This is a genomic window from Neisseria elongata subsp. elongata, from assembly GCF_900113545.1.
Taxonomy (GTDB): Bacteria; Pseudomonadota; Gammaproteobacteria; order Burkholderiales; family Neisseriaceae; genus Neisseria; species Neisseria elongata.
In genome coordinates this window covers 112732-170402 of sequence record NZ_FOPS01000001.1, presented here as the reverse complement: position 1 = coordinate 170402, position 57671 = coordinate 112732, and the positions used below count along the sequence as shown (strand labels likewise).

Here is a 57671-nt window from a genome sequence, read left to right as displayed (position 1 = left end):
TCCGGCTTTCAGACGGCCTCTTGTCAAATAGTACGGGATTCCAGGGAAAAGCTATCCTTGCCTATGGCACATTAGGCATATTGCTTCATTAATTCATACACGGGAACCAGCCACCCCTCGTCTTCCAATCCTGTCGGATAATAGCTTTCCAGCAGTGTTTTACCATATTTATTTTTATGATGAACGTCTCCACCTTTATCTAGCATCATTTTTAATATATCCAAACGATCGGGAATATATCCGATCATGCCTAATGGGATGGACTTGTGTTCGTGGTTTTCAATGTTCGGATCCGCTCCGGCTTCCAGCAGCACCATGGCCGCATCCCCGTTTTCTGCCTGCATCGCGTAATGCAGCGGCGTCATGCCGTAGATGTCTTGGGCGTTTACGGGAACGCCTTTGTCTATGTAAAACCGTATAGTCTCAGGTGATGACGGAGTCCAAATATTAGCCCTATGCAGGCTATTCCATTTTTCATCAGGAGAAATACGGAATGGATCTAATTTCCCCTCGCTTTCCGCCTTTTGAAGGAAAGCAATATCACCTAACTCTTCAGCTTCCGCAATTTTTTCTTCAAAACTGGGAGGTTTTAAATTATTTACCATTTAAAAGTTCCTCATATCTTGTTTAATTGCACTCAAATCACCCCTACCCGTTTTTTCAAACCTGGGGAAAGGCCGTCTGAAACCGTATTTGTTATTTTCAGACGGCCTTCTTTCAAGCAATGGGGGCGAGGACACAATTGGTTTTGCGGAATTTCCAAGCCAACGTGGGCGCTGCACATACTTCATGGGGAGAATTTGCTCAGGCTGCGACTTGCTAATCCAATGTCTGCGTATGCAAATCATGACTCGCTCGGATAATTAATAAATAGTCGGGCACTGTCTAAATTCATTCGGACTCCATTAATAACTTCAGGCTTAGATGCTTCAACTGCCAGTGGATAAAATTCTTGAAATCCGCCTTCACCAAATATAGCTTCATGTATTATGGCCTTGCCGAACTCATACATAGCCAAACGGGAGGAGAAAATAAAATTAACATATTTATTTGATTCATTGAGTTCAATATATAGTTGGTGTTCATTCTCGATTAAATAAATATCGGAAGGTATATTATCTCCATCTTCCGTTAATTCTATATTTTTATTAAGTTCACATTTCATTTTTTTGTTACTCCATCTTTACCCCACCAAGTAAATCCACCTGACGAAGTAGGAACAATATGCAAGTTTTTAATCGTTTTTATACTGCCATTAGCCTTGGGAATTTGTACCTCAATATTTCGTACCAGTTACACAGGCTGCGCTTGTTATACTTATTCATCGGCTATTTTGGAATACATATGCTCCACGGCTTTAGGTGATAGTGGTGCTTTACACTCGGTGCAATAATCTTTATTAAATGGAGAAATTCCTCTTGAATAAGTTAAATTATTAGCATCAATCTCAAATGATTTGCCATTAAATTTTTGAAAAGAATGGCAATATGGACATATGCTGGCAATCGGAATATAAATAATACAAAAAAGTAATCCAACAACCCAATATATAGTAAATATAATAAAAAAATATCTTTCTTTAAGAAATTATTGTTTGTAACAATTTCTTGGAGGGTTGCCGCACCAGATATACAGGCTACGGAAATAAAAAAAATCTTAGGAATTAACATTCTTTTTTGAAATTTTTTCGCAATATACATTGCTTGTTCTTTGTCATCTAATTTTTTCATATCTTTTACTTCTTCTGGTTAAAATATCCTATCTCTATTCCTAATTGAGGTTTGGTTAAAAGAGTTTCTCTAATAATTCTTCCGTTTTCTTGAATTAGGATTATATTAGTAAGCAAAAGGCCGTCTGAAACGATAATTTTCAGACGGCCTGTATTTATGCTTGGGTAGTACTTCAACAAAAAGCACAGCTGTCGATGTGAAAGCTGACTTTTATGGAAATAAATAACCTATTTCATTGAAAAATGGTTTTAGTGGTTGCATTCTGTAAATTCTATCATTAAATGGTGCTAAAACGACCTAAAACTTTATTTTCTACATTGCTATTTAATACTAAACGAGTTAAAAATTTATCTTTAAGCCAAAATTACAGCGATATTTGAGACTGAATTATCATGCCTGTCAGAAAAATTCCCAAAAATTACCGCAATATCACCGGAATGGCCGCCCATTCTAAGTCTGTAGGCTGCGCAGCTTATGAATCTTCTTTGGAACGGGATTTCCTTAGTTTATTGGAGTTTTGTCCCGATGTAATCCGCTTCGAGGTACAACCGGTTTCTATCGAATGGTTTGATGATTCCGGCAAAAAGCATATGTACACACCTGATGTTTTGGTGCACTACAAACCTAGTCGGCAACCTGTTACGATAATTCTCTATGAAGTCAAATACCGAAGCGATTTGAGGAAAAACTGGTCAGTATTGCAGCCAAAATTTAAGGCAGCAAGAGCATTTTGCCGACAAAAGGGCTGGATGTTCAAACTGGTCACTGAAGTTGAAATTCATACAGTCTATCTTCAAAACGTGCGATTTCTGCTGCCCTATATGCGGAATGCCGTTGTGCATGAATATTACGAGCCATATATGATACTACTTGACCAAAAATTAAAAGAGCTTAAAACAGCTACTCCGAGAGAGCTAGTTGCAGCTGTTTTTCAAGATGAGTGGAATCAGGCAAAGATTTTACCAGTGTTATGGTATCTAGTGGCCGTAGGAAAAATCGGTGCAGATTTGAACCTACCGCTGACGATGAATTCTACATTATGGAGAAAGCGATGAATACCGGAAAGGCTGTGTTAGATATTCGACCGGGAGCAATGGTCGAATTTAACGGGATCTGCTGTGTAATTACAAACATTGTGGATTTGGACACGGTTTTGCTGACTGAGGTAGAAAGCCGTAAAACTTATCAAGTTAAAGTGGCGGAGTTGTCCTCCATAACGAATGAACCTTCTTCCGCACAAGATTTAAATACCATTGATGCACAAGAATGGTCCATAGCAACAAAACGTTTTGAGATTATCAAGCCTTTACTAGACAATAAAAAACGGACGAAGAAAGCCGTTGAAGAAAGAGCTGTACAGTTTGGTGTTCATGCCAATACCATTTACCGATGGCTTCGAAAATACCACGAAACAGGTTTGCTGACGGGTTTATTCAAACAACACCGAAAAGACAAGGGCCGTTACCGTATTGACGACAATGTCGAAAAGATCGTCCAATCAGTTATTGAAAAAGAATATCTGACCAAACAAAAAAAGCCAGTTCAACAAATAATTAACGAGATCAAACGGCAATGCTTGGATGCAGGATTTGCATATCCTCATAACAATACTATCCGTGCCCGTATCAGCAAGCTGGATCCTCAATTTAAGATAGCGAAAAGACAGGGAAAAAAAGCTGCTGAGGAGCAATTTAAACCGGCTGAGGGCAGTTTTCCCAATGCGGACTTTCCGTTAGCAGTCGTTCAAATAGACCATACCAAACTAGATATTATTTTGGTTGATGATGTTTACCGTAAACCAATTGGTCGTCCCTGGATCACAATGGCAGTTGATGTGTTTAGCCGAATGATTCCCGGATTCTATATTTCCTTTGATCCACCTAGTGCATTATCGGCAGGATTGTGTCTGGCTCATTCCGTACTGACAAAAGAAACATGGCTTGCCCAGCATGAAGTGGAAGGCTTGTGGCCGTGTTGGGGATTACCGCGAAAAATCCATTTGGACAATGCAAGAGAATTTCACGGTAAAGTATTGGAAAAAGCCTGTAAACAATACGGCATCGACATTGAATGGCGTCCGGTGGCACGGCCACATTTCGGTGGCCATATAGAGCGACTGCTGGGTACGGTTTTACAGGAAATTCACACTTTGCCCGGTACGACTTTTTCCAATGTTGTCGAACGTAGTAATTATGATTCCGAAGACAGTGCAGTATTTACACTGTCGGAATTTGAAAAATGGCTGACAATTTTCATTACTGGTGTGTATCACCAGAGAATGCATTCAGCATTGGGTATGTCGCCGCTGGCCAAATATAGAGAAGGCATATTCGGTACTGACTCTCTTCCGGGAACAGGTATGCCGCCTAAAGTCCTAGATGAAACCAAATTCCGATTGGATTTCATGCCTTTTGAGATGAGAACTGTCCAGCAATATGGCGTATCCATCCATAAAATTCATTATTGGCATGATGCACTTCGCACTTGGATTGGTGCAACAGAACCGGGAAACCCGAAAAGAGCCCGTCAGTTTGTGTTTCGATTTGATCCCCGTGATCTCAGCGTAATCTGGTTTTTTGACCCTGAATTGAACAGCTATTTTTCTATCCCTTATCGGGACAGTTCCCATCCAGTTATGAGTATTTGGGAATTAAGGGAAATCAACCGCCAACTCAAACAGGAACACAAATCCAACATTGACGAAAGAATGATTTTTTCAGCTTATGGCAAGATGCGCGAGATGGAAGAACAAGCTCAAGGCAAAACCAAAGCGGTACGCAGAGCGATGCAACGACGTAAAAACGAAAGTATTGCTATAAGCAAACCAGTTTCCAAAGATAATAATGGTATCAACAATACCGCCACTGCTTTTCCGCAAACGGATTTGCTGGAGACTGAAATGTCTTTTGAAAATGTACAGCCGTTTGACGACTTGGATGATTTGTCATGAAATATCCTCATTTGCACAAAAAAACCGCCACATATTTGGATGCTGACACAGAGGAACGCATCTGGCACATCCGTTCGCCGCATTGGATAGGTTATCCCCAAGCTGAGCACATTTTGAACAAACTGGAAGATCTTTTGGTTTATCCCAAAATCCACCGTATGCCGAATCTTCTGATTGTCGGAGATACCAATAACGGTAAAACCATGCTGGCTCACCGTTTTTTGAGAAAACATCCTGCTGACCAAAATTTGGATGGTGACAGTGTATTAGTTCCTGTACTGCTGGTTCAGGCTCCACCTGTTCCGGATGAAGGAAGATTTTACAATACCATTTTAGATGCAATCTTTGCACCATATAAATCGCATGACAGAATAGATAAGAAGCAGACTCAAGTCATACACTTACTCAAACGTATGCAAACTAGAATGCTGATTATTGACGAAATCCATCATATCTTGGCTGGTAGCATGAACCGGCAAAGGGCTTTTCTGAATGTCATCAAATATCTAGGAAACGATTTACAAATACCGATTGTCGGTATAGGCACTAAGGATGCTTTCCGTGCGTTGCAAACTGATCCGCAGTTATCCAACCGATTCGAACCGGCTGTTCTGCCTAGATGGAACTTAGATAGAAATTTTCTTCGGTTGTTGGTTAGCTTTGAAAGAATGATCCCCCTGAAAAGACCGTCTGAACTGCAAACGAGAGAACTTGCCGTCAGATTGTACAATATGAGCGAAGGATATATTGGAGAGCTATCTCGGGTACTGACAGAAGCTGCCGCAACTGCTGTACAAAATGAAACGGAACAAATAAATCATGAAGTGCTTGATTCAATCGGCTGGGTAACACCTACTGAGCGGAAGCGGCAAATAGACAAACTGGCTTAGATATGTCTGACTTATATCTTTGGCCAGCACATCCCCATCCGTATCATAATGAATTACTGTCTTCATGGCTGGTTCGAACGGCACATGCGAACGGACTAAAAGTTCAGACATTTTGCAACTTAGTCTTTGGGAACAATTATGAGATATGGAATCGGGACATTGACAGATATATTCCAGAGTGGATAGTTACAAAGCTAAGTGAAAAAAGCGGAATAAATGCGGAGAAAATCGATAGAACTTCACTACGGCGTTTTCAGGGCACTTTGTTTGATAAAGTACGTCCATCAGGACATCTGACGTGGGTAAACAGTTTGCAGATATACCATCGGAAACGCGTAGGATACGGTTTATTGTTCTGTCCATTGTGCTTAGCAGAAGACTATGAACCTTATTTTAGGGTGTCATGGCGTGTTGCCTGCTATACCTTTTGCCCAAAGCACAAAGTGATACTTCACGACAGATGTTCACATTGTGGTGCGGGTGTTGCATTCCATCGGCAAGAGATGGGAAATATGCAAGAAACAGCGTTTCGGCCCCTCAAATTCTGCTGGCAGTGTAAAACCGACTTGGCTTGTACAGAAACACAACCCGTTACAGCTTGGAGTGGTAATACACTTGAACAATGGCGAAGGCTGTTAGTTTGGTTGGAACACTACCCGGTAGAAAGTTCACAAAACAGTTATAGAGACAGTTTGAAAATATTGCACCACTTTGTCACGCTATTAACTTCACAACGACTGGCACCGAAATTATATTCCTATTTATGCCTAAAAACCGGTTCACAACCACAAAAAATTGACAAAAGCAAGCGTACAGCATGGGAAAGCAGAGAACTGATCGAACGCCACCATACTTTGGATTTATGTTGGTGGCTGATCGATAATTATCCGGACAATCTCTTTCAGGCATGGAAAGATGGTGTTTTGCGCTATAACCATATGCTGAAAGATTTTGATGATTGTCCAGACGAGTTCAAAAAGCTGATTGATGTTCTAAACCGAAATATAAGAAAAGAGCTTTATCGTAAGACTATGTTTTGAAAATTATTGAATTCATTATCAAGACAAACAGAGGTACGCACTCATTTTGATTATTACAGACTCCTGAGTAAATCCAACATTGCTGCCACATCATATGCACCTTCGAGCCGCTCTTGATCAAACACCATCATATAACGATATTTTCTCCCATCGTTCAGTGCATTGGCGGCCTTTTCCCAATCCTTGCCAGCCCGGATCCTATCTTTACTACCAGCGCCATCCAATTGTTCACCTTTAGTTTCCAGCGCCACCACCGTGCCTTTTTCCGTTAGCAACACAAAATCAGGAAAATGATTAATAAAGCTGTTGATACAAAAGCCTTTTTTACTTTCGTTTCGATGCCACCAACGTAAATTTACTCCATTATCTTCCAAAATTTTACGCAAAATCATGGTTTCAAAATCACTAATCTTACCCTCTCGTTCATACAAACTCTTGCCTAATGAAGTTGCCAATTCAGTTGGAGCAATAGATGTCTTGAATGAATACATTGCTTGCATCATTAATGCGTCTTTTTCACGCTGCCTGAAAAATTCTTGTTCTGCATAATTACCTGCTAAACCGTCAATTTTCTTCTTAATAACTTTGTAGTATTGGTCAATATGTTCAAAACAATGTTTACGTTGTGCATCAGTCATATCTTCCACAATGCGACGGAAATATTTGCGCACATCATTATCATCAATCGGATAGAATACTCGTTTTCCAGCCAGTTGAAACAAACTTTCCACCAAACTCCTCTGCTGCGTTTCGTCTGATTGATTGGCAAATAAATTCAGTAATTCCTGCTTTTCCTGATTTTTCAGAGGGCTAAATTCTACTTCACGTTCGTTTTTAAATTCACTGGTGTAAACCACCCCGTTAATCTGTCCAAAATCAATGACGGTATCACATCTTCCCAATGGGAAATCTATCAGTAAATTAGTTCTGTCAAACAACACCACCTCGTTAAACAAACCATTATCCAAATGAATTACAAACTGTGGCAAACGGAAATCTGCCATCATTTCGGTAAATTCAGGGCGAATGGGGTACATCGTAATTTTCTCCTGCAACTCCGTTGGTGGGGCATTCATGGCAGTAGCAGCTTGTGCCTGTTCACCAAACTCAACATTGGCAGCAACAGTTTGTATAACCAATTCGGTAATTTGTTCGGCAACAGGATTATCAGCCACCTGTTCACTCATATTGTTAGGAAGCTTGAATGTCGGTGATACGTTAAAATCGTCTATGTCGGGCAGTTCATGAGCAGTCAACGTCAATTCAGGTTGTGCAACATCTGGCGTATTTTTAGGTGGCATTTCTGTTTGAGCAATACGGTAATCCTCACGGCTAAACCCTGCATTAACCAAGCCCATTTCCAAACTTTTGAGTGTTTCGTGAAATTTCTCACTAGACGTAAACACGAAACTGCTGTTCAACAGTTTTTTATTATGCCAACGGGCATAAGGTTGTCGCAGCACACGTCCGACAATTTGAGTAACATCAACTACCGAGGATTTATTTGCTAAATTGGCCAAAATATATGCGAACGGACAATCCCAGCCTTCTTTGAGTGCATTTACGGTAATCACAAAACGAACTTCACAATCAGGTGACAACAGATCCACATTTTTCAGTTCATTGATTTCGCTGGTTTTAATGGCGATCTGATTCTCTGGGATACCAATATCCAACAATTGCGCTTTCACTTTTTCAAACGTGATTGTGTCTTCTTTACTTTTAGGCTCAGCTTGGAACAGAATGATTGGGCGGATATAGGCACCACCTTTTGTTTGCTCAGCCAGCGCTAATGCCTCCAAATTGTGCCGTAACGTCAGCGCAGCCATCATTACGTCACTTTGGCTGTTTTGCTGGCTTACCATCAGAGGCAGTTTAATCATCTGTTCGCTGTGCAACGCCATTGCATCAACATAGCTAATGATATTGCTGTTCTCATGCGGCGTAGCAGTCAATTCCAGCACGAAACACGGATTCAGATTCAAAAGCATTTCTTCCGACAACGGCGTACTGGCATTATGACTTTCATCCACTATAATCACCGGATTCATCGAACGCAGCACGTTAATCAGTGCCGTATCATCAAACTCTGTTAACTCATTTTGAGACAGCCTAAAAACATCAAACGAAGCCAGGTTCGGATTTTCCCGAAATGCACGCAGTGTCTCTTTGCTACGGCCTTTCAGGCTATCAAACGTCATTACGATAATGGAAATGCCGCGTACCACTGAATCCGCGTCAAAATCAGTACCGCGCAACACCTGCTCTTTATCCAAGATATTAACGTGATTACCGAAATGCACCGTTAATTTCTGTCGATATGGGTGCGCAAGATCGCGCAGATTCGCCAACGTCTGCGATAAAATGGATTCAGACGGCACCAGCCACACCACTAAACGCGCCTGTCGCGCCGACAACTCACGAGCCGCAAAAATCGGCTGCAAAGCATTCACGGCAATAAAGGTTTTTCCTCCAGCCGTCGGCACTTTCAGGCACACTCTCGGTACCCCTATTACTTTATCGTGATACGGTACAATTTTATCTACTGCCAGCGGAAAACGGGCGTGCATTTTCCAATAATCGGCAAATGCAGTTTTCAGACTGATTGAATCCTCCAGCACACGCAAAAATGCTTCCAGATCATCAATTACATTTTGCTGATATTTCTTTAGTTCCATTTTTTATCCTTTATAACCCGGAAATATCACGCGGAATGCGTTTGAAGATAATATTGGACTGTTTTAACTGCTCGTCCGTCAAAACATTGGTATCGGCATAAATAACCCATTGTTCCGGTTTTTCAGACAGGCCTTCGGCATTCAGCGTGTTGAGAAAATCCCAACTGAGCGCCGTGGTATGCGGTTCGTAATAAAACACATACGCCGTACCGTTTTGATAACCCAAAGCGTGGGGTGATACGCCGTTGTCCGTGTGCCAAATATCTTTCAAACCTTCGGTATAGCCGATGTATTCACGGATGGCGCAAAGTGGTGCTTTGGGATTGAGATTGTCATCTTGAAAAAGCGGTTCCCCCACAGTGTAAAACGAAAAGCCTCCGCCTGTACCGTTTTGGGTTTCGGGTTTTGTACCGTAGCCGTTGATAACACGGCGGATGCGCTCGGCAGTAATATTTTCGGCATAATCCATCATTTCCACACCAATAAACCGGCGGTTGCCGCCGTCTTTTTGATTGAGCGACAACACGGCGTGAGCAGTGGTACCACTACCTGAAAAGCTGTCTAGGATTAAGGCGTTTGGGTTATCTATAAGGCAAATCAAATATTCAATCATTGAAACATTTTTTGGATATTTGAAAACGCCTCGTTGTCCCATAATTTCGTTTAACACCAATACTCCATTGCTGCTTGAAAACTCCAAAATGCTTCTGGCGTTAATTCGATTGGTCATTCGGTAAACCAAAGAATTTCCAATACTTTCTACATTCCTTTTTTCCACAAACGTTCTTTTGTGTACACGGTACGAATTTTTTGTTTCTTTGATCAAGATGTTTTTATTGTTGGAATTGAATTTTTCCAAAGACCAAGTCCAGCAACCTAATTTTCCACGAACTTGTGGAGGTCTAATTGGAATAAATCCTTGATTAATCAAATTAAAATCATCGGTGTAGATTTCGTTAAGATGGTTAGATATTTTGGCTCGTTCGACATCGTAATCAACCACTGCAATACTTTTTTTAGTTTCAGGATTATAGTAAATCGTATAACCGAGATTGGGGCGTGCATTTAATTCTCCCCCATCTCCCCGAGTAGTAATCGTGTCATTTAAATAAAAAAATTCCCCATTCTCTTCAAAAACTTCTTTTATTTTATCGTTCGCTACGGAGACAATATCGATCGGACTGGAAGAATTTCTTTTGTAATACACTAAAATGTATTCATGGTTTTTTTGAATATTTGTCCTATCATTTTTTGAATTAAGTTTATTGTGAACAAAGCAGCCAATAAATCCCTCGCCAAAAATCTCATCACAAATCAGTTTCAGGCAGGCCTGTTCATTATCGTCAATACTGATAAAGATTACTCCATCTTCGGCCAGTAGTTGTTTCAACAGCTTTAACCGCGGATACATCATGCACAACCATTTATCATGGCGACTGAAATCCTCACCCTCTTTGCCTACCACTTCACCCAGCCATTTTTTGATACGGGGGTCATTCACATTGTCGTTATATACCCACTTTTCTTCGCCAGTATTGTACGGAGGATCGATATAGATGCAGTTGATCTTGCCGCCAAATTCTGGCAACAGTGATTTAAGTGCTAACAGGTTATCGCCGTGGATCAAAATATTGTCGCTGCGGTTATCGGGCGAACCGGCAGCCGCGTGAAAATCATATTGCTTGTTGAGAAGATGAAACGGCACATCCAGATGATGCAGTTTGACTTGAGCTTTTCCTTGCCAAGTTAATTCGGGCATTTTGTACCTCCCGTATCACTTGACAAAAAATCAGCACAATGAGTTGAATTCTTTAGACAATTATTTGATGTGAAGTATAATTGCGTGCGTGCGTGCGTGCGTGCGTGCGTGCGTGCGTGCGTGCGTGCGTGCGTGGCATAAGTTGCATCCTAAAAATTAAGAAAATATTAATGTATCTAAATGACAGATGTACTAATAGATTTGGATTGTACCAACAGAAACACAAGTCAGGTGGAAGTTGCCAAGCAGGCTTTGTAAATAGATGAAGCATATTCTTCGATACTCGGCCAGCTATGCTTCATTGGCCTGATATGAAATCTCCCGTGTGGAGGAATATTTTTCCAAATTCCTTTTGACCGAGCAAGCAAATGCAGGATTTTTTTTATTTCTTCAGCCTTCATTGAACTTGCTCCATATATCATAGCAGCAGTTAAGGATTCTGATTCTCTTTGTTCAAACTCCACCAACCAAAATAGCATATTATCTATATTGAGTTCGGTAATTAAAACTCTTCTTGGAGTTTTGACTAGGTTGGTTGTTGTTGCAGAAGTATCTAAATAAGACCATTGACTGCTACGATTAGAAGTTAACGGCATATATAGGGTCGGCCATACTTTTGCCGTAACACCTCTATCCTGATAGTTCTCTGATAAATATCGGACAGCGGCCATCATATTTTCAAAGGTAGCAGGCAGAGCTTCGGAACGACTGTGAGAACGTAGCTTTTGAGCGATGCCTGTTTCTTTTCCAACATTAATAGAGATTGAAATGGGGGTAGTTTTGGACTGTCCTGATGTACCGTCGCCGGTTCCCAATGCTGTGGTCGATTCCGATGGCGGCAAAAACAGTAAGTCTGTTTTTCTATAATTACAAAACTCTTTTTCAGGCTTGATGAGTTCTTTATTCCAAAGATCTCCAAAACGTTCTTTTACATAGTCAATAACCATTCTTTTCATATTCTGCACAGGTTCTTCTATGCTATGCAGTTTTTTTGAAGTATCAGATTTTAATCCCTGGTTCCTTAGATAAGGACGTTTATTTGATTCCGGTAGATCAGTTTCTGGAGATGCTTGCCTGCCATCATTGTCTCTAATAACCACTAAATTAGAAAAAGGAAAGGGAGCAGTACAACGCAATAATTCTAAGATTAAGGTACGAACTTTTCCACCGCTCGTAAAACTTAGGCAGCGTGCAGCCCAATCTGTTTTTCCTTGAAACGGGAAATTAGTTTCCGGCATCGGCTGATGATACTTCCCCACTGATTGTTTGACTAACGAACGATGAATTTGGAAAAATCCCTGCTGTGCATTTTTGTCCCTTAAAATCCTACCCAAAACCCATCCCTCATTATCGTAAAGCCATTGTCGTAAATGGATTATGAGAATCTTGGTTTTTGAATCAAAACCGCATCGTTCACCGATGATTTGATCGAAATTAGTTTCATATGACCCCAAAAAAGCAATCTTGGCCAAATTGGTTGAAATGGCGTAATAAAAACGAATAACTTCAGCAACGGGAATAATGATTGAATAGGGATCTCCATCAGATTCAATAGCCAAACATCTTGCAGATAATCCATTTTTGAAACCGCCAATATCAAAGGCAGCTTTATTGATGATATAACCGGTTTGATCTTTATGCGCTGCTTCAATCAAACGTACAGAATCTTCAGCTATGTTAACGTTTGGTAGATTACTAGGCACGATAACTTGGTAATCCAATAACTTACCGTTTTTCCAAAGAGAACCGATAGTAAGTACCGGCAGTTGTCCAACACCAATAGTGCAGCATATTCGCTCTTTATTTAACCAGCCAAAATCAGCAATAGACGTTTTGTCTGTTACTGATACAGGTCTGAGATAAACGTCGATGGTCGGTTCCGTAGGTACGTTATCGTTTTTTCGTACTGCTCCGAACCAATCAATTCTCCAAACTCTTCCGTCGTTGGGAAATTCTTTAATCTGGATCACCGGCATCTTGTTATTCCATGTTAGCACCATTTAGTGATGTATAGCACCAAAGAGCGATGTTCAGTATCATTTATTGTTAGAATTCACACATTCGCGCAGTGCTTCGGCTGCTTGTTCGTCGGCATGGTAGCTGGAGCGTACCATTGCGCCGCAAGCCGCGTTGGTAAAGCCTTTGGCGTATGCTTCACGTTCAAATTGTTTGAACATATCGGGGGTAACATAGCGCAAAACGGGTAGGTGGCCGTCTGAAGGCTGCAGATATTGGCCGATGGTAATCATTTCGATATTGTGCGCCCTCATGTCATCCATGATTTCGCGTATTTCATCGTCTGTTTCGCCCAAGCCGACCATGATGCCGGATTTGGTTGGGATGTGCGGCATCATTTCTTTGTAGCGGCGTAAAAGTTCGAGTGAGTGTTTGTAATCCGCGCCCGGCCGTGCCTGTTTGTAGAGGCGCGGGTGCGTTTCGAGGTTGTGGTTCATTACGTCGGGCGGGGTTTGCGCCAAAATTTTTAATGCAATATCTAAGCGGCCGCGGAAATCAGGTACCAGGATTTCGATTTTGGTGGTGGGGCTGGCTTCTCGGATGGCGGTAATGCAGTCTGCAAAGTGTTGCGCACCCCCGTCGCGCAAGTCGTCCCGGTCTACCGATGTGATGACGACGTAGCGCAGTTTCATGGCGCGGACGGAGTTGGCTAAGTTTTGCGGTTCTTCGGGATCGAGCGGGTTTGGTCTGCCGTGTCCGACGGCGCAGAAGGGGCAGCGGCGCGTACACATGTCGCCCATAATCATGAAGGTGGCCGTGCCTTTGCTGAAGCATTCGCTGATGTTGGGGCAGGCGGCCTCCTCGCAGACGGTATGCATTTTTTGTTCGCGCAGGATGTCTTTGATTTCGAAAAATTTCTTCGGATTCGGCAGTTTGGCGCGTATCCATTCCGGTTTTTTCAGTTTTTCTTCCAGCGGAACGACTTTGATCGGGATGCGGGCGGTTTTTGATGCGCCGGTGTGTTTGACGCCTTGTCGGTTGTCGAGAGGGTTTGTTTCTGTGGTCATTCGTGTGGTGCTTTCGTTTTCAGACGGCCTTCCAAGTAGCCCGTCAGTTTTTTTGCTACTTCGCCGAAGGACGGAGCAGGGCGGACGTATTCGGCGATTTGTGTCATTTCCAAACCGGCGTAGCCGCAGGGGTTGATGTGGGTGAAAGGGCTCAGGTCCATGTCGATATTGAGGGCCAGGCCGTGATAAACCGAGCCGTTTTTTATCCGTAGGCCTAGGGAGGCGATTTTTTTGCCTTGCACATATACGCCGGGGCGTTGCGGGTCGGCGTTGGCGGTGATGTCGTAGTCGGACAGGGTATCGATGATGCTGTTTTCCAGCGCGGATACGATGTTGCGGACGGAGGTTTTACGCCGCTTGAAATCTATCATGGTATAGACCACCAGCTGGCCGGGGCCGTGATAGGTGATTTGCCCGCCGCGGTCGATTTGGACGACGGGTATGTCGTCATGTATCAGCAGGTGTTCGGGTTTGCCGGCCAAGCCTTGGGTAAAGATAGGGTTGTGTTCTACCACCCACAGTTCGTCTTCGGTATCGGCAGTACGCACGTCGTTGAAGCGTTTCATTTTTTCGAACACGGGTGCGTAGTCGCATCGGCCAAGGTGTACGGTTTTCATTATAGTACGACTTTCACCATCGGATGGGCCGTCAGGGAACGGTAGATGTTGTCGAGATGTTCCTGGCTTTCGACATTTACAGGCATGGTGATGCTTTGATAATTGCCGCTGCTGCTGTCGCGTATAGTCATGTGGCCGTGTTCGGCATCAGGGGCGTGCTGTTGCACAGTTTCCAGCACTTTGGCGGGAAAGTCTGGGTGTTTGTCACCCATAATTTTAATCGGAAAATTACACGGAAATTCGATGAGGCTTTGTTTTTTTTCAGTCATTTTTGGTTCCTTGCTGGTTTTCAGACGGCCTGTAAGTAATGGAAGGCCGTCTGAAAAATAACGGTGCATATTCTAGCGCAATCGGCGTTTGAAGTCTGCCTTAAATAAGTTTCAGACGGCCTAAAATCAAGCCTTGAAAAAAACTAGGTACAGCCCAATGTCCCGCCCCTAGATTCGTAAAGGAAGCAAAAACTATGGCTAAAACCCAATTATCCGATGATTACCGTGCACTGGCTTTATTACCGTTGCGCGATGTGGTGGTATACCCCCATATGGTTCTGCCGCTGTTTGTCGGCCGTGCCAAATCGATTGCCGCACTGGAACAGGCAATGGAAAACGACGAACCGGTTTTTTTGCTCGCGCAAAAAAATCCGAATGATGAAGAACCTAAAGCCGACAGCCTGCACAAAATGGGGACAGTGGCCAATGTCCTGCAGGTGTTGAAACTTCCTGACGGCACGGTAAAGGTGTTGGTGGAAGGCATCCGCCGCGCCCGTGCGCTGACGGTGGAAAACGCCGGCGATTATTTTTTCGCCCATGTGGAAGAAGTCGAAGAAGTTTCCCGGCCGGATCGGGATATGGAGGCGTTGCGCCGCACGTTGTTGAATGAATTCGACCAGTTTGCCAAGCTGAACAAAAAGATTCCGGCGGAAGTGTTGGGCACGATTTCCGGAATTGAGGACAACGGCCGTCTGACCGATACCATCGCGGCACATTTGCAGTTGAAACTGGAGTCGCGCCAAGTGGTTTTGGATAAGGTCGATGTGGCCGAACGGATGGAATTCCTGCTCGGCCAGCTTGATGCCGAACTCGATATCCTGCAAGTGGAAAAACGCATCCGTGGCCGTGTGAAGCGGCAAATGGAAAAATCCCAGCGCGAGTATTACTTGAACGAGCAGGTTAAAGCCATCCATAAGGAATTGGGCGAGGAAGACGAACGTGCCGAGCTGGACAAGCTGGAAGCCGACATCAAAGCTGCAGGCATGAGCAAGGAAGCTGAAGGCAAGGCTTTGTCGGAATTGAAAAAATTGAAAATGATGCCGCCGATGTCGGCGGAATCGACAGTGGTGCGGAACTATATCGACACTCTGTTGGAATTGCCGTGGAAGAAAAAGACCCGCGTGATTAAAGATATTGCCAAGGCCGATTTGGTGCTGAATGCCGACCATTACGGCTTGGAGAAAGTGAAAGAGCGCATCTTGGAATATCTGGCTGTGCAAAAACGCAGCGACAAACTCAAAGGCCCGATTTTATGCTTGGTCGGCCCTCCGGGTGTCGGTAAAACCTCGCTCGGCCACTCAATTGCCAAAGCGACGGGCAGGAAGTATATCCGCATGGCTTTGGGCGGTGTAAAGGATGAAAGCGAAATCCGCGGCCACCGCCGTACCTATATCGGTTCGATGCCGGGCAAAATCATTCAGGGCATGATTAAGGCCGGAGTGAAAAACCCGTTGTTCCTGCTCGATGAAATCGACAAACTCGGCAATGATTTCCGCGGTGATCCTGCCAGCGCGCTGCTGGAAGTCCTCGATCCCGAGCAAAATCATTCGTTTGCCGATCATTTTGTCGAAGTCGATTATGATTTGAGCGATGTGCTTTTTATCGCCACTTCAAACAGCATGAATATTCCGCCGGCCTTGCTCGACCGTATGGAAATCATTCGTTTGTCGGGATACACAGAAGATGAAAAAATCAGTATCGCCATGCAGTATCTGGTTCCCAAGCAAATGGAGCGCAACGGTGTGCGCGAAGGCGAAATACGGATTGAGGAAGACGCCGTGCGCGACATCGTGCGCTATTACACTCGTGAAGCAGGCGTACGGTCTCTGGATAGGGAAATCGCCAAAATTTGCCGCAAAGGTGTAATGGCCGCACAATTGGCGGAAGACGCACAGAAAACGAAAACGCGCAAAAGCAAACCAAAGGCCATAGTCGTTAATGCTGAAAATTTGTCTGATTATCTCGGTGTGCGCCATTACGATTTCGGTGTGGCCGAAAGTGAAAACCGGGTTGGACAGGTTACCGGCTTAGCATGGACGGAAGTGGGAGGCGAATTACTGACCATCGAAGCAGTGGCTTTGAAAGGCAAAGGCAATATTGTCCGCACGGGCAAACTGGGCGATGTAATGCAGGAATCGATTACCGCCGCGTGGAGTGTCGTTCGGTCTCGTGCAGACGGATTAGGGTTAGCCGCCGATTTTTATGAAAAACACGACATCCATATCCATGTTCCCGAAGGTGCAACCCCGAAAGACGGGCCCAGCGCGGGCATAGGCATGACTTTGGCCATGGTTTCCGCATTCACCAATATTCCCGTGCGCGCCGATGTGGCCATGACCGGGGAGATTACGCTGCGTGGCGAAGTGCTGCCCATCGGCGGTTTGAAGGAAAAACTGCTGGCGGCTTTGCGCGGCGGTATCAAACATGTTTTGATACCGCAGGGCAATGTGAAGGACTTGGAAGAAATTCCGGACAATGTGAAGGAAGGTCTGACGATTCATCCGGTGAAATGGATAGACGAAGTTTTGGCGTTGGGTTTGGCATACCAGCCCGAAACAGCCGAAAACGCCGATAACGGACAAGTGGGCGGTTCAAAGCCAAAGTCAAGCGCAAAAGTCCGTAAACACTGAGTCGGGTTGTATTGTGTTGCAAAAGGCACCGGCGGTGGGCAATTTGGCTGAAAAAGCCCCCCGTTCATGCCTTTTGCCTTGACACGGCAAATTCAGCCTTGTTATAAAGGCGCGCCATAAGCAATCCGTATTCCAAAGCAGGGTTTGTTTTGGAATCCTTTATTTTTTAGACGACAGAAAGGGACTTAACCGTGAACAAGTCTGAATTGATCGAAGCAATGGCTCAAGAAGCCGACATTTCTAAAGCTGCAGCCGCCAAAGCATTGGACGGTATGGTCAATGCCATTACCGAAGCCCTGAAAAAAGGCGATACCGTAACTCTGGTCGGTTTCGGTTCTTTCTACGTGGGCGAGCGTGCGGAGCGTCAAGGCCGTAATCCTAAAACCGGCGAGCCGCTGACCATTGCTGCAGCCAAAACGCCAAAATTCCGTGCCGGTAAATCTTTGAAAGATGCCCTGTAATTTGGTTTGGAAACAATAAAAGGCCGTCTGAAAAATTCAGACGGCCTTTTATTGCCTATATCATTGATGCGGAGTTTGAGCCGGCTGAGACAGCCGTCCTGCCGTGCCGTAGGCCAAAACTTCAACCGTACCGACTGCACCGCCTTGCTGCGGCTGGTGGATATTGCCTAAAGAGGCCGTTTCCAATTTGAAGTTCAACACGGCATTTGCCCCTTTCGCTGCAGCCTGTTCTTTTAGGCGCAGTACGGCTTCGCGCCGTGCACGGTCGAGCAAGGTTTCGTAACTGCGGATATTGCCGCCGAAAAAATTGCGGAACGCTGCCAGCATACGGCGGAAATAATCGCTGGAAACGACGACTCCCGCGTAAACCAAATCCCCGCTGCTAAAGTCCTGCGGCGGTTTTTTTACGGGAATTACCATGATATGCCGCAGCGCAGCTTCCCGCGCCTCGATATCGGCATAATGCTTCCGCTCAATATGGCGGCCGGTGAAATAGGTGATAATCAGCAGCCATACCGGCCACAGGTATATCAGCAACAGGATGACGGAGAACTCATCGTTGTCGTTCGACATCATCTCCTCCTATTCCAAAACTACAGCCGTACCGTAGGCAAAGATTTCGGCAGCCCCTGCCGCTACGGATGCGGTGGAAAAACGCACATTTACCACGGCATTGGCCCCGGCCTGGCGCGCCTGTTCAATCATACGGGCAAGCGCCTCATCACGGGCTTCGTTTAAAAGCTCGGTGTAACCTTTCAGTTCGCCGCCAACCAGGTTTTTCAAGCCGGCCATAAAATCGCGTCCGACGTGTTTGGCGCGCACGGTCGAACCTTGGACCAATCCCAAATGGCGGACGATGGTGCGGCCGGGAACGGTTTCAATATTACTCAATAACATCATATTTTCCTTTTCATTATGTTCGTATTTCATACGGGCCGCCGTTGCTGAAACCTATGATGGTTCCGTTTTAGATAACGGCTGCGCATCATATCATTTCCGTTAGCGTCCAAACAATTCGGCCACCATCCTTGCTTCTTCTTCCGTATAGGCTTCTCCGTTGAGTTTGGTGCTGAGGGCGAATTCCCCACTCAAATGCTGCTTGCCACAGGCTTCCCGCCAGCCCTGCAAACGTTCTTGGTCGGTTGTTTTGTTTTTCAGACGGCCTATTGTCCGGGCAGCCTCTTGTTTTTTCGATTCCATCATTCTATTCCCGTATCCGATGAATGGGTTCCCATCATAAACCTGTTTTTCCGACTATTCCAAATTGTTACCGAAACTTATGAGAATAGTTTTTGACAAATATTCCAATAAAAATAAGCAAATATTAAATTTTACAATTAGCATGATTGCAGTAAGCAAAATCTGTCGATAGAATACTAGATATGGTATTAAGAGTGTATAAAAAATACTATATCTAGTATTTGAGTGATGAAAATGTTGAAATTCACAATCGAGCAAATCGTATGGCAGGAAGTGCCGGGTGAAGTGTCGCTGGCGTTTCTGTTTTCCGGCTGCCCGCTGCGCTGCAAAGGCTGCCATAGCGCCGATGCGTGGAAAGAGGGTGTCGGCACGGAATTGACCGAGGATTATTTGAGAGGCCGTCTGAAACGCTATCGCGGGCTGATTAGTTGCGTGTTGTTTATGGGCGGGGAATGGCAGCCGGAAGCCTTGCAGAAAATGTTGGGCATCGTGACGCAGGCGGGTCTGAAAGCCTGTTTGTACACCGGTTTGGAGCGTGAGGAGCTGGAGGCGGTTTCAGACGGCATCCTGCCTTATCTGACGTATCTGAAAACCGGCCGCTGGCAGATGGAGCTGGGCGGCTTGGACAGCCCGACAACCAATCAGAAGTTTATCGATTTGCGTACGGGCGAGGTGTTGAACCGCTTGTTTATCAAAGACAAACCCGCGCCCAAAATCATCCCGATTACGACTCAGCCGCAGGCGGCCGCTTTTCAGACGGCCTGAGGCTTTTTCATCCAACCCACACAGGAGGACTTAACATGATTCGGCTGCATCCCGAACAGTTAAACGGCAAACTGCAATTCATGCACGACTACATCAGCGCGCAAAACGCGGCGGACGGCTCGAAAATGGACGCCAACGCGAACGTTACCCAAAAAAACATCGCTACGATGGAAGCGGAAATCATGAAAGACTTTTTCGTGCAGATTAACCGCGCCCAAGTGTCGCGCAAAATCGCCGAAATTTTCGACCAATCCGTCGCCGACGAATACATCCGCCAGATTGAGGCGCATGAGATTTATGTGCACGACGAAACCAGCCTCAAGCCTTATTGTGTGTCGGTTACGCTGTATCCCTTCCTGCTCGACGGCTTAAGCAAACTTGGCGGCGAATCTAAGGCGCCGCAACATCTGGCTTCGTTTTGCGGTTCGTTTATCAACCTAGTGTTTGCCATCAGCGCGCAGTTTGCCGGCGCGGTGGCGACGGTGGAATTTTTGACCTATTTCGACTACTTTGCCCGCAAAGACTACGGCGACGATTATTTGGAGACGCACGGTAAAGAAATCGCCAACCACATGCAGCAGGTGGTGTACAGCATCAACCAGCCAGCTGCCGCGCGCGGCTATCAGAGCGTATTTTGGAATATTTCCGTTTACGATCAATACTATTTCGACGCGATGTTCGGCGATTTCGTCTTCCCCGATTTCAGCAAACCGGTGTGGGCGAGCGTGGCGAAGCTGCAAAACTTTTTCCTCAAATGGTTCAATCAGGAACGCACCAAAGCCGTTTTGACCTTCCCCGTCGTGACCGCTGCGATGCTGACCGACGGCGGCAAATGCAAAGACACCGTGTTCGCCGACGAAATGGCGAAAGAATTGGCGGAAGGCAATTCCTTCTTCGTCTATCTTTCCGACAACCCCGACTCCTTGGCTTCCTGCTGCCGTCTGCGCAACGCCATCGAAGACCGCACCTTCAGCTACACACTTGGTGCGGGCGGCGTGGCGACCGGTTCCATCAACGTCATCACCATCAACATGAACCGATTGGAGCAAGACGGGCGCGACCTTGCCGCCGAAGTTGCCAAAATCCACAAATACCAATACGCCTACCGCAAACTGATGGAAGAATACCAAGCCGCCGGAATGCTGCCCGTTTACGATGCTGGCTTCATCACGCTGGACAAACAGTTCCTCACCATCGGCATCAACGGCATGGCGGAAGCCGCCGAATCGCAAGGCATCAAAGTCGGCTACAACGACGATTACATCAACTTCGTCCAAGGCCGTCTGAAAACCATATTCGAAGCCAACCAAGCCGCCAGCAAACACTACGGCGTGAAGTTCAACACCGAGTTTGTTCCCGCCGAAAACCTCGGCGTGAAAAACGCCAAATGGGACAAAGCCGACGGCTACCAAGTCAGCCGCGAATGCTACAACTCCTATTTCTACGTCGTCGAAGACGAAGAAATCAACGCGCTCGACAAATTCCTGCTGCACGGCAAAGAACTGGTGGACTGGCTCGACGGCGGCTCCGCGCTGCACCTGAACCTCGACGAAGCCCTGCCCGAATCCGGCTACCGCTCGCTCTTGGACATCGCCGCACAAACCGGCTGCAACTACTTCTGCGTGAACGTGCGTATCACCATCTGCAACGAATGCGGCCACATCGACAAACGCACCCTGCACGCCTGTTCTACCTGCGGCTCGCACGACATCGACTACGGCACCCGCGTCATCGGCTATTTGAAGCGCGTATCCGCCTTCAGTAGCGGACGGCGCAAAGAACACGCGCTGCGGCATTACCACCGCAAAGCGGCTTGATGGCTGAACGTTAAAAGCAGTTGCAAAAAGTTAGGGACGGGGCTGTCCGGGATGACTCGGGCAGCCTCAAAGTTTATCGAAAACAGCGGCAAGAAGCCCTATCCGCACGATTCGGAGCGGCAGGGGAACGGAATACGGCGTTCTACAAAATTCCAACAACATCAGGTGTAAAAAAGGGAGCGGGTAGGCCAGGTTGAAAAAATCTTATCTTCCTGATTGGCAGTGCTGTTATCATCCGACCTTTTTACCGTCGGATTGCATCCGGCCGGGTTTTCCATTGCCAGCAGTGTAAAATATATGAGACACAAACGCCAACGCCATGAAAAAATCATCCGTTTGGTGCGGGAGCGCAGTTTTATGCCGGTAGAGGCTTTAGCCTCCGAATTGGATGTTACGCCGCAAACCATACGCCGCGACATCGGCGAATTGTGTGCAGACGGCCTGCTGCAACGCTATCACGGCGGTGCGACTTTGGGTGATGCCGCGCTGAACGACACCTACCTGCTGCAAAAAAAACGGCAGCAGAATGAAAAAGCCCATATCGCAGATTTGATTGCGGCAGAAATTCCCGACGGCTCCAGCCTGTTTATGAGCATCGGGGCAACCATAGAAGCCGTGGCGGCGGCCTTGATTAAAAATCACCGCAACCTGCGCATCATCACCAACAACATCCATGTGGCCGCCTTGGCATCCGGCCGCAGCGACTACACCGTCATCATCACATCGGGCGTGGTCCGGCCGGTGGACGGCGGCATTACGGGCGTGGCGACGGTGGATTTCATCAACCAGTTTAAAGCCGATTATGCCATTCTCGGCTCGTCGTCCATCGAAGCCGACGGCTCGCTGCTGGATTTTGATTTTAAAGAAGTCAGCGTGATGCAGGCCATGATGCAGAACGCGCGGACACGTTATCTCTCGGTCGAACACAATCAAACCGGCCGTACCGCCTTGGTGCGCGTGGCCGCCATCACGGAGTTTGACAAGGTGTTTTCCGACCGGCCGCTGCCCGCCGCCGTGGAAAAACAATTGCAGGACGGCGGCATTCCCTTTTATTCCGCAGAAAGATGAGGCCGTCTGAAATGAAAGAAAAAAAACTATTGCCGGTTTTGCTGATCGCCGCAGCGGCGGTTGCCTTGTACTTTTTCGACGGACAAGGCGGGCAGACACCGTTTAATCCACATGCCTCCCCGACACAAACCGTATCTTCCATCCAGGCTTCATCCTCCGGCAGCGACAGCCGCCTTCAGACGGCCTTCGAAAGGCGCGAAAGCGATTTCCAAATCGAAGGACGGGGCGTGGTGGCAAAGGTTTTACCGGACGACAATAAAGGTTCGCGGCACCAGCGGTTTATCCTGCGCTTAAACAGCGGGCAGACTGTTTTGGTCGCGCACAATATCGACTTGGCTCCCAAAGTCAAAGGGCTGAAAAAAGGCGACGAGGTTGCTTTTTACGGCGAATACGAATGGAGCGGGCAGGGCGGAGTCATCCATTGGACCCACCGCGACCCTCAGGGTAGACACCCCGACGGTTGGTTGAAGCATGAAGGAGAGGTTTACCGTTAATTGCCCCAACGGCGGATATACGGGAAGGCCGTCTGAAAAACCGTAATCAAGGGCGGTGGTTTTTCAGACGGCCTTTCATATGACCGATGAAGCTTAAAACCGGCAAGGCGGAGAAATACAGCCGAACAAGTAAACCTTTTATGACAGCCGAACAAGTAAACCTTTTATGGTGGCTGTCCGCTTTCAGACGGCCTCTGCAAAGCGCAGCAGGGCTTCGCGGTTGGATGGTGAGAATGCCTGTTCTGCCGCCTCCGCCGCCGGCAGCCAGCGGTATGCCGTATGTTCCGACAATGCCAGCGGGCTTTCGCGCGGGATGCGGGCGGAAAAAAGATGTTCCGTGTTATGCGTCACGCCGTCGGCATAGCGGTGCCGCCAGTGCGGGTAGATTTCGTAAACCGTGCTGTAGTGCCAATCGTGTAAATCGTCTGGTGGGAGGCGGATACCGGTTTCTTCCGCCACTTCGCGCAAGGCGGCCTGGGCCGGTGTTTCGCCCACTTCCAAACTGCCGGTAACCGATTGCCAGAAGCCGGGCCGGTCGGTGCGCTCGAGCAGCAGGGCACAGCCGCAGCCGTCATGCAAAACCACCAATACCGAAACAGGCCGTTTCGGCGTTTTCTTTTTTTCAGACGGCATCTTGTCCGCCTTCCTCTGCCATGGGCTCGTGTGAACGGGTATCGGCGGCAGCCTGTTTTGCTGCGGCGGAAAGTTTTGCCTGATCGGGCAGTATCGGGGCTTCGTTCAGAATCCGTACTTCGCGCTGCGGGAAGGGGAAGGAGATGCCTTCTTCGTTAAAACGCTGCCAGATTTCGAGCAGGATGGCGGAAAAAAGGCCGAGAAAACCGTTTTCGGGATCTTTCACCCAAAAGCCCAGCCGCAAATCGATACCGTCCGAACCGAAGCCGATTAAATAGGCTTTCGGCGGATTTTCGCCCGTATCGATACGCTCCTGGCGCGAAGCCGCTTCAATCATAATCTCCATGGCGCGCGCAATGTCCGAATCGTAAGAAACCTGGATGTTGAGGTTTTGCTGCAGGGCTTTCGCGGTATAGGATTCGTTAATCACCATATCGGTGATGAAGGTTTCGTTCGGAATCAGTGCCTCGGGTCCTGCGGGGCTGCGGAGAACGACGAAGCGGGAAGTGATTTTGGTGACATAACCTGTGAAGTTATTGACCGTCAACCGGTCGCCCGGGCGGATGGAGCGGTCGCCCAAAATCAAAAAGCCCGATATGTAGTTGCTGGCGACTTTCTGCAGGCCGAAACCGATACCGACACCGAGCGCGCCACCGAATACCGACAATACGGTCAAATCGATTCCCACCAGTGGCAGGGCGATTAACACCGATAAAACGACCAGCACGACGCGAACGATGTTCGACAGCATAATGCGCAAACTCAAATCGAGCCGGGTATTCGCCATCAGCCGGTTTTGCAAGAATCTGGCCAGCCACATAGCGAAAATCAGGATGATGCCTATCCACAAAGTACCCGTGCTGATGCTCCACAAACTGAGCTTTGACGAGCCGACGGAGAAGGTTAAAGATTTCATCCAGTTGATGATGATGTCGTCGATACCTGAAATCCACAGCAGGAAAAATACCCACAATACCGCCGACAAAGTACGTTCCAAGCGGTCGCTCCACGGCTTTGCGGGCAAGGCGGCATGAAATACGGCCAAAGTAATCCGAATCGCAATCATCCAGTTGGCGGCCAGCAACAACAGACGGAGCCATACGGAGGAGAAACCGGTGAAGTTCCATGCCGACAACGCAATAATGGCGGAAATCCACATCAGCACAGGCCAAAGAATCCGTTTGCCGATGTGCTTGAGCAAACCGAGGTAGGCGGGCGTTTTCCATGTGCAGCGTTTCAACAGCCACTCAGACAGCCACCACATGGCTGCTGTCAGGGCAATAACGATGCCTGCCTCGATCCAGCCGGAAGTTTGTCGGAAACTGCGTTCCAGCAGAGCGGAGGTGAATTCGGAAGGGGCAAACAGCTGACTGAAAAAATCAGCCCAATGCTCGGAAAGGGCCGCCATTTTGGGAAGGATGGGGTGTGTGTGCTGAAACATTATCATTTTCGGTGTGAAAAAACGGACAGGGGCAAATTATAAGGCAAATTGTGCCCGAATACCGATTTATGAAATAATGCGCCGCTTGTCCAAACATGGAAATCAATATGTCTCTGCAACCAATCGAAATCATTGAACAAATCCTCGGTGCTTATGCCGAAGACGGCAGCGCGATGCGCTGCGACGAAATTCACGCCTATCTGACGGCCCTTGTATCCGGCCCCGATGAAATAGCGGACGATGCCGATGCCGTCATTGATGCCGTAATCGGTGATGCCGCCATCGATGCGGCGCAACGCGAACGCATCAAAGAAACCGTTTTACAGTGGGCGGAGGAATTAAAGCGGAATTTGAAAGACAAACAGCTTCCGGAATTGCCTTTGTATGAAGATGAAAACGGCGAACTGGACTATTTTTCCTGGTGCAACGCCTATCTTTATGCATTGGAAAATACGCAGACCGACTGGTTTGCCGCAAGTGACGACGAGGAATTCGAAGATCTGTTTTACCCGATTATGGCCTTGGGCGGCATTTACGATGACGACGATATCTTGTCCAATCTGAGCAGGCAGGAAATCAACGGATTGCAAAACGAAGTCCCTTACGCCGTACGCGATATTTTTGCCTATTGGCAGGCAGTCATCAACAAACCGCAAACCATCCGCCGAGAAGGTAAAAAAATCGGCCGCAACGACCCTTGCCCTTGCGAGAGCGGTAAAAAATACAAGGCTTGCTGCGGTAAGTAAATGGAAGCGGATTCTTAAAACAGCGGCCAACCTGGCTATGCCGCCATATTTTGTTGATAAAAAAACTGCACCTTTCGGCCTGGGATAACTCCGGCTTCAAGGTGCAGTTTGTTGTTTTCAGACGGCCTGTTTCTTTTACAGTATCTGGAATACGTTCTTAGAAACGGTAATTTACGCCCAAGCGGAAATCTCGGCCGGTTTCCGGCAGGGAAGAACCGTTAATCGAGCTGCTCCGTTGGCTGTGCGGTTTATAGAGTTTGTTGCCGACGTTATTGACGGATAAGTTGATGTTCAAATCATCTTTGCCCGTCGGTTTCCAGTTGGCGTAAATATCGTTTACGCCGTAACCAGGGCGGTTGACATTGCTGCCGCCGGATCCGCGTTGGTCAGTGTTGGTGGCATAACTTGAACGTTGCACGTATCGTCCGCGCCAGCCGAGTTCGAGATTCGGGTTGTCAAACCGATAGGAGAGGCCGGCGGTCCAAGTCCTGCCCATTGGAATAGCCGTAACGATAGAGTCGAGGCTTGCGCCATCCAATTTCGGTTTGTTATATGCGACACCGACTCGTGCCGTCAAACCGGACATACTGTAAGCGGTGCTTGCTTCGTAACCGCTGTTTTTCAATTTGCCGCCGTTATAGTAAATGCCGTTGCGAACAGCCTGAATATCTTTGATTTCTTGGTTGAAATATGAGGCATTGACAGACAAGGCCTGATTCAGATTGTATTTGATGCCGACTTCCGCATTACGGGATTTTTCGGCTTTCAGGTTATCGGCAGCATGGCGGACATCTCCCCCCGACAGAGCAACTTCGGTCAGGCGCGGGCTTCGGGTGGCATAGTTCAAACTGGCATTGACGGATAATTGAGGTGTGATGTCGTAAATCGCACCAATACTGGGATTGATATTACTGCCGGTGATTTTACGGCCATCTGAAAAAGTGACGCCGAAATGGTCGTAGCGCAGGCCGGTAGTCAGCGTTACGGGCTCTATATCCCAAATGCCTTCCAAATAAAGTCCGGTATCGGTTTTTTTCTCGTTGCTCACCCCGTTTCCCAACTCTTTCGGAATGGCTTTTTGATGCCGCCAGTTAAGGCCGTATTTCAAAGTATGTTTGTCGAACAGGCGGCTGTCCAGATTGACGTTTGCCCCTGTTGTGCGGACTTTCGCATCTAATTCGTATTGTTGTCCCGATGCTTCGTCGCGCGTTACATTCTTCCAATAAACGTTGGCCTTGGCTTTGCTGATGAATCCCATATCGGCACCACGGTATTCAAGATTGGTGGTGTTTTGGGTCAGCGTGCGGTAGCGGGGGGCATTGTTGGCCGTATTGGGTTCGCAGGTTCCATCCGGACGGTAGATGATGGGGCCGTTCCGACCGCGCGTTTTACATGATTGGGAAAAATCAAATTCTTCACGCAAAGCCCGTGTACCGTAGGTTTTCTCCTGCCGATGGCTCAAAATCAAACGGTGGTTTTCATTAAAGTTGTAACTGATTTTTCCTAATAAGCCCCGCTGTCCGAGTGCGCTGTTGTGCACGGTTTCGCTGCCATCCAGGCCTTTATAGCCTTTGCCCGGCTTATAGTCCCGTTTATTGACCCAATTGGCGGCAAATAAGGCATCGAAACCGCCGGCTTGTCCGTAAACCGAAAATCCTTGATTGTGTCCTTTGTTGCTTGAAACCCCGGCATTAAGTTTGAAACCGATATTTTGCCCCTCCCGCAGCAAATCTTTGGCATCTACCGTCTCTGCCACGATTGCCCCGCTGGTTGCACCGATGCCTGCCGACGCCGAGCCGGTGCCTTTTTGTACAGCGATTACTTTTACCAATGCCGGGTCAAACAAGAATCTGCCGTTATGGTGGAACAATTGGGTATCGGAATATGTATTATCTACTTTGACATCAATCTGATCCTGCCCCATGCCTCGGATGGTCATCCATTGTGAAGTACCGTTTCCCCCGCCGAAACTGACTGACGGTTCGTTGAATAAAACGCTTTTCATGTCGGTTGCCGTGGTTTCATCCAATTTTTGCGTGCGGATACGGTGAGTAGATAAATCAGCCCCTTTGACGGTCACGCTGGGTAATGCATCATGCGTTTCCGTTGCAGGTTCGACATTATTTGCATGCGCGAAACTGCTGCTTAATGCCAAAGTTATCAGGCTGAGGGAGAATTGGGAGGGGAAGACAATTTTCATAGACATTGCGATGATTCCTCAGATAGATTGCAAATAAAAGTTAAAAAAAATAGCATAATTTCTTTATGCCTATTCATTATAAATGATATTTGTTATTTATTGTATTTTTATGTGAATAATAATGCCTCATTCAGGCTGAATACGAATGTTGAATAAATATAAGCAGGCTGCTAAAACGGCAAAAAAGAGTTCTATCATAAAGGCAAAGAGAGGGAGGAATGTAGTTAATTGAGGGGAAACCTCTGTTTTAAATAACGAAATTTTTGCAAATGCCTTTATCCTTATCGTCGGAAGCAAGCCGTTATGTTCTGCTTACACTCATCAAACACGTATGCGGAAACGCCGATGAAAAATAAGGCCGTCTGAATTTTCAGACGGCCTGGAGTTTGAGGAGTGTTGCTATTGATTCTTACGGTTAGCCAATGCGGCTTTGATAAAGGCGGTGAACAACGGGTGGCCTTTGCGCGGGTTGGAAGTGAACTCGGGGTGGAACTGGCAGGCGAAGAACCAAGGGTGGTTCGGCAATTCGATGGTTTCAACCAGGCGTTCGCGTCCGGCAGATACGCCACCGATGACCAAGCCCGCCTTCTCCAGCGCGGGAACATAGTTGTTATTGACTTCGTAGCGGTGGCGGTGGCGTTCGCGGATATGTTCGCTGCCGTAGATTTTGGCGGCGAGGCTGCCTGCTTTCAATTCAACTTCTTGCGCGCCCAAACGCATGGTGCCGCCCAAATCGGCGGATTCGTCGCGGGTTTCGACGCTGCCGTCGGCGGTTTGCCATTCGTCAATCAGGGCGACGACCGGAGATTCGGTTTTGATGTCGAACTCGGTGGAGTTGGCATTTTTCATGCCTGCCACATCGCGTGCGTATTCGATGAGGGCAATCTGCATGCCTAGGCAAATGCCGAGATAGGGAATGTTGTTTTCACGCGCATAGCGGGCAGATGCGATTTTCCCTTCCACACCGCGCACGCCGAAACCGCCGGGAACCAATATGGCATCGAATTCTTTCAGACGGCCTATACCGTCTTTTTCTATGCTTTCGCTGTCGATATAGTCGATTTTCACGTCGGTTTGTGTGTGTATGCCAGCGTGCCTTAACGCTTCGATCAGCGATTTGTAGGATTCGGTCAAATCGACGTATTTGCCGACCATGGCGATTTTGACGGTGTGTTTCGGATTTTTGATGGCATGGACGATTTTTTTCCACGCGGTCAAATCCGCCTGTTGCACGTTCAGCTGCAACTGTTCGGTAATGATGTTGTCGATGCCTTGGTCGTGCAACATTTCGGGGCATTCGTAGATGCTGTCCACGTCGTAGCTGCCCACAATCGCGCGTTCTTCCACGTTGCAGAACAGGGCGATTTTACGGCGTTCGTCCGCGGGCATTTTCCTGTCCATGCGGCAAATCAGGATGTCGGGCTGCAAACCGATGCTCAACATTTCTTTAACGGTATGCTGGGTCGGCTTGGTTTTGATTTCGCCGGCGGCAGCGATGTAGGGGACGTAGCTCAAGTGGGCAAACAAGGTGTTGTTGCGTCCCAACTGGCTGCGCATCTGACGGATGGCTTCCAAAAACGGCAGCGATTCGATGTCGCCGACCGTGCCGCCGATTTCGACGATGGCGACATCGTAACCTGCCGCGCCTTCGTGGATGCGGCGTTTGATTTCGTCGGTAATGTGCGGGATGACTTGGACCGTGCCGCCGAGGTAGTCGCCGCGGCGTTCTTTGGCGATGACGTTTTCGTACACCTGCCCCGTGCTGAAGCTGTTGCGACGAGTCATGGTGGCGTTGATGAAACGTTCGTAGTGTCCCAAGTCGAGGTCGGTTTCCGCGCCGTCGTCGGTGACGAACACTTCGCCGTGCTGGAACGGACTCATGGTGCCGGGGTCGACGTTGATATAAGGGTCGAGCTTGAGCATGGTCACGTTCAAGCCGCGCGATTCGAGGATGGCGGCAATAGAAGCGGCGGCGATACCTTTTCCGAGTGAAGATACGACGCCGCCGGTTACGAAAATAAATTTAGTCATGATGCTGTACCAGTGTTGGAATGCGTGATTTTAACCAATCCGATAGCCTGCCGCAATACGGAAGGCCGTCTGAAAACCGGGTAGGGCATTCAGACGGCCTTGTTTTTTTACACTACATTATTTCTTTTTCTTTTGCGGCGGCAAGTCGGTGCAAGTGCCGTTGGCCACTTCCGCCGCCATGCCGATGCTTTCTCCCAAGGTGGGGTGCGGATGGATGGTTTTGCCGATGTCTTCCGCATCGCAACCCATTTCGATGGCCAGGCAGATTTCGCCGATCATATCGCCCGCATGCGTGCCGACGATACCGCCGCCGATAATCAGGCCGCTTTCAGCGTCGAAAATCAGCTTGGTGAAGCCTTCGTCGCGGCCGTTGGCAATGGCGCGGCCGGATGCGGCCCACGGGAACACGGCTTTGGTGATTTTGATGCCGTCGCGTTTGGCGATTTCTTCGGTAACGCCCACCCAAGCCACTTCGGGATCGGTGTAGGCCACGCCCGGAATCACGCGTGCGTCGAAGTAGGCTTTGTGGCCGGCGCAGTTTTCGGCTGCCACATGACCTTCGTGTACGGCTTTGTGCGCCAGCATAGGTTGGCCGACCACGTCGCCGATGGCGTAGATATGCGGCACGTTGGTGCGCATTTGTTTGTCCACTTCGATGAAGCCGCGTTCGGTAACGGCCACGCCTGCTTTTTCGGCGGAGCAGAGTTTGCCGTTCGGTGCGCGGCCGGCAGCCACCAGCACCAAGTCGTAGCGTTGCGGCTCTTTCGGTGCTTTTTCGCCTTCAAAGGTTACGTAGATGCCGTCGGGTTTGGCTTCCACGGCCACGGTTTTGGTGTTGGTCATGATGTTGTCGAAGCGGTGGGCGTTCATTTTCTCCCACACTTTTACCAAGTCGCGGTCTGCGCCCTGCATCAGGCCGTCCATCATTTCCACTACGTCCAAGCGTGCGCCCAGCGTGCTGTACACGGTGCCCATTTCCAGGCCGATGATGCCGCCGCCGATGACCAGCATTTTTTCAGGCAGTTTGCCGCCGTTTTGACGCAGCTCAAGCGCGCCGGTGCTGTCCACAATGCGTGGGTCTTCAGGAATGAAGGGCAGTTTCACCACGCGGCTGCCCACGGCGATGATACAGTTTTTGAAGGCAACGGTTTTTTTCGCGCCGATTTCGGTGGCTTGTTCGTATTGTGCGGATTCGGTGAGCGACACTTCGATGTGGTTTGCGCCTACGAATTGGCCGTTACCTTGGATGATGTCCACTTTGCGGGCTTTTGCCATGCCTGCCAAGCCGCCGGTGAGTTTGGCGATGACTTTTTCTTTGTAGCCGCGCAGTTCGTCTACATTGATTTCGGGTTCGCCGAACTTGATGCCGTTTTTTACCAAGTGTTTCACTTCGTCAATCACGGCTGCGTTGTGCAGCAGGGCTTTAGACGGGATACAGCCCACGTTCAGGCACACGCCGCCCAAGGTGCTGTATTGCTCGATGATGGCGGTTTTCAGGCCTTCGTCGGCTGCGGCAAATGAAGCTGAATAGCCGCCGGGGCCGCCGCCCAATACTACCACGTCGTATTCGGCATCGGCAGAACCGGCAAATTGTGCGGCCTGCGGTGCGGGCGCGGCGGCTTTGGGGGCTTCTTGGGCAGGGGCGGGCGCTGCGGCGGCTTTCGGTGCTTCGGCAGCGGCAGACGCATCGGCGGCTTCGATAACGGCAATCACGCCGCCTTCGGAAATTTTGTCGCCCACTTTCACTTTCACTTCTTTCACCACACCTGCGGCTTCGGCAGGAACGTCCATGGTGGCTTTGTCGGTTTCCAATGTAATCAGCGTGTCATCGATGGCGATGGTGTCGCCTGCTTTGATTTCAACGGCGATGATGTCCACGTTTTCGTGGCCGCCGATATCGGGTACTTTTAATTCGATCAAATTCATTTCAAACCTTTCGCGGGCAGGCCGGTGTTTTCAGACGGCCTGCCGAATTCGATATTAAAAACTGGTTATGAAGGCAAATAATCCCAACACGATGCCTGGCGCGTTGGCGATGGCCACCGGCAGGTCGCGCGGTTTTTTGAATAATCCGTAAGCTACCCACAACGTACAGTTTATCGCCGCAGCCAAAGGTTGCCATGGCGAGCCTTTGTGTCCGGCCAGATTGGCCTGAATCTGCGGGATGTAGGCCACATACATACACACGGCGGTAATGGTGGCGACAACAGACAGGATGCGGATTTGTTTTTCGTTCATTGATATCCCGATTTTAAAAGTTTTAAAAGGGGGGAAGGCCGTCTGAAACCGCCGGATTCGCGTTTTCAGACGGCCTTTTGCATCAAGAACCGTCCGAAACGCTTACAGCGTGATGCGGCGGAAATCTTTCAGCAGATTGGCCAAGAACACGGTAAAGCGCATGCCGGCCGCACCGTCGATAACGCGGTGGTCGAACGACAGCGACAGCGGGCACATCAGGCGCGGCTCAAACTCTTTGCCGTTCCAAACCGGTTTGATTTGGGATTTGCACACGCCCAAAATGGCCACTTCAGGAGCATTTACAATGGGCGTAAAACCGGTACCGCCGATACCGCCCAGGCTGGAAATGGTAAAGCACGCGCCCTGCATTTCCTGCGGTTTGAGTTTGCCTTCGCGGGCTTTCTTGCTCAGTTCGGTCAATTCTTGGCTGATTTCTTTCAAGCCTTTTTTGTCCACATCTTTAATCACTGGTACAACCAGGCCGTTCGGCGTGTCGGCGGCAAAACCGATGTGGAAGTATTTTTTCAATACCAGGTTATCGCCGTCCAAAGACGAATTGAATTCGGGGAATTGTTTCAGCGCGCTGACGGAAGCCTTGATGATAAAGGCCAACGGAGACAGTTTCACGCCTTCGCGTTCCCATTCCTTGTTCAACTGTTTGCGGAATTCTTCCAAATCGGTCATGTCCGCTTCTTCGTTTACGGTAACGTGCGGAATCATCACCCAGTTGCGCGACAGGTTTTGGCCGGAAATTTTCTTGATTCGGCTCAACTCTTTCACTTCCACTTCGCCGAACTTGGCAAAGTCCACCTTCGGCCACGGCAGCAAATCCAAACCGCCGCCCAAAGACGCGCCGGCTGCCGCAGGCGCACCCTTGCCCGCACCGCCCTGCAATGCGGCTTTGACGAAGGCTTTGATGTCGTCGCCTACAATGCGGCCTTTCAGGCCTGTGCCTTTTACCAAGCCCAAATCCACACCCAATTCGCGCGCCAGTTTGCGGGCGGAGGGGCCTGCATGGGCTTTGGCAAATGCCGCTTCGTTTACCGGCGTGCTGCCGAACGCTGCTACGGGGGCGGCGGCAGGCGCGGGCGCGGAAACAGATGCTGCCGCAGGGGCGGGGACGGCAGCTGCTTTCGGGGCTTCGGCCGCAGGAGCAGGAGCTGCGGCAGCAGAACCGGCGGTTTTCACTTCGATAATCGGCGCACCTTCGGATACTTTGTCGCCTACTTTCACCAGCACGGCTTTAACTACGCCGGCAGCGGTACAGGGCACGTCCATGGTCGCCTTGTCGGTTTCCAGCGTAATCAGCGTGTCGTCCACGGCAACGGTATCACCCACTTTGACTTCGACGGCGATGATGTCCACGTTTTCATGGCCGCCGATGTCGGGGACGGCGACGGTTTCCACTCCGCCCGAAGCGGCAGGGGCGGCAGCGGGCGCAGGAGCCGCGGTGGCGGCAGGAGCTTCGACAACAGGTGCGGCGGGCGCATCGGTTGCGGCTGCGGTTTCCACCAGCAGGATAACGCCGCCTTCGGATACTTTGTCGCCTACTTTGACTTTGACTTCCTTAACCACGCCGGCCGCATCGGCAGGCACGTCCATGGTCGCTTTGTCGGTTTCCAGCGTAATCAGGGTGTCGTCCACGGCAATGGTGTCGCCGGCTTTGACTTCTACGGCTATGATGTCCACGTTTTCATGACCGCCGATATCGGGTACTTTGATTTCTACGATGCTCATTGAGCCTTCCTTTTATAGCTTGTGATACCGTTCGAAAAAATTTCGGGTATCTTCAAAATTAACGTTTGCTGCACATTACAGCGCCCTGCAGGGATACGGGAGACAATTCGCCCTGTTTGCCGATTTCGTAGACGGCAACGGTGCAACCCTTCCCGGGTAAACCGATTACTTCGTAATCGTGTCCTGCTTTAGGGACAAATGAAGCCATTTTTTTATTGCACGAACCTTCTGTGAGTATCGAGACAGTAGTTGGCGTTTTCGAAACGGTGGTCAGGCCTATATATGCAGCCTGAACGTTGGCTGCTTTATCGGCAGGCACGATATATTCGCGGAAAAACGCCCGCGATAAAACACCGTTCATCTTGACTACGTTGCGACTGTGTTCCGTTTCGGGTATGCCCAAGCTTTGACTTTTCGCCGTACCAACCAGCGAACCGAAGGCATCGCCCAAACTTCCTCCTGTACCGACCTTGATACCGTGTTTTTGATTTTCACAATCTATTCCACTGATCAAATAGGCCGGTTTCTGATTTTGGCCGTATAAGCGGACACGAGCTTGAGAACTACTGTCATAAGCTACCTCCTGCCGAACTAGCGGCGCATTGGACGAACAGGCAGCCAATAACACAGTAAAACATCCGATAAATAATGGCTTCATAGATTTTCCTTTTATCTTTTTCAGACGGCCTTCCAATCAATGTCAGGCCGTCTTAAAGCCGCTTAACGTTTCCAGCTTGGCGCGGTATCGGTTTTAACGCCGTATTTCTCAATCGCCTGCTGAACCGTTTCCTTACCGATTTTGCCCTGGTCGGCCAAGGCGCTGAGCGCGGTAACGGCGATATTGTAGCGGTCTACTTCAAAGAACGAACGCAGATTGGCTCGGCTATCGGAGCGGCCGAAACCGTCTGTGCCTAACACATGATAATCATTGGGGATATACGCACGGATGCGGTCGGCGAAACTGCGGACATAATCCGTGGCGGCGACCACCGGGCCTTCGTGGCCTTGCAGCTGGCTGGTAACGAACGGCAGTTTGTTCTCTTCCAGCGGATGCAGGCGGTTGTAGCGTTCCACTTCGATGGCGTCGCGGTGCAGCAGGTTGAAGGACGGGCAAGACCAAATGTCCGCATCGACACCGAAATCTTGTTTCAGCAGGTCGGCAGCAGCAAGCACTTCTTGGAAAATCGTACCCGAACCCATCAGCTGAACTTTTTTGCCGCCTTTTTCGCCGGCTTTGAAGAGATACATACCTTTCAGGATTTCTTCTTCGATGCCTTCGCGTTGCGGCAGGGCCGGGTGGGTGTAGTTCTCGTTCATCAGTGTGATGTAGAAGAACACATCTTCATTGTCCACATACATCCGTTTCAGGCCGCTGTGAACAATCACCGCCACTTCGTAAGAGAAAGTCGGGTCGTAGGACACGCAGTTCGGAATTAAGTCGGCCTGAATCTGGCTATGGCCGTCTTCGTGCTGCAAACCTTCGCCGTTCAGCGTCGTCCGGCCGGCAGTGCCGCCCAACAGGAAGCCGCGCGCATGCATATCGCCTGCCGCCCAGGCCAAATCGCCGACACGCTGGAAGCCGAACATAGAATAATAAATATAGAACGGAATCATGGCGAAACGGTTGTTCGCATAACTGGTCGAAGCCGCAATCCAGTCGGCCATTGCACCCGGTTCGTTGATGCCTTCCTGCAAAATCTGACCGTCTACCGATTCTTTATAGAACATCAGCTGGTCTTTATCCTGCGGCGTGTACTGCTGGCCTTTCGGATTCCAGATGCCGTATTGGCGGAACATGCCTTCCATACCGAAGGTACGGCTTTCGTCAGGTACAATCGGTACGATACGTTTGCCGATTTGCTTGTCTTTCAACAGAGTGGCCAACACGCGGACAAATGCCATTGTGGTTGAAAATTCGCGGTCGCCGCTGGATTGCAACTGTGCGTCGAAATCGGCCAAAGCGGGAATCGGCAATGCTTCGTTGTTCGGGTTGCGCTGCGGCAGATAACCGCCCAAGGCGTTGCGACGCTCGCGCAGATATTTCATTTCTTCGCTGTCTTCCGCAAAACGGATGTAAGGCAGGTCGCCGCTCTCGATTTGCTCGTCGGTTACCTTGATGCCGAAACGGTCGCGGAACTGTTTCAACGAATCCTTGTCCATTTTTTTCGCTTGGTGGGCAACGTTTTGTGCTTCGCCGGATTGGCCCATGCCGTAGCCTTTAATGGTTTTGGCCAGAATCACGGTCGGACGGCCGTCCGCGTTATTCACAGCTTCATAATAAGCCGCATATACTTTGTGCGGGTCGTGGCCGCCGCGGTTCAATGCCCAGATTTCGTCATCGGACATATTGGCCACCAAGGCCTTCAATTCGGGCGTGTTGAAGAAATGTTCGCGAACATATGCACCGTCTTTGGATTTATAAGTCTGGTAGTCGCCGTCCAGACATTCGTTCATGCGGTTTTTCAGTGCGTTGTTGGTGTCGCGTGCCAGCAGTGCGTCCCAACGGCTACCCCAAATCACTTTCAATACATTCCAACCGGCACCGCGGAAGTTACCTTCCAATTCCTGAATAATTTTGCCGTTGCCGCGAACCGGGCCGTCCAAACGCTGCAGGTTACAGTTGATGACGAAAATCAGGTTGTCCAAGCCTTCGCGTGCCGCCAATGCGATTGCGCCTTGGCTTTCCGGCTCGTCCATTTCACCGTCGCCGCAGAATACCCAAACCTTGCGGCCTTTGGTTTTACTCAAACCGCGTGAGTCCAGATATTTTAGGAAGCGCGCCTGATAAATCGCCATCAGCGGGCCCAAGCCCATCGATACGGTCGGGAACTGCCAGAAGTCGGGCAGCAGGTGCGGGTGAGGGTAAGACGGCAGGCCGTTACCACCAACTTCCTGACGGAAATTATCCAATTGTTCGTCTGTCAGACGGCCTTCTACATAGGCACGAGCATAGATGCCGGGGGCAGAGTGGCCTTGTACGAATACCAAATCGCCTTCTTCGCCTTCGCCTTTGGCGCGCCAGAAGTGGTTGAAGCCGACATCATACAAAGTGGCAGCAGATTGGAAGGAGGCGATATGACCGCCCAGTTCCAAATCTTTTTTGCCCGCGCGCAGTACCATGGCAGCCGCATTCCAGCGGATGATGGAGCGGATGCGGTGTTCCAGCTCATGATTGCCGGGAGATTTCTGCTCTTTGCCTACCGGAATCGTATTCAAATAGGCGGTAGTCGCGTCAAACGGCATGTGGATGCCGCGGCGGCGGGTGTATTTCACCAGATTTTCCAGCAGGAAATGCGCGCGCTCGGTGCCTTCGTTTTCCAGCACGGAGCTTAAGGCATCTAACCATTCCTGAGTTTCAATCGGATCGATGTCGTTAATTTGGTTGGACATGGATAATCCCTTCAGTGGAGAGTTACGGAACACGGCACAACGCCGCGATGTTGAGTTTGCGGACATGGAGGCCGTCTGAAATTTTCCCTAACGGCCGAAAAACGGACGAACAGGGGGTTGATTGAAGTAATATGTATAGCTTTCAAAAGCTTGTTAAACAAAGTTTTTGAAACGGTTGTAAAGCGTTTTTTGGCGATACATTTTCGCGCCGAAATGCTATCAGTTATCGGCAGGGCTTGCAAACCGTCATGGGCCATATTTGTGCGGAATCAAAAAAGCATACCGCAGCAAAGAGGGTATTTTTTCTTTTTCAAACTTCCGATAGCTGAAATACAGTCCGGTTATTGTTCGATAAAGAATAAATAAATCAAAAAAGAAAATTTACCGCCGATGCGCTAAAGATGCTTTCAGACGGCCTTTTAAGGTTAAAAAAAGTAAAGAGTCAGTCTGCCGACTCATCTGTTTTCCGCTGCCGCTTGAGTAGGATGAGGACTGCGCCGTCATTATTTTTATGCGGTTCGGCGTAGGCCAAAACGTCGGGATGCATCATCAGCCAACGACGGACCAGGTTTTTCAACTTTGGCTGATACCCGGAGGAACCCAATCCGCTACCATGGATAATTTCCCCGCATACCCCCCGCCGTTGGACGAAAGCAATAAATTCGTTCAATACCTGTTGGGCTTCTTCTTGTGTGTAGCCGTGCAGGTCGACATCGGCAACAACAGGGTAATAGCCGCTTTGCAGGCGTTTGATGTCGTTTTGACCGCGCCCGTTTTTGCTGAATGAAGAGGGGATGTCGAGCCATTGCCCGTCCCCGATATAAAAGTAGCCGTCTTCCAAAGATTTTCCATCGTCTTTGGGGCGCGGTTTGATAGGGGATAAATCGCGCGGTTGCTCATAACGGCCGCTGCCGCTTTTCAGGGGTTTGACATCGGCCATCATGGCCGAAAAATCTATTTGCTTATTTTGTTCGCTTTGCACCGCCTGCTGTTTTGCGACCTGTTTTTCCGCTGTTTTCCGCGCCTGTTTTCCAAGGTCTTTTAAAATGGCTTGAAAATCGTTGTTTGAATTCATGGGGATGGTTTTAAGTGAAAGTTGATGACCGTATGAGGTCGTTTTTTGTTTTTCAAAAAGGCCGTCTGAAAACATATGCCGGGATACGGACAATGGTTTTCAGACGGCCTCTACTATATGCTTATTTGACTGTCTGCATCAATGATGGATGACTTGTTCCATTGCTAGCCTCTCTTGCCGTTCTGCCTCGGCAGCCTCACGTTCGCGTCGGGTGGTCTGACGCATCATATACCAGTTCATGATGATAACCAAAGTGCCGACGATTGCAATGATGATGGTGGCCAACACGTTCATTTGCGGATCAAGTCCGAGTTTGATTTTGGAGAAAATCACTTGCGGCAGTGTGGATGAGCCGGGACCGGACAAGAAAGAGGTAATCACCAAATCATCCAGCGACAAGGTAACGCCGAGCAGGAAGCCGGAAACTATGGCCGGCATAATCAGCGGCAGGGTAATCACGAAAAAAATTTTCAGCGGGCGCGCACCCAGATCCATAGCCGCCTCTTCCAAAGACTGGTCAAGCTCGGCCAGACGGGCACGGATGACAACGGTGATGTAAGCCATACATAGGGTGGCATGGCCGAGGAAGATGGTAAAAAAGCCGTTGCCGAACGAAGAAGTGTTTCCGAAAATGCCTTGCAACATGGTTTGCACTTGGATGATCAGCAGCAGCATCGACAGGCCAGTAATCACGTCGGGCATAACCATGGGTGCCGATACCATGCCGGCAAACAAGGTGCTGCCGCGGAAACGTTTAATCCGAGCCAATGCATAACCGGCTAAAGTACCGAGTACTGTAGCTGCCAAGGAGGAGACAACGGCTATGCGGAGCGACAGCCATGCGGCCTCCAAGATTTGGTCGTTATTCAGCAGCTTGGCATACCATTTGGTGGAAAAACCGCCCCAGATGGTAACGAGCTTCGAATCGTTGAAGGAGTAGACTACCAATACAATCAAAGGGATGTAGAGAAAAGCCAGGCCGAGGAAAAGCATTGCTTTTAAAAACCAAGACAATTTCTGTTTGTTAGCCATTTTTCCCTCCTTCTTCCAATTGGCGGTTTTCATAACGGTGGTAGAAGGTAATCGGTACGACCAGCAACAGCACCATAACCACAGCCAAGGCGGAGGCCAAAGGCCAGTTATTCTGCTCAAAGAAAGTCATCCACAATACTTTGCCAATCATGAGATTATCCGAGCCGCCAACCAAGTCCGGAATAACGAACTCACCCACAGCCGGAACGAAAACCAACATCGATCCTGCGACGATGCCGGTTTTCGACAGGGGCAGGGTAATGGAGAAGAAGGTTTTAATCGGGCCGGCACCCAAGTCGGAGGCGGCTTCCAGCAACCTGCCATCGAGTTTGATCAGTTGGGTGTAAAGCGGCAGGATCATAAACGGCAGGTAGGCGTAAACCATCACCAGCTGGAGTGAAAAGGCGTTGTAGAACATATTCAGCGGTTCGTCGATGATGCCGTACTTGATCAGCAGGTGGTTAATGATGCCGTTAGAAGTAAGCAACCCCATCCAAGCGTAAACACGCAGCAGGAAGGAAGTCCAGAAAGGCAGCATAATCGCCAGCAGCAGGCCGTTCCGGTAGGCCGGTTTGGCACGCGAAATGGCATAAGCCATCGGATAGCCGAGCAAAAGGCAGATTAGGGTGGTAACGAAGGCTGTCTTCAGCGACGACCAATAGGTTCGCAGATACATATTGCTATCGCCGTCAGCAGGCGACAGCCCTAGCATTTGCGACAGTGTGCCGCCGAAATTCTGGAAGATTTCTTTATAATTCTGCATAACGATATGCAGAGTCTGCTTTCCTGTTTCCGGATCGGTTACAAACAAATCGGTATACGGCGGGATTTTAATATCCTGCTCGGCGAAGCTGATTTTCAGGACGATGAAAAAAGGTATTAAAAACAGCAGCAGCAACCAAACATATGGGATGCCGATAACCAATTTCCGTCCCGGTCGCAGACGGCGTTTGATATTGACGGACATTTCAGACGGCCTCCTAGCGGGTTAGGGGGGTAGGCTGGTTTTCCGGCCAGTCGAGGTACACTTCATCACCCCAAGTAGGCGGCGTAATGTTGCGCACATACCAGTAAGGGGCAGGCACTTGGCTTTTGATGATGCGGCCGCTCTGCATTTGTACGTGATAAATCGCGAAGCTACCTAAGTACGCAATTTCTTTTACCGTGCCTTTCGCCCAGTTGTAGGTATCGCGGTGAGCGGGTTTTTCTTTATGTAAATCAATATCTTCTGGACGGATGCTGACCCAAATGGTTTGATCGACTTTTCCGTCGAATTTTTGGTCGGTGTAGATTTTGCTGGGCAGTTCGTCACATTCGATTAGGGCATGCCCTTCGTCTTTGTGCACTACTTTCCCTTCAAAAATATTGGTTTCGCCGATAAATTCGGCGGTAAAGCGGCTGTTGGGATAATCATAGATATTGCTTGGTGTATCCACTTGTTGCAGCTCACCGTCGGACATAATCGCCACACGGGTAGCCATGGTCATGGCTTCTTCTTGGTCATGGGTAACCATGATGCAGGTTACACCCACTTTTTCCAAAGTATTGACCAGTTCAAGCTGGGTTTGCTGGCGCAGTTTTTTATCCAATGCACCCAAAGGTTCGTCCAACAGCAGCAGCTTCGGACGCTTGGCCAGGGAACGTGCGAGTGCCACACGCTGTTGCTGGCCGCCTGAGAGTTGGTGCGGCTTGCGTTTGGCGTATTTGGTCATTTGCACCAGGCGGAGCATTTCTTCGACCCGCACATTGATTTCATCGGCAGGCAATTTATCTTGTTTCAAACCGAATGCGATGTTCTGCTCAACCGTCATATGGGGGAAGAGGGCGTAGCTTTGGAACATCATGTTGATCGGACGCTCATAGGGGGCGAGGGCGGTAATATCCTGGCCGTCCAGGATGATGCTGCCTTCACTCGGGGTTTCCATGCCGGCCAGCATGCGCAGCAGGGTTGATTTTCCGCTGCCGGAACTGCCCAGTAAGGCGAAAATTTCATGCTGTTGGATGTCAAGATTGATTTGGCGGACGGCAAAAGTGCTGCCGAATTTTTTAACCAGGCCTTTGATTTGCAGATAGGGCTGGGCGGCGGGTTCTGTGGTCATCTTTAATGCTCCAAAGAAACTCGATACCGGCTGGAACGGAACTCGAAGAGGTGGATACGGGTCGGTCGCACAGGTTGGGTATCCTTCCGGTACGAACGGGCTGCGTAAGGTGTTCTAAAAAACCGCTCATTATATTGGTTGATAAGCCTTGGGGGCAAACAAAATTATCCCGTGCTGCGGATATTTTGGGCCGGCAGTTTGTTTGCGGGACAAAATGCAACAATCCCATACATTGTTTCTTTGAGCCCGATATAACGAAGCCGATGATTGGGCTTTGAAAAATATCCTTTTTCTGCCCTTTTGCTTCTTGTTTTTAGGAATAATAAATCGACTGCAAGCCCTGATAACGCCGCCTTGTCTGATTATATAAATATTTAACAATATGTTTTTTATTGAGTATTTCATAATGTAATTGAGACATATGCGGCTTGCAGCCGTTTATTTTTCAGACGGCCTTTTGGCTTTCCAAATATTCCGCCAGTCCGCGCTCGCGCAACACGCAGCTCGGGCATTCGTGGCAGCCGCCGACGATGCCGTTGTAGCAGGTGTGGGTCTGCTCGCGGATGTAGTCCAGCGCGCCCATTTCGTCCGCCAGCGCCCAGGTTTGCGCTTTGGTCAGGTACATCAGCGGGGTGTGGATTTGGAAGGCGTAGTCCATCGCCAGATTGAGGGTAACGTTCATGGATTTGACGAACACGTCGCGGCAGTCGGGATAGCCGGAAAAGTCGGTTTCGCACACGCCTGCGATGATGTGTTTGATGCCTTGTCCTTTGGCGTAGATGGCGGCGTAGAGCAGGAACAAGGCGTTGCGTCCGTCCACGAAGGTATTGGGCAGGCCGTCTGAAGCGGTTTCGATGGCGGCGGTGTCGTCCATCAGGGCGTTGTGCGTAATCTGCTGCATCAGACTCAAGTCGAGTACGGTTTGTTTGACGCCCAAATCCTGCGCAATCCAGCGGGCGCGTTCCAGCTCGACGGCGTGGCGTTGTCCGTATTGGAAGGTAATGGCTTGAACGTTTTCGCGCCCGTAGGTTTGAATCGCCTGAATCAGGCAGGTGGTGGAATCTTGACCGCCGGAGAAGATGACCAAGGCTTGTGGGTTTTGCATGGTGAATCCTAGTTTTGGTAACGCGGGAGGTTTGCGAACCGCGTGGTTGGTGTAAATCGATGGATTATAGCGGATTTGGTACATCGCTGTTAATCGGCGTAGAATGCCGGCCTTCCAATAACGAAATCAAGAGTGAAAAACAATGTTTTGGGCAATTATTTCTGTATTTTCAATTATCGTGGCCGTTTTAGTGATTTGGGTCAATGCGAGCGCTTTCGGTATGGAGGAGCGCGATCATAAAGAAGCGTCAGATTATGAAAAGCGTTTCGGCTTGGGACCTCAGCCTGTATCCAAAAAAGACAGTGAGCCATCCGAATAACCACAAACAAAGGTTTCAGGCCGTCTGAAAAGGGTAAAACGGGGCTGTCGCATCGGATGCTGCCGCTTCTGCCTTGAGTTTTTCGACTTTCCCATCAGACCGATACTATGGCGGGCAAATAAAAGTTTAATTGGTTTCCGATGCCGAAACGGGTAAAATCGGCTCAGCCTCTGTCTTTCAGACGGCCTTTTCCGGCCGGGACGAATCGGCCGCCACAATCAATCGAATAAAAATATCAGGAGTATCACCATGGAACACAAACTGCCAGAACTGCCTTATGCCTTGGATGCTTTGGAACCGCACTTGTCCAAAGAAACCTTGGAATACCACTACGGCAAACACCATCAAACCTACATCACCAATCTGAACAACCAAATCAAAGGCACTGAATTTGAAAATGCCCCTTTGGAAGAAATCGTTAAAAAATCTTCCGGCGGCGTATTCAACAATGCGGCACAAACCTGGAACCATACTTTCTACTGGCTGGGCTTTACCCCCAAAGGCCAAGGCAAGCCTTCCGGCGAACTGGCCGCTGCCATTGATGCGAAATGGGGCAGCTTCGAAGCCTTCCAAAAAGCGTTCGATACCTGTGCCGCCGGTACTTTCGGTTCGGGCTGGGCATGGTTGGTTAAAACGCCGGCCGGCGAATTGGATTTGGTATCCACCTCTAACGCCGCCACCCCCCTCAACAGCGACAACACCCCCTTGCTGACTTGCGACGTATGGGAACATGCCTACTACATCGACTATCGCAACAGCCGTCCGAACTATCTGAACGGCTTCTGGGAAATCGTAAACTGGGACGAAGTTGCCCGCCGTTTCGCCGCCTAAGCTTGATTTGAAGCACACAGGCCGTCTGAAAACATATTTCAGACGGCCTTTTCCTTATTGCCGTTTATCTGGTCAAGCAAGGCTTGCAACAGGCGGTAAAGTCAAAATATCCAGCGGCATCTTGACAACAAAATCGGCAGGCCAGGTATCCGTCCGATCGCTTTCGGCAATGTATCCCCACGAGGCTAAGACGGTTTTCATTCCCGCATTCCTGCCCGCCTCCATATCGCGCTCCGCATCGCCGACATAAAGGCACTCTTGCGGGTGGACATTGATTTGTTCGCAGGCGTAAAGCATGGGTTTGACCGAAGGTTTGGCTTCGTCGCAGGTATCTCCGCTGACCACTGTCTGCGGCGGGATAGAAAAGCCGAGTTTCGGTACCAAACGGTCGGTAAACTTTTTCGGCTTGTTGGTGATAATGCCCCATTTCAGGCCGCGTCGGTTCAATTCGCCAATCAGTTTATCGACTCCGTCGAACAAAACCGTGTCGCGGTTAAAACAACGCTCGTATTCGGCCAGATATTCCTCGCGCCACCGGCCGTATTCGGGATGTTCCTTGCCTATGCCCGCGCCGAATCCAATCAAGCCGCCTGCGCCGTGACTGGCAACGGGGCGGATATCTTCTATACTTTTCTCCGGCAGGCCGTGCCTGCGCAACAAAACATTCAATGCACCGCCCAAGTCCAAAGCGGTATCGGCCAATGTGCCGTCGAGATCGAATAAAACAGCCTTAATCATATTCATCAACCTAATAAAACCGCCGCCCGACAATCGCGGCCGGGACGGCAAACATTACCGCGACCATCACCGCCCGCTGGGCAGCACCGTTATTTTCTTTACCAATATATTCAGCATCAACCCGTATGCCGGAAGGAAAAACAGCGTACAGATAACCAGTTTGAACAAATAATCCACAACCGCAATCTGAGGCCAATTTTCCGCCATAAAGGCATCCGTACCGGCATGGAAGGCAATCGCAAAGAAGAGCAGGGTATCGACCGCATTACCGACAAAAGTGGAAGCTGTCGGTGCCACCCACCATTTTTTCAGACGGCGTAAACGGTCGAAGACAAAAATATCGAGCAACTGCCCCACAGCGTAGGCGGCAAAACTGGCGGCGGCAATGCGGAATACCAAACCGTCAAACGCAGCCAATGCCGCCGTCCCCTGCCAGATGCCTTGGTGGAAAGTGACGGATATGGCATACGACAGCAGGAGTGCGGGAAACATGGAGAAAAAAACCACCCGCCGCGCAGGCCTGCGGCCGAATATGCGGACGGTCAAATCGGTGGCCAGAAAAATAAACGGGAAACTCAATGCACCCCAAGTGGAATGCACCTCATAGCCGTTGGGCAAGGTAACGGTAAAGGGAAACTGCACCAGGTAATTACTCGCGGCAATTACGGCGATATGAAAGAAAACCAGCCAGAACAACGCCTTTCGCTGTTGCAAAACGCTGAATTCGCGTATATCCGCATTCATAGCATATCGTGCTTGAACAGGCGTTCACGTGCCAATTGTTCGAATTCCGTCTCCTTCTGGCCGTAATTGGCAAACGGATGGATGGCAATACCGCCGCGCGGGGTAAATTCGCCGAACACTTCAATATACTTCGGCTGCATCAGTCCGATTAAATCCTTCATGATGATATTGACGCAGTCTTCGTGGAAATCACCGTGATTGCGGAAGCTGAACAAATACAGCTTGAGGGATTTGCTTTCCACCATTTTTTCCCCCGGAATATAGCGTATGTGTATGGTGGCAAAATCCGGCTGCCCGGTCATCGGGCACAGGCTGGTAAATTCGGGGCAGATGAATTTGACGAAATAATCGTTGTCGGGATGCTTATTGTCGAATGCTTCCAAAACTTCCGGCGCATATTCGGTTTTGTATTGAGTGTGCTGATTGCCGAGCAGCGTGATGCCCCGCAACTCTTCAGAAGAACGCGTCATAGAAAATTCCTTAGTTTTTTATTGTGGGAGGATTGCGAACCACAGTTTGCAAAGCGGCGGATTGTAAACCATAGCGGATTAAATTCAAACCGGCAAAATGTTGCCCGACTTTGCAGAATTGCTTGAGCCGCCTCAGCTTTTCGGCTTTTTACGATGCAAATCCGATTTTCTGGGAAATATTGGATTTTTTCAATAAAACCGGTTTGCGGGAAATATCCGGAATCATATTTTTCATTCCGATATGGTTGGATAATATAAAACTACAAAGCATTACACATAAGGCGATATTTAATTACCTGAAACACATGGGTTTATAAAATAAAAACCTTCTTTAATAACATTAAAATAACAAAAAACTGCCTAAATTTTAGAAAACGAGGCCATAAAATGCACGTTTGCTTCTGAGTTTGGCGGGAAAATATCAAATATCCGCTTAAACACACTCCCAAAGAAGAAAAAATCCCCAAGCAAATCAAAAAAACATACTTGGCAAGTATAAAATTTGCAGGTAAATTCACGTCAAGCCGCTCGACTACACGCCATTACAAAAGCGTTGCGGCGTTTTTATCAGAACCAAATTGAAGAGAGTAAAGGAGCATCACAATGGCTAATTATCAGGAAGAAATCAAAGCAGCGGAACAAGTCAAAGAGGCGCACGGTCAGGGTTGGGCAGCCATCACGCCTGAATACGTTGCCCGTATGCGTTTGCAAAACCGCTTCAAAACCGGCTTGGACATTGCCAAATACACCGCCGCCATCATGCGCCGCGACATGGCCGAATACGATGCCAATCCTGCCAACTACACCCAATCTTTGGGCTGCTGGCACGGTTTTATCGGACAGCAGAAACTGATTGCGGTGAAAAAACACCATCAAACCCCGAACAAACGCTACCTCTACCTTTCCGGCTGGATGGTTGCCGGTATGCGTTCCGAGTTCGGCCCGCTGCCCGACCAATCCATGCACGAAAAAACCTCTGTCCCCGCATTGATTGAAGAGTTGTACACCTTCCTGAAACAAGCAGATGCCCGTGAACTTGATTTGCTGTTTACCGCTTTGGACGAAGCCCGTGCCGTAGGCGACAATGCCAAAGCTGCCGAAATCCAAGGCAAAATCGACAACTTCCAAACCCACGTCGTACCGATTATCGCCGATATCGACGCCGGTTTCGGCAATGCGGAAGCCACCTACCTGCTGGCGAAAAAAATGATTGAAGCCGGTGCCTGCTGTATCCAGATTGAAAACCAGGTATCCGACGAAAAACAATGCGGCCACCAAGACGGCAAAGTAACCGTTCCCCATGTGGACTTCCTGGCCAAAATCAATGCCGTGCGCTATGCCTTCCTTGAATTGGGCGTGGACGACGGCGTGATTGTCGCCCGTACCGACTCTTTGGGAGCAGGCCTGACCAAGCAAATCGCCTTCTCCACACAACCCGGCGACTTGGGCGACCAATACAACAGCTTCTTGGAAGGCGAAGAAATCACCGACCTGAGCCAAATCAAAGCTGGCGACGTGATTGTGAACACCAACGGTAAAACCATCAAACCGACCCGCCTGCCGAGCAACCTTTTCCAATTCAAAAAAGGCACAGGCGTAGACCGCGTGGTGCTGGACTGCATCACCTCGCTGAAAAACGGTGCGGACTTGCTGTGGATTGAAACCGAAAAACCGCATGTCGGCCAAATCAAAGAAATGATCGACCGCGTGCGCGAAGTGATTCCGAACGCCAAGCTGGTATACAACAACAGCCCGTCGTTCAACTGGACGCTGAACTTCCGCCAGCAAGTGTTCGATGCTTGGAAAGATGCAGGCAAAGACTTGTCCGCTTACGACCGCGCCAAACTGATGAGTGCCGAATACGACGAAACCGAATTGGCGAAAGAAGCCGACGAACGCATCCGCACCTTCCAGCGCGACGCGTCCGCACAGGCTGGTATTTTCCACCACCTGATTACCCTGCCGACCTACCACACCGCCGCACTGTCTACCGACAATCTGGCGAAAGGCTACTTCGGCGACGAAGCCATGCTGGCTTATGTGAAAGGCGTTCAGCGTCAGGAAATCCGCCAGGGCATCGCCACCGTGAAACACCAGAACATGGCCGGATCGGACATCGGTGACAACCACAAAGAATACTTTGCCGGTGAAGCCGCGCTGAAAGCGGGCGGTAAAGACAACACCATGAACCAGTTCCACTGACCCATGGTTAAACAATAAGGTTTTCAGACGGCCTGCGGTCTTCTTCCATCCCTTCGCCGCCAGGCCGTCTGAAAAGCCTTACACTCTTTGTCTGCGCAGAGTTGAGCTGTGCGGATGAAGTGCAGGCTGTAGCCTGTATTGTTTGTGAAGCGTAAATCTCTGATTTGAGGTATTGCGGCAGCCTTTTAGGTTGCCGCCTTTTTGTTTATAGACATATTTTGAAGCATCAAGGCCGTCTGAAACCCTCCTGCCGCCTTTTCAGACGGCCTCTCCGTCCAAATGACGGCGCAGTTTCTCCTCATCCAAATGCCAATGGCAGATTTCCTTATCGCCGTCCAACAGCACGGGAACCAGCTCGTTATATTTTTCCTCCAGCAGCGGATCGTCGTCCACATCCACCACTTCCAATTCGAAAGGCCGCTCCTGCTGCAAAGCCGTCAAACGGTCGCGCATGGCGTGGCACAAGCTGCAATATTCGCGGAACATCAAAGTCAGTTTCATATCTTTTCCAATTTTTCAGACGGCCCGATTATAGCGGAAAGGCCGTCTGAAAGATGGCGCAAGCTGGCGATAGAACCTATAATGCCGCGTTTCCAACCTTTTTCTTTCCGGGCATTTTATGCTGAAAATCTCCACCCGATTCGACGGCGGCGCGGTCATCGTGCACGACCTGGCCGACCCTCAGAACATCCGCCTTTCCATCCGTCCCGACAATGCTTCGGATTTCGCCCAATGGTTTTATTTCCGCCTTCAGGGCGCGGCTTATCAAAACTGCGTCATGCACTTTGAAAACGCCGCCTCGTCCGCCTATCCGTCGGGCTGGGAAGACTATCAGGCGCGCGCCTCGTACGACCGCCAAAACTGGTTCTGCGTGCCCACCCGTTATGAAAACGGCGTGCTGACCATCGAACACACGCCCCTGTCCAACAGCGTGTACTACGCCTATTTCGAACCCTATTCCTCCGAGCAGCACCTCAACCTGCTGGGCGACGCGCAAGGCAGCGGCCTGTGTCAGATAGACGACTTGGGCAGCACCGTCGAAGGGCGCGACATCAACCTGCTGACCATAGGCAACCAAGTCGAAAGCGATTTGAAAATCTGGATTATCGCCCGCCAGCATCCCGGGGAAACGATGGCCGAATGGTTTATCGAAGGCCTGCTCGCCCGCTTGCTCGACCCCCAAGACCCGACCGCGCGCGCCTTGCTCGACAGCGCCACATTCTACGTCGTGCCGAATATGAACCCCGACGGCTCGGCCTTGGGCAACCTGCGCACCAATGCCGCCGGCGCAAACCTCAACCGCGAATGGCTGTCGCCGAGCAAAGAGCGCAGCCCGGAAGTGTTTTATGTCCGCGAAAAAATGCGTGAAACCGGCGTCGATTTATTCCTCGACATCCACGGCGACGAAGGCCTGCCTTACATTTTCGTGGCGGGAACCGAAGGCGTGCCCGGCTACGGCCCGCGCATTGCGGCATTGGAAAGCCGCTTCAAAGCCGCTTTTGCCGCCGCCAGCCCCGATTTCCAAGACGAGCATGGCTACGAAAAAGACCGGCCCGGCCAAGCCGACCTCTCCATGGCGACAAACTGGGTGGGCAACACCTTCGACTGCCTGGCCTATACGTTGGAAATGCCGTTTAAGGACAACCACAACCTGCCCGACGACGATTTCGGCTGGAACGGCCAGCGCTCCCTGCGGCTCGGCGAGGCCGTCCTATCGGCCATATTGAACGTCCTGCCCGAACTGCGCCCTTAAACAAATGCTTTTCAGACGGCCTGAACGCACCATCGTCAGGCCGTCTGAAAATTTAGCGGAAGCGGAAAGAAAAAGCGGATTATGTATTACCTCATCATCAGCATCTGTTGCAGCGTGGCGGTATCCGTCCTGCTGAAAATCGCCAAAAAGAAAAAAATCGACCTCGAACAAGCGGTAGGCGTGAACTACATCGCCGCCGTCGGCCTCACCGTGCTGTTTTTGCAGCCGGACACCGCAAACTGGCGGCAATACCTGCCCACCTGGTGGCTGTTTGCCGCCTTGGGCGTGCTGCTGCCGACGGTGTTCGTCGTCATGGGCAGGGCGGTGGATGCGGCAGGCATCGTCAAATCAGATGCCGCGCAACGGCTGTCGCTCTTCATCCCCGTTTTGGCCTCGTTCCTGCTGTTCGGCGAACAGCTGTCGCGCGGCCGCCTCATCGGCCTCGTCCTCGCATTTACCGCGCTGTTTTGCCTGCTGTGGAAACATGAAGGCGGGAAAAAAAGCGGCGGCTGGCAGAGTGCCGGCTTGCTGCTGGCCGTTTGGGCGGGTTACGGCGTGATTGATGTCCTGTTCAAACAAGTGGCCAAAAGCGGTACGGCCGTACCCGGCAACCTCCTCGTGGCCTTTTGTCTGGCCGGCATCCTGATGTTCGGCCGCCTGTTTGCCAAAGGCAGCAAATGGACGGCCTCCGGCATCTTGGGCGGCCTGTTACTTGGTTGCCTGAACTTCGGCAACATCCTCTCCTATATCCGCGCCCATCAGGCCATGTCCGACAATCCCACGCTGGTGTTTGCCGGTATGAACATCGGCGTCATCGTCTGCGGCACACTCGTCGGCGCGGTCGCCTTCAAAGAAAAAATCAGTACCGTCAATGCGGCAGGCATCGCCATCGCCGTCTGCGCCATCGCCTGCCTGTTTTACTGGCCGCAACTGGCCGGATTATTGGGTATTGCCGCTTGAGCAGGATAGATGCGAGAAGGATAGAGGCCGTCTGAAAAACACAATTTCAGACGGCCTCCCTTATTTAAACTAACCCAACGGCGGCAAAACAGCAATCCAATCAAACGCAACATTATCAACCGCATTTCAGCCTTTTTCGCTAGAAATTTGTTTTTTGTCAGGCCGGGTAAACAGAAAGATAAGCAAGGAAGTCAGCGCGCCCAGCGTATCGGCGAGCATGTCTTTTTGCGCGTCCCAAATATCGCCTTGCGAACCGAGCACCTCCAGCCCCGCTTCGCCGCCGTCAATCACCGCATACTGCCATTCGATGACTTCGTAAGCCGCCGCCACGCTCATGATGAAAAACAAAGAGAAAAACAAGGCAAGGGTAGGGCGGCAGAGTTTGCGGCGCAACAGCCATTCGGCCATCGGATAGGCGTAGAAACCGATGATGTAGTGGCCGACGCGGTCAAAATGGTTGCGCCCTTCGCCTAAAAACGGCGCAAGCAGGCGGTTTGCCCAATCGAAGGGGACATCGGCGAAGGTGTAATGCGAGCCGATGGTGTGCATAATCAGCCAGAAGCTCATGAATACATAAGCCAAATTGCTGAAACGGAAGCGGCGGTAAGTGGCGATAAGCGCGACAAATACGGTGGAAACGGGGATGATTTCAGCGTACCAAACGGCGCGGTCGGACGGGTTGATGCCCGACCAGACGATAAGTGCGGCAATGAAAACCGTGAGCAGTAAAGGGAGGATGTGCGAAGTTTTTTGCATAAAGTTTATCGTGTTATCAATGGAATGGAAGAGGGGGAGCTATTTTCAGACGGCCTTCAAACCATTGGCGACGCGCTTATAGCAGGTGTAAACCAATGCCGCGCAAGCCAGCCACATGACGGCGTGGAAAACCGCATGGAAGCTGCCCGCTACCGCGTACCACACCGCCAGTATGCCGATAAAGAACGCGCGGTCGCTCTTGCCGAACGGCCCGTCATAACGCCGCTCGTTGCCGTGTACCTGACCCAACACGCCGCAAAATTCAGTCATTGCCGCAAGCCAGACAAACAGGCCGATTTGCGCGCCGTCAAACGGGGCGATAAAGGCGAAAGGCAGATACAGCGCGGCATCGGCGGCGACATCGGTGATTTCGTTCAGATAGCCGCCCAATGCCGACTGCTGACCGAACTCGCGCGCCAACATCCCGTCCACCGCGTTCAACGCCATGCGGACAAACAGCCACACGGGCAACAACCAAAACAAAGCAGGAACCTGCGCACCGAGCGACAGCAGCAGCCCGACCGCGACCGACACCGCGCAAGCCGCCAGCGTAACCTGATTGGCGGTTACACCACGGTTATAAAGCCGGCGCACCAGCGGACGCAGCAGGTTTTGGAATTTGGGTTTGAGGGCGTAAATACTCATGATGGAGGCCGTCTGAAAATAAAAAATAAAGAGCCGCGATTATAGGGCAATCCCTTATAATCCGCCTGTTTATCTCCATCAATCCGTGCAATATGACGGCAGGCCGTCTGAACGCCCGGAATCAGACACGCCATGCCCAAACTCCATATGTTCTATCTCGGCGGCAACGCGGGCCGCTCCAATATCGAAGTACACGACATCCAATTTGCCGTTTGCGACAACTACCAAGAGGCAGTCCCCGCGCTAAAGGCCGCATGGTTCGGCGATGCCGACAAAATCCACATCGACGGCTGGCAGGTTGTCGAATGGGCGGATGGCTATGACATTACCGTCTCCGAACAGCCCGCCGGAGATGAAAGGCCGTCTGAAAACACGCCGCGCCTGTATTTCGCCAACGTCGGCGGCTATTTGGCCGGACAGCTTGCGGAAGCGCACGCATTCGGCCTGTTTGCTGCCGCAAATCCTGTCGAAGCTAAAACCAAAGCCCTGAACACCCTTTTACCCGGCCATGCCCAACAACATAAAGACAATCTGAAAGACGTAGACAACCTGCTTGCTCTCGACCGAGTCGGCAGACACCGCATCATATTGACACCGAATCCGCACGGCAGGCCGTCTGAAATCGGTTTTCAAGGCTATCTGCCGATTTAGCGGATTGACTGCAAACGGAAAAACACGGCTTCGCCCTGCCATACTGATTCAAAGCGGATTAAAAACAGAAAAAGGCCGTCTGAAAAGCCGATGCAGGGCTTTCAGACGGCCTCTTGGCGTTCAAACCATTTAGGCAAACGGATGTTGCAGCAGAATGGTTTCGTCGCGGTCTGGGCCTGTGGAAATGATGGCGACCGGCGCACCGCAGACTTCCTCAATCCGTTTCAGGTAACGCTTGGCGTTTTCCGGCAACGCGCCGTATTCTTTCACGCCGAAAGTCGATTCCTTCCAGCCGGGCAGCGTTTCGTAAATCGGTTTGCATTTGGCCACGGCATCTGCGCCGAAAGGCAGGATGTCTATGGTTTTGCCTTCGAATTCATAGCCGGTGCAGATTTTGATTTCTTCGATACCGTCCATTACGTCGAGTTTGGTGATGCACATGCCGGTGATGCCGTTAATCTGAATCGAGCGTTTCAGTGCGGCCGCATCAAACCAGCCGCAGCGGCGCGGACGGCCGGTTACCGAACCGAATTCGTTGCCGCGCTGTGCCAAACCCGCGCCGACTTCGTCGAACAATTCGGTCGGGAACGGGCCCGAACCGACGCGCGTGGTGTAGGCTTTCACGATGCCCAGCACATATTGCAGCATATGCGGCGGAACGCCCGCACCGGCGGCGGCCGCGCCGGCCGAACAGTTGGACGAGGTAACGAAGGGGTAGGTGCCGTAGTCGATATCGAGCAGGGTGCCTTGCGCGCCTTCGAACAGCAGGCGTTCGCCCTTGGCGTTTTTCTCGTACAAGGTGCGGGCGACATCGTGAATCATCGGCAGGATGCGTGCCTTAAAGCCGTTGATTTTCGCCATGATTTCGTCAAAGCCGACCGGGGCGGCATGATGCAGGTGTTCGAGTTGGACGTTGTAGAATTCGACGTTGGCGCGCACTTTTTCCGCCAGTTTTTCATCATCGAACAAATCGACCATCCGTACGGCGCGGCGGGCGACTTTGTCTTCGTAAGCCGGGCCGATGCCGCGGCCGGTCGTACCGATTTTTTTATCGCCTTTCGATGCTTCGCGCGCCTGGTCCAAAGCAATGTGGTAGGGCAGGATGAGGGTGGCGGTCGGCGCGATTTTCAGACGGCCTTCCACGTTTTTCACGCCTGCGGCAATCAGTTCGTCGATTTCGCCCAGCAAGGCCTCGGGGGAAACCACTACGCCGGAGCCGATGAAGCAGTCCAGTTTTTCATGCAGGATGCCGCTCGGAATCAGGCGCAGGATGGTTTTCTTGCCGCCGACAACCAGTGTGTGGCCGGCATTGTGCCCGCCCTGGAAGCGGACCACGCCGCCGGATTGCTCGGCCAGCCAATCCACAATTTTGCCTTTGCCTTCGTCGCCCCATTGCGAACCGATGACCACTACGTTTTGTGCCATATTAATTACCTCGTTGAAATGTTTGGAAATAAGATGTTAAGGCCGTCTGAAACGTTTATGCGGCCTTTCAGACGGCCTGTCTGTTTTTAAAAGGCCGTCTGAAAGGCTCAATCGCCGAGGACGACCCATTTTCCGTTCTGTTTCAGCAAACGGCGCGAACCGTCGCGCGTGCTGTTTGCCTCCATGCCGTAATCGACGACCACCGTTTCACCCCCGGCACGCAGACGGGCAATTTCTTCGGCCGCATCGGCCGCATCGGCCAATGCCACCGCAATCGCCGGGCGGCGTTCGCCTTGGGGCAGGCGGCCGAGGAACTTGCGCAAGTCGAAGCTGAAGCCGGTGGCCGGACGGCTGCGGCCGAAATATCCGCCCAAGCCGTCGTAACGTCCGCCGCGTGCCACCGCATCGTGCCCGTCGCTGCCGTAAGCCGCATAAAGTAGGCCGGTGTGGTAGTTATCGACCCGCAATTCGGCCAAATCGATGTGGACCGCCTGTTGCGGGAAGGCTTGGCAGACGGCTTCCAGTTCGTCCAATGCTTTGCCGATTAAAGACAAATCCGGCAGTTTTTCCCGCGCCTGCGCCAATATTTCGCGGCCGCCGTACAGTGTGGGCAGCAGGGAAAACGCCTTGCGCCACATACCGTCCAAAGCCCAGGCTTCCACCTGTCCGCGGACGGTGGCCACGTTTTTGTCCTGCATCATGGCCAACAGCGTTTCCGCCTGCTGCGGCGACAGTTCGGCCGACGCGGCCAGTGCGCGGAATACGCCGATATGCCCCAAAGACAGCAGCACGTCGCCGAAATCGGCCAAGGCCAAACTGTCCAGCATCAGGCCGATGATTTCGATATCGGCCGCAATGCCGTCGAAGCCGTAAAGCTCCGCACCGGCCTGCAAAGGTTCGCGGCTGTCGAGGAAGCCTTCCGGACGGGCGTGCAGCACCGAGCCGGCATAGCACAGGCGGTTGATGCCTTGATTGGCCGACAGCAGGTGGGCGTCGATGCGCGCCACCTGCGGCGTGATGTCGGCGCGGATGCCGAGCTGGCGGCCGCTGATTTGGTCTACAAAGCGGATGGTTTTCAGGGACAGTCCCGAATCGATATGGGTCAGCAGCGAATCGCTGTACTCCATCAAAGGGGGATGCACGAGTTCGTAGCCGTGCGAGCGGAACAATGCCAATAATTTCTCTTTTGCACTTTCAAGCTGACGTGCGCCGCTTGGAAGGATATCGGCGATATATTCTGGTAGTTGCCAAGACTGCATCATGATTGGTTTCCGACGCCCGGAGGCAGGGCAAACCGCCTGAATCCGTGCGTCTGTCGGAGTTTTTAAAGCCGCACTTTAACATAAAAAAACAAATTTTGCAGACGATTGAATCATGCCGGAAATTTAGCCGTGCCTCAGGCCGCAGATATGCCGTTTATTCCGTTTGCGCCAATTCCTCCGCCGCTTTTTGAACCATGTCCGGCGTGAGTTTGTTCAGGCAGTCGGTGTGTCCCAACGGGCATTCCCGCTTGAAGCAGGGCGAGCATTCGAGGTGCAGGCTGACTATTTTGGCTTTTGGGCTCAAGGGCGGGGTGTGGTCGGGGCTGGACGAGCCGTAGGCGGCAACGAGTTTGCGGTCGAGAGCGGCGGCAAGGTGCATCAGGCCGCTGTCGTTGGAGACGACGGTGTCGGCGCAGGAAAGCAGGTCAATCGCTTCGGAAAGGTTGGTTTTGCCGCAAAGGTTGGTGCAGAGGCCGTCTGAAAGTCGGTTGATTTCTTCGGCGATGTCGAAATCTTTTTGTGAGCCGAACAGCCAAACCTGCCAGCCTTCCGCCAGATAGCGGCGGCCGAGTTCGGCGAAATGGCGCGCGGGCCAGCGTTTGGCGGGGCCGTATTCCGCGCCCGGGCAGAAGGCGAGAACGGGTTTGTCGGTGTCCAAGCCGTATTTGGCAAGCGCGGCGGCGCGGCTTTCGGGGGAAATGGTGAAGCGCGGGTTATCGGAATGTCCGTTGAAGTCCGCCTGCGTCGGATGGGCGAGGGCGGTGTAGCGGTCAACCATCAGGGTCAGGGCGGCTTTGTCGAGTTTGCGGATGTCGTTGAGCAGCAGGTAGCGCGATTCGCCGACGTAGCCGGTGCGCTGTTTGATGCCGGTGGCGAAGGCGATGAGGGCGGATTTGAGCGAGCCGGGCAGGACGATGACTTGGTCGTAACCTTGTTTGCCCAGTTCGCGCCCGATGCGCCAGCGTTTTTTCAGCTCTAACGCGCCGTGTCCGAACGGGTTTTCAATAACGCGGCTGATTTCGGGCATGCGCTCGAACACCGCCATCGACCATTTGGGCGCGAATGCGTCTATGGTGCAGCCGGGATGGAGTTCGTGCAGGCGGCGGTAAAGCGGCTGGGTCATGACGCAGTCGCCGATCCAGCTCGGGGTGATGATGAGGATTTTTTTGGACATGGTGGTAGGGCGTTTTTGTGTTGCGCGATATTGTATAGTGAAATGGAAGGACGGGTATACGGCCTTGCCTTGCAGCCTTGCTTGGAAAACAAGTTTGTCTGCGCCGCCGTTGCTGTCCGTTGTTCGGAACGGGGGAGGCCGTCTGAAAGTGAAAAATATCTAATTAAGGTTAAATTATGCTAATATGCGCCGCAATTTTATTACATCTGTTTGACTGAATAGGAAATAAATATGGGAAATGATGTTTTTTTCCACGCAGAGCCGTCGGGGGAAATGGATGAACGGCTGTTGGACGAACCCGCGTCCCGCAGTATCGTCCGCGGCGTGGAATGGATTATGGAGGGTTTTTTTCTGTTCCGCGAATACCCGCTGTCGTGGATGAGGATTGCCTTTATTTTGCTGGCCTGCGAATGGGCGCTGACTTCTTTGGCGCAGCATCTCTTTATTGCCGGATTGGTACTGCTGGCCATATATATGCTGTTCAAGGCAGGCGGGCTTTTGATGGCGGCTTCGATACAGGAGCATGAGGAACGCCCGCCCGGTATCGGCCAGATGTTTTTGATTTTGGAAAGCAAGGTATTCGAATTCATTCTGCTGCTGATTTTGCTGTTCTTTGCCGCCGC

The 57671-nt window shown here is 50.3% G+C and carries 53 protein-coding genes and 1 riboswitch (1 of these 54 running past the window's edge); of the genes, 18 read left to right on the top strand and 35 right to left on the bottom strand.

Features of this window, described 5'->3' with window-relative positions; translation table 11 throughout:
- Window positions 1-71: 71 nt before the first annotated feature.
- The 3 genes from BM261_RS00890 to BM261_RS00880 form a co-directional block, all read right to left on the bottom strand.
- The gene (locus tag BM261_RS00890) at window positions 72-605 is read right to left on the bottom strand and encodes an ankyrin repeat domain-containing protein (protein ID WP_074894266.1); all 534 of its coding nucleotides are present in this window, start codon (window positions 603-605) and stop codon (window positions 72-74) included.
- 239 nt (window positions 606-844) lie between these two features.
- Window positions 845-1165: a hypothetical protein gene (locus BM261_RS00885; protein WP_074894264.1), complete on the bottom strand. Its 321-nt coding sequence runs from the start codon at window positions 1163-1165 to the stop codon at window positions 845-847.
- A 262-nt stretch (window positions 1166-1427) separates the two neighbouring features.
- Entirely contained in the window at window positions 1428-1730 is a 303-nt protein-coding gene (locus BM261_RS00880) for a hypothetical protein (protein ID WP_083426619.1), read from the bottom strand.
- A 392-nt stretch (window positions 1731-2122) separates the two neighbouring features.
- On the opposite strand from BM261_RS00880, the gene BM261_RS00875 reads away from it, so the two are divergent.
- The 4 genes from BM261_RS00875 to BM261_RS00860 are packed head-to-tail and all read left to right on the top strand — an operon-like array spanning window position 2123 to window position 6610.
- On the top strand, window positions 2123-2785 hold the full coding sequence (locus BM261_RS00875; protein WP_074894262.1) for a heteromeric transposase endonuclease subunit TnsA: 663 nt from the start codon (window positions 2123-2125) through the stop codon (window positions 2783-2785).
- Window positions 2782-4680 carry a Mu transposase C-terminal domain-containing protein gene (locus BM261_RS00870; RefSeq protein WP_240317896.1) on the top strand — a complete coding sequence of 633 codons (1899 nt, stop codon included), beginning with the start codon at window positions 2782-2784 and terminating at the stop codon, window positions 4678-4680. The genes BM261_RS00875 and BM261_RS00870 overlap by 4 nt, the downstream gene beginning before the upstream one ends.
- On the top strand, window positions 4677-5570 hold the full coding sequence (locus tag BM261_RS00865) for a TniB family NTP-binding protein (RefSeq protein ID WP_016687574.1): 894 nt from the start codon (window positions 4677-4679) through the stop codon (window positions 5568-5570). The genes BM261_RS00870 and BM261_RS00865 overlap by 4 nt, the downstream gene beginning before the upstream one ends.
- Before the next feature lie 2 nt (window positions 5571-5572).
- Window positions 5573-6610, top strand: coding sequence for a TniQ family protein (locus BM261_RS00860; protein WP_074894258.1), 1038 nt, complete (start codon window positions 5573-5575; stop codon window positions 6608-6610).
- A gap of 53 nt (window positions 6611-6663) precedes the next feature.
- Here BM261_RS00860 and BM261_RS00855 read toward each other — a convergent pair whose 3' ends face one another.
- From BM261_RS00855 to BM261_RS00830, 6 genes are all read right to left on the bottom strand, one after another.
- Entirely contained in the window at window positions 6664-9288 is a 2625-nt protein-coding gene (locus BM261_RS00855) for a DEAD/DEAH box helicase (protein WP_074894256.1), read from the bottom strand.
- A 10-nt stretch (window positions 9289-9298) separates the two neighbouring features.
- Window positions 9299-11047, bottom strand: coding sequence for a site-specific DNA-methyltransferase (locus tag BM261_RS00850; protein WP_074894254.1), 1749 nt, complete (start codon window positions 11045-11047; stop codon window positions 9299-9301).
- Between the two features lie 227 nt (window positions 11048-11274).
- Window positions 11275-13023, bottom strand: a complete 1749-nt coding sequence (locus tag BM261_RS00845; protein WP_240317895.1) for a hypothetical protein — start codon at window positions 13021-13023, stop codon at window positions 11275-11277.
- A 60-nt stretch (window positions 13024-13083) separates the two neighbouring features.
- Window positions 13084-14070 (bottom strand): lipoyl synthase, encoded by a 987-nt coding sequence (gene lipA, locus BM261_RS00840; protein ID WP_074894250.1) that lies wholly within the window; start codon window positions 14068-14070, stop codon window positions 13084-13086.
- Entirely contained in the window at window positions 14067-14687 is a 621-nt protein-coding gene (lipB, locus tag BM261_RS00835; protein ID WP_074894248.1) for a lipoyl(octanoyl) transferase LipB, read from the bottom strand. The genes lipA and lipB overlap by 4 nt, the downstream gene beginning before the upstream one ends.
- Window positions 14687-14956: an HP0495 family protein gene (locus BM261_RS00830; protein WP_049254417.1), complete on the bottom strand. Its 270-nt coding sequence runs from the start codon at window positions 14954-14956 to the stop codon at window positions 14687-14689. Before BM261_RS00830 ends, lipB begins: the two co-directional genes overlap by 1 nt.
- 194 nt (window positions 14957-15150) lie before the next feature.
- On the opposite strand from BM261_RS00830, the gene lon reads away from it, so the two are divergent.
- Both lon and BM261_RS00820 read left to right on the top strand, forming a co-directional pair.
- Window positions 15151-17586: an endopeptidase La gene (gene lon, locus BM261_RS00825; RefSeq protein ID WP_074894245.1), complete on the top strand. Its 2436-nt coding sequence runs from the start codon at window positions 15151-15153 to the stop codon at window positions 17584-17586.
- A 191-nt stretch (window positions 17587-17777) separates the two neighbouring features.
- The gene (locus BM261_RS00820) at window positions 17778-18047 is read left to right on the top strand and encodes an HU family DNA-binding protein (RefSeq protein ID WP_003770633.1); all 270 of its coding nucleotides are present in this window, start codon (window positions 17778-17780) and stop codon (window positions 18045-18047) included.
- Between the two features lie 60 nt (window positions 18048-18107).
- Here the strand turns inward: BM261_RS00820 and BM261_RS00815 are convergent, their stop codons facing one another.
- The 3 genes from BM261_RS00815 to BM261_RS00805 all read right to left on the bottom strand — a co-directional run bounded on the left by BM261_RS00815 (window position 18108) and on the right by BM261_RS00805 (window position 19247).
- Window positions 18108-18623, bottom strand: a complete 516-nt coding sequence (locus BM261_RS00815) for a YbjQ family protein (RefSeq protein ID WP_240317894.1) — start codon at window positions 18621-18623, stop codon at window positions 18108-18110.
- A gap of 6 nt (window positions 18624-18629) precedes the next feature.
- A complete protein-coding gene (locus tag BM261_RS00810) occupies window positions 18630-18947 on the bottom strand; it encodes a YbjQ family protein (RefSeq protein WP_256205685.1) in 318 nt (105 codons plus the stop codon).
- Window positions 18948-19046: 99 nt separating this feature from the next.
- On the bottom strand, window positions 19047-19247 hold the full coding sequence (locus BM261_RS00805; protein ID WP_049250504.1) for a hypothetical protein: 201 nt from the start codon (window positions 19245-19247) through the stop codon (window positions 19047-19049).
- 228 nt (window positions 19248-19475) lie between these two features.
- Between BM261_RS00805 and nrdG the strand changes: the two genes are divergently transcribed.
- The 4 genes from nrdG to BM261_RS00785 all read left to right on the top strand — a co-directional run bounded on the left by nrdG (window position 19476) and on the right by BM261_RS00785 (window position 23391).
- Window positions 19476-20012: an anaerobic ribonucleoside-triphosphate reductase activating protein gene (gene nrdG / locus BM261_RS00800; protein WP_074894241.1), complete on the top strand. Its 537-nt coding sequence runs from the start codon at window positions 19476-19478 to the stop codon at window positions 20010-20012.
- A gap of 35 nt (window positions 20013-20047) precedes the next feature.
- A complete protein-coding gene (gene nrdD, locus BM261_RS00795; RefSeq protein WP_074894240.1) occupies window positions 20048-21829 on the top strand; it encodes an anaerobic ribonucleoside-triphosphate reductase in 1782 nt (593 codons plus the stop codon).
- A 297-nt stretch (window positions 21830-22126) separates the two neighbouring features.
- Window positions 22127-22897, top strand: coding sequence for a DeoR/GlpR family DNA-binding transcription regulator (locus BM261_RS00790; RefSeq protein WP_049250430.1), 771 nt, complete (start codon window positions 22127-22129; stop codon window positions 22895-22897).
- Between the two features lie 11 nt (window positions 22898-22908).
- Window positions 22909-23391, top strand: coding sequence for a DUF3465 domain-containing protein (locus BM261_RS00785; protein WP_074894637.1), 483 nt, complete (start codon window positions 22909-22911; stop codon window positions 23389-23391).
- 183 nt (window positions 23392-23574) lie between these two features.
- Here the strand turns inward: BM261_RS00785 and nudB are convergent, their stop codons facing one another.
- Together nudB and BM261_RS00775 are read right to left on the bottom strand one after the other, a co-directional pair.
- Complete coding sequence (gene nudB, locus BM261_RS00780; RefSeq protein WP_074894239.1) at window positions 23575-24024, bottom strand: dihydroneopterin triphosphate diphosphatase; 450 nt, start codon at window positions 24022-24024, stop codon at window positions 23575-23577.
- Window positions 24014-25465 carry a mechanosensitive ion channel family protein gene (locus tag BM261_RS00775; protein ID WP_370446625.1) on the bottom strand — a complete coding sequence of 484 codons (1452 nt, stop codon included), beginning with the start codon at window positions 25463-25465 and terminating at the stop codon, window positions 24014-24016. Before BM261_RS00775 ends, nudB begins: the two co-directional genes overlap by 11 nt.
- 107 nt (window positions 25466-25572) lie before the next feature.
- Here BM261_RS00775 and BM261_RS00770 point away from each other — a divergent pair, with 107 nt between their 5' ends.
- The gene (locus BM261_RS00770) at window positions 25573-26211 is read left to right on the top strand and encodes a YecA family protein (RefSeq protein ID WP_083426625.1); all 639 of its coding nucleotides are present in this window, start codon (window positions 25573-25575) and stop codon (window positions 26209-26211) included.
- Window positions 26212-26368: 157 nt separating this feature from the next.
- On the opposite strand, the gene BM261_RS00765 is transcribed toward BM261_RS00770, so the two are convergent.
- The 12 genes from BM261_RS00765 to queC form a co-directional block, all read right to left on the bottom strand.
- Entirely contained in the window at window positions 26369-28417 is a 2049-nt protein-coding gene (locus BM261_RS00765; protein ID WP_083426618.1) for a TonB-dependent receptor domain-containing protein, read from the bottom strand.
- 393 nt (window positions 28418-28810) lie between these two features.
- Window positions 28811-30442 (bottom strand): CTP synthase, encoded by a 1632-nt coding sequence (locus tag BM261_RS00760; RefSeq protein ID WP_074894235.1) that lies wholly within the window; start codon window positions 30440-30442, stop codon window positions 28811-28813.
- Window positions 30443-30559: 117 nt separating this feature from the next.
- The gene (lpdA, locus tag BM261_RS00755; protein WP_074894233.1) at window positions 30560-32368 is read right to left on the bottom strand and encodes a dihydrolipoyl dehydrogenase; all 1809 of its coding nucleotides are present in this window, start codon (window positions 32366-32368) and stop codon (window positions 30560-30562) included.
- A 54-nt stretch (window positions 32369-32422) separates the two neighbouring features.
- A complete protein-coding gene (locus BM261_RS00750; protein WP_007342752.1) occupies window positions 32423-32680 on the bottom strand; it encodes a SemiSWEET family transporter in 258 nt (85 codons plus the stop codon).
- Between the two features lie 102 nt (window positions 32681-32782).
- Window positions 32783-34417, bottom strand: coding sequence for a dihydrolipoyllysine-residue acetyltransferase (gene aceF, locus BM261_RS00745; protein ID WP_074894231.1), 1635 nt, complete (start codon window positions 34415-34417; stop codon window positions 32783-32785).
- A 58-nt stretch (window positions 34418-34475) separates the two neighbouring features.
- Window positions 34476-35075: a hypothetical protein gene (locus BM261_RS00740; RefSeq protein ID WP_074894229.1), complete on the bottom strand. Its 600-nt coding sequence runs from the start codon at window positions 35073-35075 to the stop codon at window positions 34476-34478.
- 62 nt (window positions 35076-35137) lie between these two features.
- Window positions 35138-37807 carry a pyruvate dehydrogenase (acetyl-transferring), homodimeric type gene (gene aceE, locus BM261_RS00735; RefSeq protein ID WP_074894227.1) on the bottom strand — a complete coding sequence of 890 codons (2670 nt, stop codon included), beginning with the start codon at window positions 37805-37807 and terminating at the stop codon, window positions 35138-35140.
- 442 nt (window positions 37808-38249) lie between these two features.
- Window positions 38250-38882, bottom strand: a complete 633-nt coding sequence (locus tag BM261_RS00730) for a Smr/MutS family protein (RefSeq protein WP_049250497.1) — start codon at window positions 38880-38882, stop codon at window positions 38250-38252.
- Window positions 38883-39020: 138 nt separating this feature from the next.
- Window positions 39021-39914, bottom strand: a complete 894-nt coding sequence (locus tag BM261_RS00725; protein ID WP_074894225.1) for an ABC transporter permease subunit — start codon at window positions 39912-39914, stop codon at window positions 39021-39023.
- Window positions 39907-40881, bottom strand: a complete 975-nt coding sequence (locus BM261_RS00720) for an ABC transporter permease subunit (protein WP_003770086.1) — start codon at window positions 40879-40881, stop codon at window positions 39907-39909. Before BM261_RS00720 ends, BM261_RS00725 begins: the two co-directional genes overlap by 8 nt.
- Before the next feature lie 13 nt (window positions 40882-40894).
- Window positions 40895-42013: an ABC transporter ATP-binding protein gene (locus BM261_RS00715; RefSeq protein WP_074894223.1), complete on the bottom strand. Its 1119-nt coding sequence runs from the start codon at window positions 42011-42013 to the stop codon at window positions 40895-40897.
- Between the two features lie 445 nt (window positions 42014-42458).
- Entirely contained in the window at window positions 42459-43118 is a 660-nt protein-coding gene (gene queC / locus BM261_RS00705; protein WP_074894219.1) for a 7-cyano-7-deazaguanine synthase QueC, read from the bottom strand.
- A 142-nt stretch (window positions 43119-43260) separates the two neighbouring features.
- Between queC and BM261_RS12600 the strand changes: the two genes are divergently transcribed.
- Both BM261_RS12600 and BM261_RS00700 read left to right on the top strand, forming a co-directional pair.
- Window positions 43261-43437 (top strand): hypothetical protein, encoded by a 177-nt coding sequence (locus BM261_RS12600; RefSeq protein WP_003770091.1) that lies wholly within the window; start codon window positions 43261-43263, stop codon window positions 43435-43437.
- A gap of 249 nt (window positions 43438-43686) precedes the next feature.
- Window positions 43687-44268, top strand: a complete 582-nt coding sequence (locus BM261_RS00700; RefSeq protein WP_074894217.1) for a superoxide dismutase — start codon at window positions 43687-43689, stop codon at window positions 44266-44268.
- Window positions 44269-44340: 72 nt separating this feature from the next.
- Here the strand turns inward: BM261_RS00700 and BM261_RS00695 are convergent, their stop codons facing one another.
- From BM261_RS00695 to queF, 3 genes are all read right to left on the bottom strand, one after another.
- Window positions 44341-45006 (bottom strand): HAD family hydrolase, encoded by a 666-nt coding sequence (locus tag BM261_RS00695; protein ID WP_074894215.1) that lies wholly within the window; start codon window positions 45004-45006, stop codon window positions 44341-44343.
- A 66-nt stretch (window positions 45007-45072) separates the two neighbouring features.
- Window positions 45073-45750 carry a 7-cyano-7-deazaguanine/7-aminomethyl-7-deazaguanine transporter gene (locus tag BM261_RS00690; protein ID WP_074894213.1) on the bottom strand — a complete coding sequence of 226 codons (678 nt, stop codon included), beginning with the start codon at window positions 45748-45750 and terminating at the stop codon, window positions 45073-45075.
- The gene (gene queF, locus BM261_RS00685) at window positions 45747-46220 is read right to left on the bottom strand and encodes a preQ(1) synthase (protein WP_074894211.1); all 474 of its coding nucleotides are present in this window, start codon (window positions 46218-46220) and stop codon (window positions 45747-45749) included. The genes BM261_RS00690 and queF overlap by 4 nt, the downstream gene beginning before the upstream one ends.
- Before the next feature lie 4 nt (window positions 46221-46224).
- Window positions 46225-46269: riboswitch (PreQ1 riboswitch) on the bottom strand.
- A gap of 554 nt (window positions 46270-46823) precedes the next feature.
- Between queF and BM261_RS00680 the strand changes: the two genes are divergently transcribed.
- Window positions 46824-48422 carry an isocitrate lyase gene (locus BM261_RS00680; protein WP_074894209.1) on the top strand — a complete coding sequence of 533 codons (1599 nt, stop codon included), beginning with the start codon at window positions 46824-46826 and terminating at the stop codon, window positions 48420-48422.
- 258 nt (window positions 48423-48680) lie between these two features.
- Here the strand turns inward: BM261_RS00680 and BM261_RS00675 are convergent, their stop codons facing one another.
- Window positions 48681-48923, bottom strand: a complete 243-nt coding sequence (locus tag BM261_RS00675; RefSeq protein WP_049254341.1) for a glutaredoxin family protein — start codon at window positions 48921-48923, stop codon at window positions 48681-48683.
- A 118-nt stretch (window positions 48924-49041) separates the two neighbouring features.
- Here BM261_RS00675 and BM261_RS00670 point away from each other — a divergent pair, with 118 nt between their 5' ends.
- Together BM261_RS00670 and BM261_RS00665 are read left to right on the top strand one after the other, a co-directional pair.
- Window positions 49042-50175, top strand: a complete 1134-nt coding sequence (locus BM261_RS00670) for a M14 family metallopeptidase (protein WP_074894207.1) — start codon at window positions 49042-49044, stop codon at window positions 50173-50175.
- Between the two features lie 81 nt (window positions 50176-50256).
- Window positions 50257-51135 carry a DMT family transporter gene (locus BM261_RS00665; RefSeq protein ID WP_074894205.1) on the top strand — a complete coding sequence of 293 codons (879 nt, stop codon included), beginning with the start codon at window positions 50257-50259 and terminating at the stop codon, window positions 51133-51135.
- 126 nt (window positions 51136-51261) lie between these two features.
- Here BM261_RS00665 and BM261_RS00660 read toward each other — a convergent pair whose 3' ends face one another.
- Both BM261_RS00660 and BM261_RS00655 read right to left on the bottom strand, forming a co-directional pair.
- Window positions 51262-51891, bottom strand: a complete 630-nt coding sequence (locus BM261_RS00660) for a DUF2238 domain-containing protein (protein ID WP_074894203.1) — start codon at window positions 51889-51891, stop codon at window positions 51262-51264.
- 45 nt (window positions 51892-51936) lie between these two features.
- Complete coding sequence (locus BM261_RS00655) at window positions 51937-52536, bottom strand: CDP-alcohol phosphatidyltransferase family protein (RefSeq protein ID WP_074894201.1); 600 nt, start codon at window positions 52534-52536, stop codon at window positions 51937-51939.
- Between the two features lie 132 nt (window positions 52537-52668).
- Here BM261_RS00655 and BM261_RS00650 point away from each other — a divergent pair, with 132 nt between their 5' ends.
- Window positions 52669-53187 (top strand): DUF1543 domain-containing protein, encoded by a 519-nt coding sequence (locus tag BM261_RS00650; RefSeq protein ID WP_074894198.1) that lies wholly within the window; start codon window positions 52669-52671, stop codon window positions 53185-53187.
- A 129-nt stretch (window positions 53188-53316) separates the two neighbouring features.
- Here the strand turns inward: BM261_RS00650 and BM261_RS00645 are convergent, their stop codons facing one another.
- The 3 genes from BM261_RS00645 to waaF form a co-directional block, all read right to left on the bottom strand.
- Window positions 53317-54612, bottom strand: coding sequence for an adenylosuccinate synthase (locus BM261_RS00645; protein ID WP_074894196.1), 1296 nt, complete (start codon window positions 54610-54612; stop codon window positions 53317-53319).
- A gap of 107 nt (window positions 54613-54719) precedes the next feature.
- Window positions 54720-55871: an ATP phosphoribosyltransferase regulatory subunit gene (locus BM261_RS00640; RefSeq protein ID WP_074894633.1), complete on the bottom strand. Its 1152-nt coding sequence runs from the start codon at window positions 55869-55871 to the stop codon at window positions 54720-54722.
- A 157-nt stretch (window positions 55872-56028) separates the two neighbouring features.
- A complete protein-coding gene (waaF, locus tag BM261_RS00635; protein WP_074894194.1) occupies window positions 56029-57048 on the bottom strand; it encodes a lipopolysaccharide heptosyltransferase II in 1020 nt (339 codons plus the stop codon).
- A 231-nt stretch (window positions 57049-57279) separates the two neighbouring features.
- On the opposite strand from waaF, the gene BM261_RS00630 reads away from it, so the two are divergent.
- Window positions 57280-57671 carry the 5' end (the start) of a hypothetical protein gene (locus tag BM261_RS00630; RefSeq protein WP_074894192.1) on the top strand. 430 nt of this gene lie beyond the right edge of the window, so only the first 392 of its 822 coding nucleotides appear in the window; the start codon lies at window positions 57280-57282; its stop codon lies beyond the right edge, outside the window.

Coding starts and splice junctions, on each gene's coding strand:
- BM261_RS00890 (WP_074894266.1), bottom strand. CDS start 605: ATGGTAAATAATTTAAAACCTCCCAGTTTTGAAGAAAAAATTGCGGAA.
- BM261_RS00885 (WP_074894264.1), bottom strand. CDS start 1,165: ATGAAATGTGAACTTAATAAAAATATAGAATTAACGGAAGATGGAGAT.
- BM261_RS00880 (WP_083426619.1), bottom strand. CDS start 1,730: ATGAAAAAATTAGATGACAAAGAACAAGCAATGTATATTGCGAAAAAA.
- BM261_RS00875 (WP_074894262.1), top strand. CDS start 2,123: ATGCCTGTCAGAAAAATTCCCAAAAATTACCGCAATATCACCGGAATG.
- BM261_RS00870 (WP_240317896.1), top strand. CDS start 2,782: ATGAATACCGGAAAGGCTGTGTTAGATATTCGACCGGGAGCAATGGTC.
- BM261_RS00865 (WP_016687574.1), top strand. CDS start 4,677: ATGAAATATCCTCATTTGCACAAAAAAACCGCCACATATTTGGATGCT.
- BM261_RS00860 (WP_074894258.1), top strand. CDS start 5,573: ATGTCTGACTTATATCTTTGGCCAGCACATCCCCATCCGTATCATAAT.
- BM261_RS00855 (WP_074894256.1), bottom strand. CDS start 9,288: ATGGAACTAAAGAAATATCAGCAAAATGTAATTGATGATCTGGAAGCA.
- BM261_RS00850 (WP_074894254.1), bottom strand. CDS start 11,047: ATGCCCGAATTAACTTGGCAAGGAAAAGCTCAAGTCAAACTGCATCAT.
- BM261_RS00845 (WP_240317895.1), bottom strand. CDS start 13,023: ATGCCGGTGATCCAGATTAAAGAATTTCCCAACGACGGAAGAGTTTGG.
- lipA (WP_074894250.1), bottom strand. CDS start 14,070: ATGACCACAGAAACAAACCCTCTCGACAACCGACAAGGCGTCAAACAC.
- lipB (WP_074894248.1), bottom strand. CDS start 14,687: ATGAAAACCGTACACCTTGGCCGATGCGACTACGCACCCGTGTTCGAA.
- BM261_RS00830 (WP_049254417.1), bottom strand. CDS start 14,956: ATGACTGAAAAAAAACAAAGCCTCATCGAATTTCCGTGTAATTTTCCG.
- lon (WP_074894245.1), top strand. CDS start 15,151: ATGGCTAAAACCCAATTATCCGATGATTACCGTGCACTGGCTTTATTA.
- BM261_RS00815 (WP_240317894.1), bottom strand. CDS start 18,623: ATGATGTCGAACGACAACGATGAGTTCTCCGTCATCCTGTTGCTGATA.
- BM261_RS00810 (WP_256205685.1), bottom strand. CDS start 18,947: ATGATGTTATTGAGTAATATTGAAACCGTTCCCGGCCGCACCATCGTC.
- BM261_RS00805 (WP_049250504.1), bottom strand. CDS start 19,247: ATGGAATCGAAAAAACAAGAGGCTGCCCGGACAATAGGCCGTCTGAAA.
- nrdG (WP_074894241.1), top strand. CDS start 19,476: ATGAAAATGTTGAAATTCACAATCGAGCAAATCGTATGGCAGGAAGTG.
- nrdD (WP_074894240.1), top strand. CDS start 20,048: ATGATTCGGCTGCATCCCGAACAGTTAAACGGCAAACTGCAATTCATG.
- BM261_RS00790 (WP_049250430.1), top strand. CDS start 22,127: ATGAGACACAAACGCCAACGCCATGAAAAAATCATCCGTTTGGTGCGG.
- BM261_RS00785 (WP_074894637.1), top strand. CDS start 22,909: ATGAAAGAAAAAAAACTATTGCCGGTTTTGCTGATCGCCGCAGCGGCG.
- nudB (WP_074894239.1), bottom strand. CDS start 24,024: ATGCCGTCTGAAAAAAAGAAAACGCCGAAACGGCCTGTTTCGGTATTG.
- BM261_RS00775 (WP_370446625.1), bottom strand. CDS start 25,465: ATGTTTCAGCACACACACCCCATCCTTCCCAAAATGGCGGCCCTTTCC.
- BM261_RS00770 (WP_083426625.1), top strand. CDS start 25,573: ATGTCTCTGCAACCAATCGAAATCATTGAACAAATCCTCGGTGCTTAT.
- BM261_RS00765 (WP_083426618.1), bottom strand. CDS start 28,417: ATGTCTATGAAAATTGTCTTCCCCTCCCAATTCTCCCTCAGCCTGATA.
- BM261_RS00760 (WP_074894235.1), bottom strand. CDS start 30,442: ATGACTAAATTTATTTTCGTAACCGGCGGCGTCGTATCTTCACTCGGA.
- lpdA (WP_074894233.1), bottom strand. CDS start 32,368: ATGAATTTGATCGAATTAAAAGTACCCGATATCGGCGGCCACGAAAAC.
- BM261_RS00750 (WP_007342752.1), bottom strand. CDS start 32,680: ATGAACGAAAAACAAATCCGCATCCTGTCTGTTGTCGCCACCATTACC.
- aceF (WP_074894231.1), bottom strand. CDS start 34,417: ATGAGCATCGTAGAAATCAAAGTACCCGATATCGGCGGTCATGAAAAC.
- BM261_RS00740 (WP_074894229.1), bottom strand. CDS start 35,075: ATGAAGCCATTATTTATCGGATGTTTTACTGTGTTATTGGCTGCCTGT.
- aceE (WP_074894227.1), bottom strand. CDS start 37,807: ATGTCCAACCAAATTAACGACATCGATCCGATTGAAACTCAGGAATGG.
- BM261_RS00730 (WP_049250497.1), bottom strand. CDS start 38,882: ATGAATTCAAACAACGATTTTCAAGCCATTTTAAAAGACCTTGGAAAA.
- BM261_RS00725 (WP_074894225.1), bottom strand. CDS start 39,914: ATGGCTAACAAACAGAAATTGTCTTGGTTTTTAAAAGCAATGCTTTTC.
- BM261_RS00720 (WP_003770086.1), bottom strand. CDS start 40,881: ATGTCCGTCAATATCAAACGCCGTCTGCGACCGGGACGGAAATTGGTT.
- BM261_RS00715 (WP_074894223.1), bottom strand. CDS start 42,013: ATGACCACAGAACCCGCCGCCCAGCCCTATCTGCAAATCAAAGGCCTG.
- queC (WP_074894219.1), bottom strand. CDS start 43,118: ATGCAAAACCCACAAGCCTTGGTCATCTTCTCCGGCGGTCAAGATTCC.
- BM261_RS12600 (WP_003770091.1), top strand. CDS start 43,261: ATGTTTTGGGCAATTATTTCTGTATTTTCAATTATCGTGGCCGTTTTA.
- BM261_RS00700 (WP_074894217.1), top strand. CDS start 43,687: ATGGAACACAAACTGCCAGAACTGCCTTATGCCTTGGATGCTTTGGAA.
- BM261_RS00695 (WP_074894215.1), bottom strand. CDS start 45,006: ATGATTAAGGCTGTTTTATTCGATCTCGACGGCACATTGGCCGATACC.
- BM261_RS00690 (WP_074894213.1), bottom strand. CDS start 45,750: ATGAATGCGGATATACGCGAATTCAGCGTTTTGCAACAGCGAAAGGCG.
- queF (WP_074894211.1), bottom strand. CDS start 46,220: ATGACGCGTTCTTCTGAAGAGTTGCGGGGCATCACGCTGCTCGGCAAT.
- BM261_RS00680 (WP_074894209.1), top strand. CDS start 46,824: ATGGCTAATTATCAGGAAGAAATCAAAGCAGCGGAACAAGTCAAAGAG.
- BM261_RS00675 (WP_049254341.1), bottom strand. CDS start 48,923: ATGAAACTGACTTTGATGTTCCGCGAATATTGCAGCTTGTGCCACGCC.
- BM261_RS00670 (WP_074894207.1), top strand. CDS start 49,042: ATGCTGAAAATCTCCACCCGATTCGACGGCGGCGCGGTCATCGTGCAC.
- BM261_RS00665 (WP_074894205.1), top strand. CDS start 50,257: ATGTATTACCTCATCATCAGCATCTGTTGCAGCGTGGCGGTATCCGTC.
- BM261_RS00660 (WP_074894203.1), bottom strand. CDS start 51,891: ATGCAAAAAACTTCGCACATCCTCCCTTTACTGCTCACGGTTTTCATT.
- BM261_RS00655 (WP_074894201.1), bottom strand. CDS start 52,536: ATGAGTATTTACGCCCTCAAACCCAAATTCCAAAACCTGCTGCGTCCG.
- BM261_RS00650 (WP_074894198.1), top strand. CDS start 52,669: ATGCCCAAACTCCATATGTTCTATCTCGGCGGCAACGCGGGCCGCTCC.
- BM261_RS00645 (WP_074894196.1), bottom strand. CDS start 54,612: ATGGCACAAAACGTAGTGGTCATCGGTTCGCAATGGGGCGACGAAGGC.
- BM261_RS00640 (WP_074894633.1), bottom strand. CDS start 55,871: ATGCAGTCTTGGCAACTACCAGAATATATCGCCGATATCCTTCCAAGC.
- waaF (WP_074894194.1), bottom strand. CDS start 57,048: ATGTCCAAAAAAATCCTCATCATCACCCCGAGCTGGATCGGCGACTGC.